Raw genomic sequence first — 57671 nt, 5'->3', positions numbered from 1 at the left:
CTGAATTAGCCAATCCGGCCGATTACGCTGACATATTACCTTTAATTAAGCTAGACAAAAAGAATATTCACAATACATTAAATGTGGTCGTTTTAAATGAAGTGGGTGCGGCGAAATTACTAAAAACCGACTCAGACTTCTTTGGACCACTCTTGAAAGGACACGACATAAAATGACCGATTTGTTAATTAAGCCGGCCAAATTAAAAGGCAACATTCACATTACACCCTCTAAGAGTATGGCGCATCGCGCCGTGATTGCGGCCTGCCTAGCTGTCGGCGAAAGTGTGATCGATAACATCGAATTATCTGATGACATCATCGCCACAATTGACGGTATGACCGCTTTCGGTGCTAAAATCCAGATTGAAGACGCTGCAGGTCGCAAACGCTTGTTGATTCAAGGAGTCAAAGCTGATGCTAAGCATTCAGACCGGGTGATCGATGCGAATGAGTCTGGTTCAACACTGCGTTTTCTGATTCCAATTGCCACCTTATTTGCAGGTGAAACGCGTTTTGTTGGCCGGGGGAAATTAGGCAGTCGGCCACTCGATCCATTTGAGGAAATATTTAATGCGCAAGGCCTGAAATTTGAAGCTTCCGCGACCGAACAGTTAGATTTAACAGTCGAAGGACCGTTAAGGGCTGGGCGTTATGAAATGGCCGGCAACATCAGTTCACAATTCATCACCGGCTTATTGTATACCTTGCCTTTATTGGCGGGTGAATCAGTGATTCAGATTACGACTGAATTGGAATCGATTGGCTATATCGAATTGACGCTTGATGTGTTGAAATATTTTGGCATTGGGATTATCTTTAATAAAGCCGAACGACAATTTATTATTCCGGGCCAGCAAGTCTATCAGGCGCGCAATTATACCGTTGAAGGTGACTACTCGCAGGCTGCGTTCTTTTTGAGTGCCGGCGCTTTGGGCAATGATGTGACGGTGACTGGCTTGCAGGCCGATTCGAAGCAGGGTGACCGTGGGATTACAGCGATTTTAGAGCAGCTGAATGCGGTGGTCACAACGACCGATAGGGAAGTTTTCGCTAGGGCAGCGAGTGAGGGCCTGAGTAGTGGTGAGTTGACAGTGATTGATGGGGCCCAAGTGCCAGATATTATTCCGATTAGCGCGCTGGTGGCGTGTTTGAGCCAGGGCCGGACCGAGATTGTTAATTTAAGTCGTTTGCGAATTAAAGAGAGCGACCGTTTGGAAGCAACTAAGAAAGAGCTGCGTAAATTGGGTGCGAAGATTGAGGTTGTTGGTGACACCTTGCGGATTGAAGGCGTGCCTAGTTTGACGGACGAGGCTATTGTCTGGAGTCACAAGGATCACCGGATGGCGATGATGTTAGCCATCGCTAGTACGGTAGTCGAGCAAGATATTATTATTAAAGATGCCGAATATGTCAGTAAATCATATCCGACATTCTGGCAGGAATTTGAATCATTAGGAGGACAAGTCAGTGAGTGGCATTTGGGGGAATAATTTAGAAATTTCTATTTTTGGTGAATCACATGGTCGAGCGATTGGGGTGACACTCAGTGGTTTGCCAGCGGGGTTTAAGATTGATATGGATGAAGTCTTGGTTGAAATGGCGCGTCGTGCACCGGGGCAGAATGAGTTGACGACACCGCGTAAGGAAAAAGATGAACCGGATATTGTGAGTGGTGTCTTAGATGGGATGACGACCGGAGCGCCTTTAACGGCTTTGATTTGGAATACGAATACGCGTTCTGTAGACTACAGTCAAATGAAAAAGTTGATGCGTCCGGGCCAGGCTGATTACCCTGGGAAGGTGCGTTATGATGGCTTTAATGATTACCGCGGGAGTGGACATTTCTCTGGCCGAATTACGGCACCGCTAGTTTTTGCAGGTGCGATTGCGCAACAATGGTTGCGTCAAAAGGGCATTGTGATTGGCTCACACATTCAGTCGATTGGCTCGGTTGAAGATGAGCGTTTTGAGAGTCAGGAAGCAGTGACTGCTGAACAAGTTGATCAATTGAAATCGGTTCAGTTACCTGTCTTTGATGAATCGAAGCGTGATGCGATGACGCAAGTGATTTTAGATGCGAAGGCTGACCTGGATTCGGTCGGCGGGATTGTCGAAACCTTTGTGTTGGGAATTGATGCTGGCTATGGCAATCCATTTTTCGATTCAGTTGAATCGACCTTAGCACATTTAGTCTTTGCAGTTCCGGCGACGAAAGGCATCGAATTTGGTGCTGGCTTTGACATTACCCGCATGCGTGGGTCAGAGGCTAACGATTCATACTATTATGATGAGAATGGTCAGATAAAGACACGGACGAATAATAATGGTGGCATTCTTGGTGGGATTACTTATGGGATGCCAATTGTTTTTAGGACAGCGATTAAGCCGCCTGCGTCGATTGAGAAGAAACAGGAAACGATTGATATCGAAGCGGGAGAAAATGCTGATCTGGAAGTCTTTGGTCGCCATGACCCTTGTATTGTGCCGCGCGTCTTGCCCGTATTGGAGGCTGTGGCAGCTTTGGGCTTGATGGATCTGATTTTAGGGCGGGATAAAGCTTAGGGGATTGTGGTTGGTTGGTTGGGTTGGTTGGGTTGGGTTGGGTTGGGTGAGCTAGCTACTGGCTACTGAATCATTGTTCACTGCTTAGGTGAGCCACTAAAACATGGCTGAGTACTTAGGTCAGCCACTAAAACATGGCTGAGTGATTAGGTGAGTAAGTAAAACATTGCTGAGTGCTTAGGTCAGTAAGTAAAACATGGCTGACTGCTTAGGTGAGCCACTAAAACATGGCTGACTGCTTAGGTCAGTAAGTAAAACATGGCTGACTACTTAGGTCAGTAAGTAAAACATGGCTGAGTGTTTAGGTGAGTAAGTAAAACATGGCTGACTGCTTAGGTCAGTAAGTAAAACATGGCTGACTACTTAGGTCAGTAAGTAAAACATGGCTGACTGATTAGGTGAGTAAGTAAAACATGGCTGACTGCCCAGGTGAGCCACTAAATCTTTACAGGCTGTCTACTTAGGGTGTTGAAATTTAGCTGAAGAGCTGGCAGAACCATTATTTTTTAACTTAATTAGGTAAATGTTAGTAATATTAGCCAGATCTAGCTCATTTCCATTATGGGATGTAGATAGGACTGGCTTTATTTACTGTATTCTTTAAAAGCTTAGGAACAAATTTGACCAAATAGATGCCCTTTCAAAACAACAAAGAAGGCGCTCGCTTTGCTGTCTCGAAAGTCGATAGAACGCTGGATTGTAAGGGATAGTGACTGTTACTATATTTTGTTATGCAATGTCTAAAGAAGATGTCTAAAATGGGAAAAACAGTGATAGGGTAAATAGTGAATCGTAAGCCCAAGGGGTCAGGGGTCACGCCGACAGATTTTTCGAATCTTGGAAAAGATAATACAGGCCACCAAAGTATTTATAAATTGGAAAAGTGGCATGTCGATTGGGAATGGAATGTATAAAAACCCAATTACAATGAGCGTTTAAAAAGAGAAATACCAGTGGAAGCTGCGTTGGTTGCGGAGGCCTATGCCAGAAACCCGATGGGTAGCGTTCGTATTTTGGAAGAGGAGAAGTCGTTAGAATGACGCAAAAAAAAACACCAGGACAATTTACTTGCTCTGGTGTTTTTCGTCTGCTGGAAAATTTTAATCTTTTCTTTTTAATAAGCGCAGGCCGTTGAGAATCACGAGTATTGTGCTGCCTTCGTGGAAGACGACGCCGAGGGGCAGGTCGAGCCAGCCGATAATATTCAGGGCAATCAGTGCGACAATCACTCCAACTGAGAAAATCACGTTCTGCAAAATAATTCGATTAAGCCGGTGGCTGAGGTCATAGCTATCGTAGAGCTTATTCAAATCGTTTTGAACAATCACGACCTCGGAACTTTCCATCGCAATCGATGAACCGCTACCCATGGCAATGCCGATTTCAGCATTGGCTAAGGCGGGGGCGTCGTTAATTCCGTCACCAATCATCCCGACCGATAGGCCTTTAGCCTGGCTTTCTTGAACAAATTTGATTTTATCTTCGGGTGAGAGGTCAGCATGAAAATGCTCGATGCCAACTTCGCGGGCGACTTTCGCAGCCACTTCATAGTTATCACCGGTTAATAGCACCACATCCACGCCACTCGCTTTGAAGGCTTCAATCGCTTGTTTCGACTCAGCCCGAACTTGATCGGCCAAGTTGAAGTAGCCGATAATTTCCAACTGGCGCCCGACAAACACTGAGGTGTAGCCAGGTTGAATTTTCTGTCTCATATTGAAAGGATCCGTGAAATTCGCAAAGGCCGCAGGTTTCCCGACGAGTAAATCACCTTTACGTAGGCCTTTACCTGAGACTTCTTCAACGTTTTCGTCACGATTGACTTGATCCAGTTGGATGTTTGGGAAGGCATTGATAATCGCTTGAGCAATCGGGTGACTTGAAAATTGTTCCATATAAACGACTTCTTGAATAACGGCTTCGTCGGCTTCATGGGCAACGACTTCAAAATCACCATGCGTTAAGGTGCCAGTTTTATCTGAGAATAAGACGTCCATGCGACTTAATTCTTCCATGGCCGCGCCACCTTTAAAGAGGACGCCGTTTTTGGCTCCGTGGCTGATCGCACTGAGGGTGGCTGGAGTTGCTGAGGCAACCAAGGCACACGGGCTGGAAACAGTCAGCAGAATCATGCCGCGGTAGAAAGCTTCGGCGAAGGTGTAATTTTGGTAATAAAGAATCGCAATAAAAACCGGGACGGCTAGGAGCACGGTTAACACGTATTTACTTTCAAAGCGGTCTATGAATTTAGAAATTTGAGAGGGGCGATTTTGGGCTTCATCGACCATCCGAATAATGTTAGAGAAGATGGTTTCAGAACTGAGCTTGCTGACAGTGAGATGGAAGGCATTACCTTCGTTAATTGTGCCGGCAAAAGCTTCTTCGTTGGTGGCCTTTTCGGCTGGGACTGATTCGCCGGTTAAGGCAGCTTCATTGACTAAGACTTGGCGGTCAACGTAACCATCGATCGGTAATTGAGCGCCGCGTGCGACAACAACTTGGTCGCCAACGACCAATTGATCGGTTGACACTTCAATCACGTCACCATTTGCTTGGAGTAATTGAGCGGTGGTTGGCACTTGTGCCATCAATTCTTCAATCGCTTTGGTACTTTTACCCATCGCAAATTCTTCCAGCGCTTCAGCGGCCGCAAAAATAAACAGCAACATGGCCCCTTCAGATTCAAATTGAATTAAACTGGCACCTAACGCTGACAGAATCATTAACAAGTCGACATTCAGCTCTTTGTTTTGAACGGTATCGACGACTGCAGCTTTGGCGGCATAAAAACCTAGAAAGAAAATAGCTAGATAAAAGATGTAGGGACTCAATGGACTGCCAGTAACCATCAATAAGAAGCCTGCGATCAAAAACACCGTTCCTATTAACAGAAAACGACCTTGACGGTTAGTAAGTAAATAACGGAACAAAATAACTCCCCCTTTTTTATGAAAGAATTGAATGACGCTTGTTTAGAATCATTCTATTGTATTCAGTATAACCCTTCTGTGAATAAATCACAAGGGCTGTGTGGTTATATTTAGGTCAGGAAATAGCTGAGTGAGGGGGCGCCGAGGTGGGGCGTCGATTGAGGCAAGCTTTATAGAGACTCAGCGCGATCGGGAGCTGATCGTGGGTAAGTTCGTGAATTCTCACTCTATTTCTTTAGTTTATCTGCTCAAAATGCACTATTCTTCAGAATATCAGCTACTTTTCATCATTTTAGTCGGATTTTCACGTGCCGAAAGGAGCCACGTGAATTTTGACTTGATTTTTGACGTGCCGAGGTTAGCCACGTGAATTCTCACTCGCCATTCGGTGTCGCGCAAATCGCCACACCGCTTTTGTCTCATTACTTTCTACTAATAGTTTAGTCTTCTGACGTTTTATTAGTAGATACTTCACTATCACGGGCTTACGATCGTGGTAAGCTTCTATGAGAGTCGTCTCGATTGGTCATCGGTCGCGGGCAAGCTTCTATGAGAGTCGTCTCGATTGGTCATCGGTCGCGGGCAAGCTTCTATGAGAGTCGTCTCGATTGGTCGTCGGTCGCGGGTAAGCTTTTATGAGAGTCGTCGCAATCGGGCGTCGATCGCACCATTCTTTTTGAAAGGGTGTCCCGATCACCGTCCACTTGCACCATCCTTCATTGCGTCACGGCGCAATCGCCCGCCACTTACCACTCCCGCAGCCTGCCCCGAACGCCTGCCCCGAACGTCTGCCCCGCAGCCTGCCCCAAACGCCTGCCCCAAACCACCCACAACCCCCAATCCCCAACTCAGTCATATTTTGCCAATAAGACTCCCAGAAATGTTCAGGCTTTATTTGCCTTTAAAACCAAAACTTGATGGCCGTCAAGGTTGGTCAGGGAAGGACTAGGTATACTATGAAGTGTCAGGTGGCAAAAGTCATTTAAATAAATTATAAAAAAGGGGAAATCTATCATGCAAAGAACAATTCTAAGTCATAAAAATCATATTACCTTAATTAGTGGGCTCCTAATTACACTCGGCTTCTTCAGCCATTTCGTGCTCGACAACGTCACCATTTTTACTTGGTCGTTCGTAATTGCGTCAATTATCGGTGTCGCGCCAATCGCTATTCAAGCTTACCAAGCTATGAAAGTTAAAGTCGTGAGTATTGATGTTCTAGTAACCATCGCCGTTATTGGTGCCTTTATCATCCAAAACTTTGAAGAATCTGCAATTGTCACATTTCTATTCTTATTCGGTTCATTCTTGGAGCAACGCACTTTAAACAAAACGCGCTCAGCGATAAAAGAGCTCACCAACATGGCACCCGAAAGTGCCTTGAAACAACTAGCCAATGGCGACTTTGAAGAAGTCGATGTGGACGAAGTTGATGAAGGGGATATTCTGTTAGTGAAGACGGGGGCGAAAGTGCCGGTTGATGGAACGGTTCTGATTGGCGAAGGTCACATTAACGAAGCGAGTATTACCGGGGAAGCCGTGCCGGTTAGTAAGCAGGTTGATTCAACTGTCTTTGCGGGAACGATTTTAGAGAATGGGACGATTCAAATTCGCGCTGACCGGGTCGGAGAAGATACGACGTTTGGCCGAATCATCGAACTAGTTGAAGAAGCTCAAGATTCTAAATCTGAAGCCGAACGTTTCATTGATAAATTCTCTAAATATTATACGCCAGCAGTTTTGGTGATTGCTTTCATCGTCTGGCTGTTCACGCGTGATGTTGAGTTAGCCATTACTGTCCTCGTGCTAGGTTGTCCAGGTGCCTTAGTCATCGGTGTACCAGTTTCGAACGTTGCCGGTATTGGAAATGGCGCGCGTCATGGCGTCTTACTTAAAGGGAGTGAAGTCATCAATGATTTCAGTCGTGTGGATACCATCGTCTTTGATAAAACAGGAACCTTAACAATTGGTAACCCAGAAGTTGCCGAAAAAGCTTACTATGGCGAGCGCGCCAATCAAGCGTTAGGCTATCTAGCTAGTGTTGAACGTGAGTCGGATCACCCACTTGCCAAAGCCATTTTAAAAGAAATCGGTGACGTTGAATTTTCAACGGTTGAACAAACTGAAGTTGTTAAAGGTGGCGGGATTGTTGCAGTGGTTAACGGCCAGCGCGTCGCCGTTGGGAATGTCTTTTTAATGGAACAAGAAGGCGTTGTGCTAAATGCAGCCGCTCAAGCGGACGTTAAACGCTTTGAAAAAAATGGTAATTCACTCGTGATAACAGCCGTTGATGGCAGCTTAGAAATCTTAATGGGCATCCGCGACCAAATTCGACCAGGGGTTAAAAATGACTTAGCTCAGTTAAAAGCGATGGGCGTCAAAAACCTAGTCGTTCTGTCGGGTGATAACCAGGGAACGGTTGACTTAGTCGCAGCGGAATTAGGCTTAAATGAAGCACATGGTCACATGTTGCCGGAAGATAAATCTGCCTATATCGCAAAAATGCAAGCTCAAGGTCAAATCGTGGCCTTCGTTGGGGACGGGGTCAACGATAGTCCATCCTTAGCGCTAGCAGATATTGGAATCGCAATGGGTAGCGGAACCGATGTCGCAATTGAAACCTCTGACGTTGTCCTGATGAATTCAGATTTCAGTCGCTTACCACATGCGCTGGGCTTGACCAAAGCCACCGCCCGCAACATGAAGCAGAACATTCTGATCGCAGTGGGCGTGGTGCTTGTGCTCCTAGCTAGCCTGTTGTTCAGCGAATGGATGAGTATGTCAATCGGCATGCTGGTCCATGAAGCGAGTATTCTAGTCGTGATTGTTAACGGCATGCGCCTCCTGAAATACGAGTTGAAAGGCGCCAAGAAATACGAAACCACTAAAGCAACCCCAGTCAAAATATAACCAAAGAAAACTTGATGAGGGTCAAGTTATTAATAGTAACTTCCCTCTATAATAGAGTTAAGAAGTAATAAAATCACAAAAAAGGGGAAATTAAAATGAAACAAGCAACTATCCAATTAGAAGCCTTATCGTGTCCATCATGTCTACAGAAAATCGAAAATGCGGTTAAAGGCTTAGACGGCATCGACAAAGACAGTGTCAAAGTGATGTTTAATGCCAGTAAAGTCAAAACGCAATTTGATGAAGAAAAAGTTTCACTTGAGACCATCAATAACTCAATCGAAGCCTTAGGTTACGGTGTCCTTAAATCAAAAGCTAAAGCCGTTTAATCGAAGCCAATTAACCAACAATCAAACAGGAGTGCCGACGCGTGCGTCTGCTACTCCTGTTTTTTTTTAGGTCTAAATTAATTATTTCTTGATGGGGATCAATTTAAAAAAGAGTCGCATCCGCTATTATCTAAGAAGTAATCTTTTACTAACTAACTAAGGGAATTAATGGGTTTTAAGAAAGAAGGGGGAAACATATAATGAAGAGATTGTTTATGGGAGTAGCAGTTATCTTAATCGTCTTGGGGGCAGGGTTTTGGTTTGGTGAATCGTATTTCGCCGAGCGCTTCTTCGCGAATTCATATTTGGGCAATGTGGAAATCAGTTATCTAACTGAAGACGAGGCGAATGAAAAAATTAAAACAGAGTTAGCAAATTACGACTTGGCGGTGACTGAAGCCGGTCGCACGTGGGGCAGTCTGACATTTGAGCAATTAGGTTTAGAAGTCAAGCCCGAGGAACAGGTGGCCGCTTTACGGAGAGAACAATCCCAACAGAATTGGTTGACGAGTTTCTTTCAAGACAGCCAGCTAGCTTTTGATACGCAAGCTGTATTAGCGATTGAAGCTGAATCGATGGAGGCTGGACTCGCAACTTTTGAAAGCTTTTTCCAAGAGCGTCAAGCACCGACCGATGCCTCGCTAGTTTATTCACCTGAAGCAGGCTATACGATTCAGTCTGAACAGATCGGAACGCAATTGGATCAGACAGTTTTAACGGACTTGTTGTTAGAGACGGTTCAAGCGCCAGAGTTAAGCTTAGACGTTAGCGACGCTTACTTGCAGCCGGCTGTGACCGCGGAAGATGCTGAGTTAACGGCGCGCCTTGCTCAAATTGACGCCGCTTCGTCGATGTCAATCACTTTAGAAATTGCGGGCTATGAGGAGGTCATCACTCCGGAGATGATTTCGGGTTGGCTATATGTTGCAGCAGATGATGGTGAGTTATATTTTGATGAGGGGTTGATTTATGAGTATCTCGGGACCTTGAATGAGGCTTATGCGACCTATGACGATTACCGTTACTTCGAGAGTACGCTGCGTGGCGGGGTCGAGCTGGTGCCGGGGACTTTAGGGTGGTCGATTGACCGCGAGACAGAAGTTCAGTCGATTTTAGAGGATTTATATGCGGGTGAATCGGTTGTCAGAGCGCCGATGATTGTGGGGAGTGGTTATAATGGCTCGCTGGATGATATTGGCGCGAGTTATATCGAGGTCGACATTCTCAGTCAGATGATGTTTGTTTATCTGGACGGGGTGCAGGTGATTTCAACGCCGGTTGTGACGGGGCAAATTGGGACGAATACGATTCCGGGTGCTTATTCGATTTGGAATATGGAAACGCCGTCTGAGTTGGTCGGCTATAATCCGCGGACGGAGCAAGATTATGTGCAACCTGTTCAATATTGGATGGGCTTTGACGATACCGGCCAGGGCATTCACGATGCTAACTGGCAACCATATTTCGGTGGCGACGCTTATCTAACGAATGGTTCGCTTGGCTGTATCAACACGCCGCCTGATATCATGTCTTTGGTGTTTGAGTATGCCTATATGGGGATGCCAGTTGTCGTGTTTGAGTAGGGTGCTTTAACGGACTCAAGTTTGGGAATGGGTTTGACTAGGATTAGACCGGTTTTAGTTTGGTTGGAATTGAAATTGCTGGGTAATGATGTGGCTTGCTGGCAACTGTTTAAAATCTAAGAGATAAATCTCACGAAACATACGACACTGTTGTGTAGGCAGTGGTCGTATGTTTTTTTTTAGCATAAGTAGGCGAGGAGAGTACCTGTGAAGAATGGCGATTATTCGTATCGCGCCGGAGACTCGGATGATAGTCTGTAAGTGATTAACAAAGGTGTAATTCGGGTGAGCACGAGGAGTACGCTGAGGCGATTCGTGAGGCGCGAGTTTGTGTGATTAGTCGTGCGGATATGAACATGATTCTGGACGACTAACCGACCATTTACGCGTTTTCTGTTGTAGGAAGTTGCGAATCGTTTGAATGATTCAAAGCGCTAGGCGATGGTGCTGAGTAGGCTGATTTCTTACATCGAGCAGAATACGCAAGCCGATTTGGATAATCAGCAGACGATTCAGCGGTCGAACCGTCAAATCGAGGTGCACGATTTGGATGGCATGCTGATGATAGGAGAGTAGAAAGAAGGCGAGGAGAGTAGAAGCAAGGTATGGAGAGTAGAAGCAAGGTATGGAGAGTAGAAGCAAGGTATGGAGAGTAGAAGCAAGGTATGGAGAGTAGAAGCAAGGTATGGAGAGTAGAAGCAAGGCGAGGAGAGTAGAAGCAAGGCGAGGAGAGTAAAAAGAAGGCGAGGAGAGTAAAAAGAAGGCGAGGAGAGTAAAAAGAAGGCGAGGAGAGTAAAAAGAAGGCGAGGAGAGTAAAAAGAAGGCGTGGGGAGTAGAAAGAAGGCGAGGAGAGTAGAAAGAAGGCGAGGAGAGTAGAAAGAAGGCGAGGAGAGTAGAAAGAAGGCGAGGAGAGTAGAAAGAAGGCGAGGAGAGTAGAAAGAAGGCGAGGAGAGTAAAAAGAAGGTGAGGAGAGTAGAAAGAAGGCGTGGGGAGTAGAAAGAAGGCGTGGGGAGTAGAAGCAAGGTGAGGAGAGTAGAAAGAAGGCGAGGAGAGTAGAAAGAAGGCGAGGGGAGTAGAAGCAAGGTGAGGAGAGTAGAAAGAAGGCGTGGGGAGTAGAAGCAAGGCGAGGAGAGTAGAAAGAAGGCGTGGGGAGTAGAAGCAAGGCGAGGAGAGTAGAAAGAAGACAAGTAGAGTAGAGTCCAATCGAATGGAGTATAATGCTGAAAAGCGAGGAATAATATGGAAAAATAAAGTATAATACAAGTATGCAGAGTTAAGATGAGGTTGGCGAAAATATAAAGAAATTTCAATATTTAGAAGAGCAAACAGTGAAATTTAAAAAGACTCCTGATTTACCAGCTTTTTTATAGCAAATAAAAACTTGATGTGCGTCAATTTAATTCCAGCCAATCCGCGGTAAAATGGTCTTAACAACTAAGGAGGAATATAAATGACAACATTAAAAACTTTTTTATTAGATAACGAGGAAAAACTAAACATGTATACAACAGCTATCTCTAAGGTTCATGTGGGCAATCACCCAGAAGTTCATGAGGTTAAAGCTTTATATGAAGAGATTTTAGCAGAAGTTAAGCAAGAAGCAGATGCAACAGCTTTAACCCAAGCCTTTGACCGTTTAGCTGCCGTGACGGATCACTATGAAATTCCTGGTGATACGTGTGAAACCTTTGCAGCGGTTTATCAGGATTTAGAAAATGCGGATAAACTATATCGGGCAGAAGTCGTAGAATAAGGGCCACGCAAGCCCATTACTAAGATTATGAAACAAGGAGGAACGATGATGACATCAGCAATTATACAACTTGGGACGTTAGACTGTCCTTCTTGCCTTCATAAAATTGAGGCAACCATCAAATCTTTAAACGGAGTCAGTCAGGAAGGCAGTCGTGGCTTATATAATTCAAATAAACTTAAAGTTGTTTTTGACAAGCAGATGATTCAACTTGAGGCGTTAGAACAAGAAATTGAGAAGTTAGGCTATGATGTGTTATATTCGAAAGTCAATCGTCCGTGACGATCTTGAAAAGTATTCTGGTAAGAGGTTAAAAGAAAGTGAAGTGAGACGATGAGTGAGACGAAGGCTTATGCGTGTATTCGGATCGTGCCGATTTTTAATCATTTGAATGATGAGATGATGGACAAAATAGGTCAACGAGCCAAGCATCGGAAGTTGAAAAAAGGGGAATACCTGTATCAAGCGGGTGACTCCGATGACAGTTTATATGTGATTAATCAAGGGGTCATCAGGGTTACGCGGATGGCTTCCAATGGGAAGGAACAATTGGTGCGGTTGCTGTATCCCGGTGATTTCACGGGTGAATGGACGATTTTTGACCAAGCGAGTGAGCATGAGGAGTATGCCGAAGCGATTCGTGAGGCGAATGTTTGCATTATTAATCGTGATGACTTGAATGAAATTTTAGACGAGAATCCGTCGATTACTCGATTTCTGTTAAAAGAAGTCGCCAATCGTCTGGTTAAGTCCGAGCGCCAAGCCATGACCTTGAGCACTGAGAATGTCTTGAGTCGTCTCATTTATTTCATCGAACAGAATGCCCAGGCACCACTGGGCAACCGTCAGGTAATTAAGTTGCCGATGGCTAGAAAAGATATTGCGGCTTATCTGGGGACCACGCCAGAAACGGTCAGCCGAAAGTTCAAGGAGTTGGAGGAGGCTGGTTTTATCCGTCAATTGGCACAGCGCGAAATCGAGGTGCTAGATTTAGATGGCATGTTGATGATGAGTGACGCTTGACGCCGTAGGCGTGCTTTGAATGGAAGTCATACGACTAAAAGAACGCTGAGCAGATAGCTCGGCGTTCTTTTTGCGTGGAGCGTTATTGCGTTTGATCGACTGCAGATGATCGGCGTTCTTTTTTTGCGTGGAGCGTTATTCAGCGCGTGTCAGACCGTTGCGCCTTGGAATTATTTAAGGCCTTGGATGCCGGCTTCCAGAATTTCCATCAAGCGAATCGTTTCATGGTCTTTGACGATTTTCTCGTCGCCGTGAATAATCGAGCGATAAATCCCTTCGTAAATCCGACTGTAATCACCGACTTGGGAGATGATCTTCTCCTCGTGCAGCACGCCGTCAGTGTCGATATAAGTTAAAGCGCCATAATGTTCCGGCTGATCAAGGCCGAAATTTGCCTGGTCCGGCATGTAAAATCGTTTCAAATCTGCTTCTTGACGGTCTTTCGTTTGCTTGATAAAGATACCTTTGCTGCCATAAACAATAAAACTTGGTCGTTCAAGCAGTCTGAAATAACTCGACTTAACCGAGACTTTTGTCTGACCATAATACAAATCAATATCAAAATAGTCATTCATCCGGCCCTCACCAAGCAACTGGCGCACATCGTAATGCACACGGTCCGGTTCGCCCCAATAGGACAGTACTTGGTCAAGCGTATGACACCCATGGCCATATAAATAACTATGGATCGCCGAAAAGCTGGTGGAGCTTTCTGGAATTTCAGGTCGGTAGTAGTCAAAATGCATTTCAACTTCCAGAATATTCCCAAGGCGTCCACTTGCAATCACCTCTTGAACTGTTAGGAAATCTGAGTCAAAGCGCCGATTCTGGTAGCATTGAATAAATAGCTTTTTTTCTTTGGCAAGCGCAAATAGTTCGCGCGCTTCGGCTGCTGTTTCACAGAAAGGTTTTTCAACTAAGACATGTTTATCGTGATTGAGACAATCTTTGGCTAAATCGAAATGAGTATCACCAGGCGTAGCGACCACAACCAGTTGAATTTCCGGGTCTTGATAGACTTCTTGAATATCACTTGTATAATGGATGTCAACTAGTGGCTGCCAAGTATCTTTAATCGTTCGGTTGTAGATTGTTTTGACGCGTATTCCTTCAACCTTGGTCGCAAAAGGTAAGTGATACCGATTCGTACTCTTACCATTACCAATATAAGCAATTGTTAACATAAAACGCTCCTTTCAAATCTGGAAAAATAGCCTGGGAGTAACCGAACTTTAGTCGTGCGGTTCACGAGCCAAGAAAACTTTAGTCGTGAGCTGGACGACTAAAGAAGTGAGTGGTCGGTTGCCTTCTTCAATAATGTTCACCCCTAATTTTACAGCAATCCTTCAAGTAAGGCTATTTAAAGAATTAGCAAGACTACTCAAAAGACAAAAGACAAGAGACAAAGGTGTCAGCCACTGCGTGTCTGACGATTATATAAAGGGCGGATGCTAGTTTTAATCGTCGTGAGCTAGGAGCGAACGACACCGCTGGTGTTTTATGTTTTTTTCTAACCGGCGGTGTGGGTGTATTTGCTTCGTTTCGTGTATGAAGCAAATACTCTTGTGTCTTTTTGCGCTCGAACCCAAAACCCGAACACGAACACGAACCCAACCCAACCCAACCCAACCCAACCCAACCCAACCCAACCCAACCCAACCCAACCTAAAGCCGGACAGCTGTCTCCCAGCCCCAATAAAAAAATCATCCGCCACAGACGGATGACCAAATTCTTCTATTATATATATAAGCACCTATTCACGCGCCAACAAAGGCACAACTAGCATCAGCGACTATTGTGCCACGAAGTGGCCTGGACTGACTTCGACCAGTGTCACAACGTGTTGGCTGGCAGGCACAGCGTCTTTAATTTCCTGGTCACTGGCACGAAACTGGGCGTCAAGACGAGGTACGGCACTTAATAACTGTTGCGTGTAGGGATGCAACGGCTTGTCATACAGTTCATTTGTTTCGGCGATTTCGACGATTTGACCATGTTGCATCACGGCCACCCGGTCGCTAATTTGCTTCACAACTGCCAAGTCATGCGCGATAAATAAATAAGTTAGGCCCAACTGTTCCTGTAGTTTTTGCATCAAGTCGATAATTTGAGCTTGAATCGATACGTCCAAGGCAGACAAGGGCTCGTCGGCCACAATGAAGTCAGGTTCAACGGCTAAGGCGCGGGCGATTCCAATTCTTTGACGCTGTCCGCCAGAGAATTCGTGGGGGAAGCGACTGGCAAAGCTAGCGTCGAGTTCGACGAGTGCCAATAATTCTTCGATGCGCTCTCGGCGTTGGCTAGCGTTTTTGACTAGGCCGTGGGTATCGAGGGCTTCACCGATAATATCTTCGACTTTCATACGCGGGTCTAAAGAAGCATAAGGATCTTGGAAAATAATCTGCATGTCTTTACGGACACGCAACCGTTCAGCTCGTGTTAGTTGCTGCAAGTCGAAACCATGGAACATGATGCGACCGCTAGTAGGTTGATATAATTGTAGAATCGCACGACCTAATGTAGATTTTCCTGAACCAGATTCACCAACCAAACCTAGCGTTTCACCGCGGTAAATGTCCAAGTCGACTTGGTTAACGGCTTTGACTTGTTGACCTTTGCCAAGGTCAAAGACTTGCTCTAATTTTTCAACGGAAATTAGAGGTTGAAGGGGGCTTTTGGCAAATCCTTCATTGTCTGATGCGACTGCCACCGCCTTATGCTCATCTGCTAATACCCCAATCTTGCGCGGCACTTTCTCTTGCTCGATTCTAGGTACCGCGTCCAACAACAATTTCGTATAAGGATGCTTAGGCGAAGCGAACAGCTCCTCAATCGGCCCTTGCTCAACAATGCGACCATTCTGCATCACAATCACCCGCGTACAAATTTGCGCCACAACTCCAAAGTCATGACTAATCAATAGAACAGACAAACCCAACTCGGCCTGTAAATCCTTAATCAGTGTCAAAATTTGCGCTTGAATCGTGACATCCAAAGCCGTCGTTGGCTCATCCGCAATCAACAAGCTCGGCTTGCCGGCCAAAGCAATCGCAATCATAATCCGCTGACGCATCCCACCTGAAAACTCGTGCGGATACAACTTAAAACGCGCAGCCGGCTCCTTAATGCCAATCGCGCTCATTAAAGCGATTGCCTCAGTCCGTGCAGCACGCCTCGACACCTTACGATGCAAACGCAAGACCTCAACAATTTGCTCGCCAACTGTCATCGTCGGATTTAAAAAACTCAACGGATCCTGAAAAATCATCCCAATCTCCTGCCCCAATAAACGACGCAAAGCGCGCGGCTTCAAGGACAACACATCCTGCCCCTTAAACACCACCTGACTTTCTGGAGCCATCCGCGCATTGTCCGGCAACAAACGGGTCACCGAACGCGCCGTCATACTCTTACCACTACCGGACTCACCAATAATCCCAACAATCTCGCCCGCAGCGACCGAAAAGGACACCTCGCTCAAAACCTCCTGAAACTGATCCTCGCTCTCGAAACTCAGCCCTAACTGCTTAACGGATAAAATCTCAGACATACCAAACACCAGCCTCTCATGAATTAACAGCGCTCATTATAACACACCAAAACCACCCCCAACGCCCAACCACCCCTTCAAAAAACCGAACACTAGCCATTAGAAAATCCTAAAACCACCCCCAGCACATAAGCAGTATAATGACAAAGAAAATACCCGGAGGTGACACAATGACCCACACAAGACACTGGAGCGCACTCTACCAACAGATGCACGGACGCTGGCCCTACCGCATCGCGCTCTGGCTACTCGGACTGCCCTTACACCTATACTTATATAGAAAACAACCGGCCAGCCCACCACCGCCAGCCAACCACAAGCTACACACCGAAGAACAAAACAAACAACACTACTTCGGAGAAAATAAGAGTCCAGAAGAGACGGCGAAAATCGTCGCTAAACGCCTCAAACACACGCGCAAAAACAATGGAGGCAATCGAACGCTTGCGAAGCGTTTTGGCGAACTAATGACCAACCGCAAGGGCTTTATCACGGCTATGATTTTAGCATGGCCGATGTTAGGTTTGATGATGCTCTACCGGCTACCCCTATTACGCTATATCATTGAAAGACTCTTCCAAATGGTCTTCGTGATCCTCGGCGTTACCACCATCGTCTTTACCTTATTATATTTCTCGCCATCAGAACCGGCCGTCAATATTCTGGGCGTCCAAGCCACACCGCAACAAATTGATAACTTCAATCTCTTACATGGTTTGAACGATTCTTATTGGCTTCAATTAGCCCGCACTTTAAAGGGGGTTGCGACCTTTGATTTCGGCTATACCTATGTCGGCAATGAATTCGTGATTGACGCCTTGGTGCGCCGCTTCCCAGTGACGCTGCAATTGACCTTCTTTTCATTAGGAATCGCCTTAGCCATCGCGATACCGGCAGGCATTTACGCAGCCGTCAAAGCTAATTCCTTGTTTGATCAATTCTTTATGTTCCTAGCTTTAATTGGGCTATCGATTCCAACTTTTTGGCTTGGCCTGATTTTTATTTTCAATTTCGCCATCGAAAACCGCTGGCTACCAGCCACTTATAATCCAAGCAACCCTTGGTCTTTATTGATGCCAGCCGTCGTTTTAGGTACCAGCCTAGCCGCCGCCGTGGCCCGGATGACCCGTGGCTCAACCTTGGAAGTTATTCATGAAGATTACTTATTAACCGCACGTTCAAAAGGCCTTTCTAATTGGCGCATCATTTGGCGCCATATCATTCCCAATGCCTTAATTCCGGTTGTCACCGTGATTGGCTTACAATTTGGTGGCATGTTAGGCGGCTCCGCTGTGACGGAACAAGTCTTCAATATTAATGGCGTCGGTAGCTATATTGTCGAAAAACAATTCGTGCCCGATATTCCAGCCGTTTTAGGCGGCGTGATTTACATCGCGATTATCGTGTCAATCGTCAATCTAATCGTTGATCTCTTGTATGCCGTACTTGATCCGCGCATCCGGACATCACTAAAAGCTTAAGTAAACAGAAAGGAGTCGACGATCGTGTCACAAAGCAATTTATATTCAGCCAATACTAAACGCTATTTACGCTTTGCGGCTGTCTTATCTGGCGTCTTTAGTCTAGGCGTTTTAGTCTTCAATTTCAGACGCTTTGGCTTGGACTGGGGTGTTGAAAGTCTGATTTTCACCCTTGGACATCTAGTGCTGAGCGCAGTGGGTGGTGCGACCACTTATGGCTTACTCAACGCCCCACACCAAAAAAAGTTGATTAAAGCCAATAACCAGCTTCAAGAAAGCCCCAAGGCGGTCGTTTCAAGCAATCCTAGCTGGCATCGTCCGTTAGGAGTCCTTTTAATGTTATCAGTATTGCTGGGCAATCCCTTTAATTTTATGAGTGGTTTCATTTTTTATTTTAGAAAAATTCAAGCCTATCAATATTTCTTATTATTTGCGGTCTTGGTCGACTTGACGCTGGTCGCGGTGTCGCTGATTAATTTAGCTAAGCCACAAGTCAATCCGCACTTTTATTTAGGCATGAGCCTGCTGCTGATTAATCTAATGCTGCATAGCCTGTTATTGTTGGCGCCCAATTGGATTGACTCACTGAAAGGCCGAATGATTATTGTTCCTATTGTGACCATGGGGGTCTTGTCTTGGTCTGGCAATCTCTTGTCGTTTGCGGCAGCCTACTTGCTGGCGAAAAGTCGTCAACAAGACAAGCGCCGAAGTCTGTTGGCGAATTTGGCCCGCCATGAAGTTGCGATGTTCGGTCTGTACATCATTACGGTGATTTTAGCTTTAGCGATCACCAGTTATTTAACCTTTGATTACAGTTATGCGGTCGAGAATAATTACTCAGCGATTTTACAAACGCCAAGTTGGCTTTACCCATTAGGGACCGACAATTTCGGACGTGACGTTTTTTCACGTTTGATTTTTGGTGGACGTATTTCGATATTAGTTGGCTTGTTGGCAACTTTAGGGCCTTTGTTCATCGGCGGCTTCTTGGGGGCACTGGCAGGTTACTATTCTCAGCGAATTGACCAAACCATTATGCGCGTCTTGGACATTCTTTATGCAATTCCAGGCATTCTGTTAGCCATCACGATTGTGACCGCCTTTGGTACATCGACACAGAACCTGATCTTGGCTTTGAGTATCGGTGGAATACCTGGTTATGCCCGGACGATGCGTGCGAGTGTGCTGCAAGTTAAACAGATGGAATATATCGAGGCAGCACGGGCGCTCGGCGTATCGGACGCGAAAATTATTCTTAAGCATGTGATTCCAAATGCAAGTGCCCCGATGATTATTCGCTCATCCTTGACGGTCGCCACCGCAGTTATATCGACCAGCAGTTTGAGTTATCTGGGTCTAGGTGTCGAAAGTCACATTCCCGAATGGGGCAATATTCTGAGAATTGGTAGCGATTATCTCGAAACCCATCCTTACTTAGCGATTTACCCCGGTTTAGCGATTATCGCCTTAGTATTATCTTTTAACTTCTTAGGCGATGGCTTACGCGATGCGCTCGATCCTAAGATGAAGTAATGAAGCGTAAGCAAACAATAGAAAGAGGTGAGGCAATGAATTTAGACGAAGAAGGTTGTTGTTGTCATTGTGATTGCCGTGCAAATCTAAAACCAGATAAAAAGGAGAATTATCGTTTAATGAAACATTTATTGAGTAAAGCAATTTTATCCGCAACGTTATTAGCAGGAACGGTCTTACCCGCTGCCGCTAACTTACAAACAGTGAAGGCCCAAGATGCAGCCATTCCGGTGACTGTTCTAGCCCAATCTTCATCCGAGCAAAATGCGAACATCGTTCGCGACCAGCTAACAAAAGCCGGCTTCCAAGTGGAAGTAAGCCTACAGCCAGACTATGCAAGCTTTACAGCGCAAAAAGAAGCAGGCAACTATGACTTGGCGATATCAAGTTGGACAACCGTTACAGGAAATCCAGACTATGCCGTGCGTTCATTATTTATTTCAGAAGGTGACAACAGCATCATAAACAACCCTGAAATCGATGAGTTAATCGAATTAGCCGCTTCGCAAACGGCTGAGGAATACGTAGACACTTATAAGCAATTTGAAGAAGTCTTAGTAACTGACAATGCTTATATCGTTCCTCTATACACATCGCTTAAAGCGCAAGCTTATAACCATGAGGTGTTAAAGCCAGAGTCGATTCGTTTATCTAAATCACGCGCCTTCGCCTGGGAAGGTGTCTCTTATGTGGATGACAGCCAAAACGCGACACGTCCTTTAGTTTTAACGCAAGAAATGGCTGACTTAACATCCTTAGACCCAATCAAAGGCAACGATGGAAGTATCAACCAATTAAATACCAACATGTATGTCCGCTTAATTAACTTGACGGATGATGACCAAATCACATCTGAAAATTCATTGAGTTATAACCATGTCATCGCAGAAGGTAATTCAGATTACTATTTCATCCTAAGAGATGATATAAACTTCGCGAAAGTCGAAGACGGAAGAGCAGTGGATACGGGGGATTTAGTATCGGCAGAAGATGTGGTTTTCTCATTAAACCGTGCCAAAGATTCTGAGTCTGTGCCTGATCACCGGACATATAGCTTGCATGAACATATTGCAGAAGTCAGCGTCGTCGAAGACCTTGCGGAATTAGAGTCTGCTCTAGTTTCAGGTAGCGACGTGACAGTTAAAGAAGCATTAGAAGCGGATTTACCAGCAGCGATTGCTGATTTAGTTTCGAGCGAAGCAGAAGTTGATAATGCAGCTGGAAATTACCAAGTGGTTAAATTAACAACGACTGAACCATTCCCACAAGTCTTGAATTACCTAGGTCACCAATCCGCCGGTATTGTGTCTGAGGCACAAGTAACAGCTATCAATACGTATGATGTAGCAGCTTATGATCCAAACGTTGACATTGCCTATGGCGACCAACGCGCAATCACTGAAGGTGGCACGTACGATAATCATTTATGGGCCAGTGGTCCTTACTTGTTAGTCGATAAAAACGACTACCAAGCAAACTTTGCTAAAAACCCAGTCTACCGTGCAGAAACTGAAGCGACAGCTAAGATTTCTTCAGTAACAGTTCGTTTTATCGGTGACGCGAGCAGTTCATTATCTGCCTTACGTGCAGGTGAAGTAGATTTACTATATAGCTTGAGCGAAGTCAACTATCCAATCGTCGAAAAAGAAGCCAGCTTAACTTTACAATCGATCCCAAGTAATGGGGTGGCTTACATGTTATTCAATACGAATACACCAGGTCGCCCAGTCTCTGATAGTGTTGATTTACGTAAAGCCATCCTTTATGCAATCAACCAAGAAGAAATCAATGCGGCATACCAAGGCTTGAAGTTACCAGCTTTCACAACGTTATCGCCTCTAGTAGACACTGGCAATAGCTTAGTGGCAGATCCAGCTAAAGTTGAAGAATTCAAAACCAACTACCTAAACAGTTTGGGTGAGTAATGTTTTATAGTAATTAGTAGTAATACATAATAGTAGAATAAAAAATAGCTAGTAGAAATAGTAGAGTTACTAGTAGAAAATAGTAGAAATTTATTAAGAGCGCCGAGCGGACTGACATGTCTTGCTTGGCGCTTTTTGTGTTGCTTGTTATTGGTCGGGGCTGCGCTGTATCGTGGCGACTCGAACGACGAATCCTGGAGGGGGTCCCACATCGTGGCTAACTTCGCCATGATGTGGAAGATCGCATAATGCCATTATACGGTCATATTTTGGCCGATAAGTGGCATTTCTCAGTATATATTCAGAGCAAATTGTCCTCTCACATCGTGGCGACTCGAGCGACGAATCCTAGAGGAGTTCTCACATCGTGGCTCACTTCGCCATGATGTGGAAGGTTTTAATTGAGTTCATTGAATAAATTAAATGCAAAGAAAAAGGAATCGCTCACTTCGTAAGCGATGATTTTACTCAGGTATTTCTTAGTGAGGATAAATCCTGTATGATAAAGGGTAGTTTATACAGAGAGGGCGAGTGTAGTGAATATACAACAACTAAAATATTTAGACTATATAGAAAGAACAGGATCGATAAATCGGGCAGCAGACCTGTTATTTGTCTCGCCTTCGACAATTTCAGTTTCCTTGAAGGAACTAGAACAAGAAGTCGGACGACAACTCTTCACGCGGTCGAGCAGTGGTATGACGGCCACGCATGAAGGTTATGAATTTATTACCCAGGCGCGTCAAGTGTTAAGTCAGTTGGAAGTAATGAGGGATACGTTTATTGATACGGATACGGAGCGACAGTGGTTTTCGGTATCGAGTCAGCATTATGATTTTGCATCAGAGGCTTTCAGCAAGTTTATTCAAGGCGAGAATTACCAACGTTTTGTTTACCGCTTTTTCGAGGTGGACACTTATACGGTAGTTAAAAATGTGTCGCAAAACATTAGTGAGTTAGGCTTTGTTTATTTGAGTGAATTTAACCGCCGATTATTGACGCGCTTTTTCGAACAAGAAAACCTGCAGTACCATGTGATGTGGGAATTTCAGCCGAAAGTGTTTGTGCGTAAAAAACATCCTTTAGCAGATCGAAAGAGTGTTAAATATAAAGATTTATTAGATTACCCAGCGATAACTTTTGAGCAAAATGATCAGCAAAATGAATTTTTGGCAGAGCATCCTTTAGAAGTTCAAGCGAATCAGCGAAAGGTGGTCGTCAGTGACCGAATGAGTGCGATCAATATTATTATAGGTTCTGATGCTTATTTAACCGGATCAGGCATTATGATTAATCAAATTACCGATCCACATATGGTGTCGATTCCTTTAGAAACTTCAGAAAGTCATTATATTTGTTGGATTGCACCCAAAAACCAGAAGCTATCTGACAATGCAAAATCATATTTAAGGCTAGCTGAAGAATCACTAGGTGAAAGGGTTGAGAGCCTCCAAACGATTCAATCTCCAGATTATTATTCAATCTAAATCGAGCCGCCTTTCCTTTGGGAAAGGTGTTTTTTTTATGCTGAAAATAGTCTGTTATTATTTTGAAAGCAAGTTTAAGATATGTGTGTTTTGTTATATCAAAACCATCTAATCTGTGTCATAATCATATTGTGATATTTATTAGTTAGGAGGAAACTTAATGGTCAAGAATCGTAAGATAAGATATGTAAAAGATTCATTAATTAAATTAGGTTTAGCAGGAATGTTAACGTTTCAAACCATGGCGCCAAGCGTATTAACGGTCGTTCGGGCTGAGGATGGTAGTGAGGTTGTTGAACCATCGACGGAAGTAGTTGAAACACAAGAATCAGTAGTAGAAACATCAGAGGAAGTTACTCCGCCAGAGCAAGATATTCCAGTAGATGAAGAGGCTCCAGTCGGAGAAGGAACACCATCAGAGTCATCGAGTTTGGAAAATGATACTGAAGTAATTGTTCCGGAGAGTTCAATAGAGACACCTGAAGATAGCGAAGAATCAGAGGCAACAGAAGATCAAGAGGTAGATCCAGAAGCTGATCCAGAAGTGATTGAAAGACATGAGATAATTCAATTAACTGTCGCGGAATTATTAGCAAATCCGGAAGGACTAGTGAAAAAAACAGCCGTTGGAGATGTGGCGCTTGATATTCAGTGGCAAGAATCTGAATTTAGATCTGGAAATGAAAATTTTGAAATCAACATTAACAATATAACCGCTTCAATTCTTGTTCCATATAGTGAATCACCAGTAATCGACACTATGGATATGGGTGCTGCTGTTTCTAGCGATGGAACGGTGACTGTATATAATCCAGGGCATATTGCATACTTAACAGATCAAGGAGAGCAAATTCAATACACTCTAACGCTTGAAATATCAGATACATTTAGTGTAGAACATCTGAATGTGAATGTGAAACAGGAAGAAGGAGTTCAAGACTTTGTGACTCAAGATAATCTGTTAAAAGTATCGATTGATCATGCAGCGGGTACTGTTAATTACCAAATGACAAATGGAGATTGGGTAATTAATCAACCGTCTACGGATTTTCTGAGTGAAACTCAATTTACTAATGACTACCGTATAACAGCTTACTCGCCATCGACTAAAAAGACTAAGTCCTACTGGTTAGTGGTTACTATTTTACCGAACGTTGAAAAGTTACAGATGCACATTACGCGAGATAATCGATACGATACAGGGAAAGAAGTCTATGTTCGCTCAGAGGCTTACGATGGCTTTGAGTTCAATGGACGATTTAATCAAGAGGAAGAAGTTTTCATTGTTGAAGTTTTTTCAAATGATACGTTGAAAAACTGGGAAGGTGATTATTATCATACTTTTAGTCTAGAAGAAGAAAGTGGTGAATACTCGATTGTGTATTCTCACCACGATCAAGAAACTGGGGAAGTATTGGATTATATTGAATTAACAATTCTTTTGGATAATCGAGAGGTAGATAATCAAGAATCCAAAGAGTTTGGACCATTCTCAATCAGTCTTGAAGATTTAAAGATAGAATTACCAACAGATGAACTCTATCCTATAACGCTAGACTTTAATAATCGACAAGACACACTTTATCTTGGTTACGATGTGCATGGTTACTATACGGATGAATTTGGGTACTCAACTCAAGATTTGCTTGTCATGTATTATCAATTTGCTAACCAAGAAACACAAATTTTCCTTGGAACTCAATGGCTTGGAGATAATAGTAAGTTAGATATCAGAGGATATTATGGAAATAACATCATTCTTAATCTATCAGATTTGCCTGAGATACCTATTTATGAACAAACATTTGACTTAAACTTTGATCACTCAGAATTTAACAAGCTTGCTCATGATTTTGGTGAATTTAAACTAGAAGCCTATTATAGAGGGTACCGTGACGGAGTCTATCATTTAGAATTAATAGAAAATGAAGATTATTATATACAATTAGAGGATAACAATTATGACTTGTGGGATCAAGAGTCACAGCATGTAAAGCAATTTTCACTTTTAAATCAAAGAACAGGACGGACGGTTGCTAAATATAAACTTACCTTTAATGTTGAAAAGCGTGATTTCTTTAATACAGATGAGGATGGATTTAGTATTACAGATGATGAGATTGATAGAGTAGAGGACATTACAATTACTTTAACACCACAAGACTTATTAGAAGCAGCCAATTCTAAAGATCGTAGAGTGTTAAAAGAAATTGATAATCGATTAGAAGTGGCACTTCATGTCTACTTAAATACTAATGGTCTTCGTGCAAATGAACCTTATTATTCAGCATATTTCAACCAGGATAGCATTTGGCCTAAAGGCTTGAGAGACGGTCAGTTAGTATACTTCGGTAATAATGATTATTGGCAAGTGTATACTAATCATTACTTAGCAGCTGAACCGTATATCGAATCAGAAACCTTATATTATGTCGAACAAGATGGAGAAGTCATTCAATACAATTTAAAGATAGCTTTTGAAGATATTATTGAACCTCAAGAGTTGATAATTGATTTTTCGAATGAAACCGATAAAAGTCAGGTGTTATCAGCGGATAATCTTCTTTCGGTGACGGTTGATTATGATAATCGCTCATTAAGTTTAAATACCATTGAAGGTTGGACAACTGTTGAAAAGCAACTTGCGATTGATATTCGTTACGACAATTATAATTATTATGTTCATTTAATTTCGGATGTTGGCGAAACAAAGTTCTATCATTTAAAAGTGAATACACTGATTAATGATGAAGCTACTAAAGAAGTTGAAATTACGTTAACTAAGAATAATCAAAAAGCTTTTGGAACAGAAGTTTATGTGGACATTCCAGAGTTAGGAAACACTTCAATGATTGGGTTTTACAATGAATACCAGAATAGGTATGAAATCAATTTAGATCCAGACTATGAATTTATTAATGTGTACGGATATTTTGAATACGAAGCTAATGGTGAAGATACAACTTACATTGGTTATCTCGAAGAAGGCGATATTAGTATTAATGGAGAGCCCCAAGTAGGTAAGCGTATCAAGGTGATTGTGACAATTGATGATGAAGCTCCAGCAGATGAGGCGAGATTAACCTTTACACCCAAAGTTTCATTTGAAAAACTTCAAATGCACAGTAAGACTGATGGTTATGAATTAACTTTAGAATATAACGATCGTCGCCAAGAGTCTGTCTTCATAGGTTACGATGCGGTTGGCGTGTTTACCGACTGGAGCTACCATTCAACTAAAGATAAATTTATCCAGTTGTATGAAAATAATGGGATTTACTCACTGCGTAATATCTTATATGAAACAAGTCCAGGTTTTATAGAGTTATATACTGACTATGGGAACACAGTAACGTTAGAGGTAGTTGGTATACCAGAGCTTATTAAAGAAACTATAGAAATACCTGTTACTTTAGAGCATGGCTCTGACAGTCCGCAGCAAGTAAATTCACAAGCTTTTCCAAACTTATCTCTAATCGCGTACCATAATCATTCACAGGATTACTGGGATACAAGCTATACATTGGAAATGCCACGTTACGATTATGACGGTATATATGAAATCGTTTATGATATGGAATGGGGAACCTTTGTTGATGATGAAGCAGAGACTATTTCTGAAATCCTTAACATAAATCGCGTAGGTGAAGGTAATCGTATGATAGGGCAAATAGAATTAGTTTATACTTTTGAAGCACCTAAATACGAAGAACGTGAAACAATTTCAATAGATTTAATTCAACAGAATGCTAATAACTATTTTGCGACTCAAAACTCAGTTAGCGAAGACGGTTTAGTTGTTTTATCCAGTCGCTATAATGAGTATGACCATGAAGATTCACTATTTAAATTATTTAGCCTCTTAGCGGGCGTTACGCCAGAAGCAAAAGAGGACAACTACATGTTAGTGGGTCATTATTACATCGGTGAGGCAACTAAACTAGAGGGAATGGACACTGAATTTAATATTAGTCATAACCCCGCAATATTGTTAAGAAATAATAATTCGGACGTCATTTACAGATACCCTATACAAGTGACTGTGAATGAAACGCCGGGAGAAGACAATCAGGATGGAAACTACTTCGAATTTGAAGGGGATGCGTCTGAGTTTATGAAAGTAACTCAAACAACCAATGGTCCTGTTTATGGGAAACAAGTACAACTGAAAATTTCTGATTATGAGTCTTTAAATGGAAGAATATTCTTAGATAAAGAAAACATTATGGCTTTATTCGACGATTCAACACCACCAGAAGAGCGCTACATGTTCTCTGATATAAGAATGTTAGTATATAATCTACCATTAACTAAAATTGACGAATTTACTTATGAAGGTAAATTAGATCAATTCACAACGTTGAAAGTCAATATCTTAGATCCAGAGCAGACAGTGATTGAAGTAAGAGACCTTCAAGTGAGCGGTGATGATTTAATAGAAAATAAACTGTTATTATCAGGTGGTGAGATATCTTCATTAATCGCCACAGTTAAACCACTTAATGCGACTAATCAAGCAATAACGTGGACTTCATCTAATGAGGAAGTTGCTAGCGTATTGAATGGTGATGTATATGCCCATGCCAGTGGTAAAGCAGTGATTACTGCGGAAACGCATAATGGATTGCAGGTTCAAATAGAAGTTGAAGTGAAAAACAATGCGCCTGTTATTGAGGTTGAAGATGAAGAGTACCGTGAAGTTGTTAAAGTCACAGGTCCATCTACTGCCATACCAAAAGGGGCGACGTTAAGGGTAGAGCCAATTAAAGAAGAAGCCGTCGCCTATAAACAAATGGATCAATTAACAGATGGTCGTATGACGATGTTCGATATCAGTTTATTCAATAAACAAGAAAACATTTCGGTTCAACCAAATGCTCCATTAATGGTTTCAGTTAAAATACCTGAAGGTTACGATGCATCAAAATTAAAGATGTATTATTTTGATGAAAAAACTGGAATGAGAGAAGAATTAAAAGGTTATGTTGATGGAGACTACTATACGTTTGAAGTAAAACACTTCTCATATTATGTATTAGTTGAAGAAGAAGTAGCGGTTCCTGAACCAGTGATTGTAGAAAAAACATCTGAGAAAACTACAGAAATACCCTTTAAAAGAATCAGACAAGCAAATGATGAATTAGAAATTGGTGTTGAAAGGGTAGTTGTTAAAGGGATTAACGGTGAGAAAACGATAATCTTTAAAGATATTTATACGGATGGCGAACTAACTTCTTCAGAACAAATAGGTGAAAAAATTACTGACCCAATTGATGAAGTCATTGAGTATGGTACTTTACCTAAGGAAACAGAGTCAGACGACGAAACAAGTTCAGACGACGAGTCTTCAGATGAAACAAGCTCTGATGAAGAAACAAGTTCAGACGATGAGACTTCAGATGAAACAAGTTCGGACGAAGAAACAAGTTCAGACGATGAGACTTCAGATGAAACAAGTTCAGACGAAGAAACAAGTTCAGACGACGAGTCTTCAGATGAAACAAGCTCTGATGAAGAAACAAGTTCGGACGAAGAAACAAGTTCAGACGACGAGTCTTCAGATGAAACAAGCTCTGATGAAGAAACAAGTTCGGACGAAGAAACAAGTTCAGACGACGAGTCTTCAGATGAAACAAGTTCGGACGAAGAAACAAGTTCAGACGATGAGACTTCAGATGAAACAAGTTCGGACGAAGAAACAAGTTCAGACGATGAGTCTTCAGATGAAACAAGTTCAGACGAAGAAACAAGTTCAGATGATGAGACTTCAGATGAAACAAGTTCTGATGAAGAAACAAGTTCAGATGACGAAACAAGTTCAGACGACGAGCCTTCAGATGAAACAAGTTCGGACGAAGAAACAAGTTCAGACGACGAGTCTTCAGATGAAACAAGCTCTGATGAAGAAACAAGTTCGGACGAAGAAACAAGTTCAGATGACGAAACAAGTTCAGACGACGAGCCTTCAGATGAAACAAGTTCGGACGAAGAAACAAGTTCAGACGACGAGTCTCCAGATGAAACAAGCTCTGATGAAGAAACAAGTTCGGACGACGAAACAAGTTCAGACGACGAGTCTTCAGATGAAACAAGCTCTGATGAAGAAACAAGTTCAGACGATGAGACTTCAGATGAAACAAGTTCGGACGAAGAAATAAGTTCAGACGATGAGACTTCAGATGAAACAGAGTCAGACGACGAAACAAGTTCAATTGAGGTAAAAGACCTTCAAGTAACTGGAGAGAATTTAGTGGAAGGTAAACTAAACCTTTCAGGTGGAGACATTACATCACTAATCGCAACTGTTAAACCACTTAATGCGACTAATCAAGCAATAACGTGGACTTCATCTAATGAGGAAGTTGCTAGCGTATTGAATGGTGATGTATATGCCCATGCCAGTGGTACAGCAGTGATTACTGCGGAAACGCATAATGGATTGCAGGTTCAAATAGAAGTTGAAGTGAAAAACAATGCGCCTGTTATTGAGGTTGAAGATGAAAACTATCGAGAAATCGTTAAAGTCACAGGTCTATCTACTGCCATACCAAAAGGGGCGACGTTAAGGGTAAAACCGATTAAAGAAGACGCTCGCGCGTATCAACAAATGAATACATTGACTAAGGGTCGTATGACAATGTTTGATATTAGTTTATTCAATGAGCAAGAGAACATTGCCGTCCAACCGAATGCACCCCTGATGGTATCCGTTAAGATTCCAGAAGGTTATGATGCGTCAAAATTAAAAATGTATTATTTCAATGATAAAACTGTAACAAGAGAAGAATTAAGAGGGTTCGTCGATGGGGAGTATTATACTTTTGAAGTCACTCACTTCTCATATTATGTATTGGTTGAAGAATCAGATCAAGATGATGAGACTCCAGCAGAAAAAGTTGAATTATCGATTGAAGTGAAACATGAGTGGCAAGGTATCAGTCTAAATAATCAACCAACAGGACTTAAAGGACAACTTGCTAGCGAGACAATCAAAGTGAAAGACGGAGAAGAATTTACTGTTAAAGCTTTAACAACATCAGACGTTAAGTTAGATGGAATTGAAGGCGTTCATGAATTTATTGCTCCTGAAGATCTTGTTGTGACAGCATCACAAGATCAAACAAGTATCACGATGATTTATCAAGTCGTGCAGAAGAACTCTGAAGAACAGGTGAAAGCTTTAGAAGTAATGTTAGCTAAAGCGAAAGCCGCAATCGCTTCTTATAAAGCAAAAGAAGCAGTTACTAGGGCACTATTTGATGGTTGGATTCGTTCAGTATCAGCTCAGCCTTTGACGTTCGATGAAGCTCAAGCAGCTGTAATCACACAAGTTCAAGTCCTAACGGCCTATCTAACAACAATTGAACAAGGTGGTTATATTTCAATTTCTTCAATTGATCAAAGTCTGGTAACAACTCAAGCTGCAATTGATGAATTAGTTGCTGTAGGGCAAGAGAAAGAGAAACCTGCAAAAGAAAGTTCATCTACAGAAGTAACGAAAGGTAAAACTAAAGATGGCAAGTTACCAAATACTGGTGAAAACAGTATGGTTTGGGTAACTGTGTTAGGCTTAGTGATATTAGCTTTCGGAGTGGTTTTAATAGTAAAACAAACAAAGCGTCATAGACGTTAAATATTAAGAGTAAAATCAAAAGAGGTTCTTCCCTAAGTGGAGGAACCTCTTTTTGTATCCAAAATTAAAAAGAGTGTCAGTGAGGATTTCCTCACCAACACCCAAAAATTTGCAACCTCTTTTTAAATTGAATATAAATTACTCTGAAATTTCAGAATAATACATTTTATAAATTATATGCTGTGGATAGTTACCGAAACGCTTTCCAAAAATAGTCATACCTCCAGCATAATCAGTTTCTTCAACTTCGAGTTTAATTTTGATGAGTGTGCCATCTAGTTTGATGTCATTCAGATTAACTTGTGAGATTGGCTCACCGTCAACTAATGTTTCATGAGGCGTGATGCGCAATGTTTTTAGTAAACCATATTGACTGTTCCGGTCAGGCCACCAGTCGGGGTTTAACTTGCCTCGTACATCAGAGAAATTTCCAGGGATTGTCCAATTACCAACATACGTATCATTTATATGGAAAGCAACAGACGAGGGCCAATTATTATTCGAGATGGGAAATTCAGAAGCTAGCTCTAAGATTATTTCCAGCAGTTCCGGTTTTTGCTTTTGGACTATTAAATAATTGGGAATTTTATACTCTAAAAAACCTTTAGTCAGCCAAACAATATCTGCATCCATTCTTCGAGGATCCATGAAATGCATAGGTTGATCAAGTTCACCAATGTAACTTTCGTATGTTGCCAAGCCACAAGTTGGCGTAGCGTAGTAATCAGTAAAGTGACCCACGGGTATGCTTTCTTGATGTATTTTGTAATGTGGAAAAACATGACCTGGAAAGCGGATATACAATTCATCAATCGCTAATCGACAAATCTTATGGTTTCCAGATTGGGTAGACATTAATTGAGTTTCAATTAAACCTGCTGTTTCTAATTGCTTGACATGTCTTGTAACAATCCCACTTGAAAGATAGAGCATTTCTGCTAGTTGTTTTATATTGTATTCACCTTTTGAAAGTAAGTTGATAATTCGCAAACGAGACTCGCTTGCTAGGGCCTCTAGGATAGGTAAGGAGCTTAATTGTGTATCGATTTCCATGAATATTCCTCGCTTTAGTTATTTTATTTGTAGGTGATTTACCAATAGGTTAATAGCTCCGAGAGATTTTTGGTGATAACCCAGAGCCCTTGCTTATTCTATAAATACAGTCTAAACCACTGGGTAAGCGTTTGCAATATAAAGATTTAGCATTTATACTTTGGGTGAAGTTGGAAATTACTGCTGAATGAATTGACTCATAGGTTAATTTGTATCTTTGAGCTAGCGTAGAAGTCTCGAGGGGAGGTTTGTGGAAGTCAGTGGTGTCTGTCGCGTAGTCAAAATCATCTTATGTCCAAAATTTAAAAATACAATTCAATGGAGGAATATTTAATGAAAAAATTTAGTTTAGTAACTTTGATAGTTATGGTTTTCTCTTTCGTTGTACAACTTAACCCTCAGCAAGTGAACGCACAGGAAAATGTCATTACGGTATGGAGTGGAGTAACAGGACCAGATGGTGATTTAATTAGACAGAATATTGACGAGTATAACGCAACTAATCCAGCTTACCCAGTAGAATTATTAGCAATGGAAGGCAGCACATTAAATAGCCGTTTGGTTACTGCGACTCGTTCGGGTGAAGGGATTCCGGATTTAGCTTTAGTAGCGTCTGAGACCGTTTCCCAATATGTAGGTCAAAGTCTATTGGAACCTTGGGATGCATTGATTGATGGTACAGATGTGAATGCAGAGAATTACTTAGCAGAGGCTTGGGACGTGGGAACAGTGGAAGGGTCTCAGTATGGTCTTCCAGCAACAATGGGAACTTGGGTAATGTATTATAATCAAGATTTAGTTGATCAATACGTGCCTGGAGCGACAGAGGATAACATTATCACTTATGAAGAGGTAACAACGGCTGGTGAAGCAGCGAAAGACGATGGCATTATAGCTTATGGTTTTGGTTGGCCAATGCAGAACTTTAATAACCTGTACTTACAAATGGGTGGGAAATTCTCTGATGAGGAAGGTTTCTTGACAATAGATAACGACACAGCAGTGGCTACATTCGAACACTTCAAGAGTATGTATGAAGCAGGTCACACTAACAAAAACGGAGAAGATACTGTGGCTCAGTTTATGAATGGTGAAACAATCTTCTTGCCAGAAGGTACATGGATGTTAAGTCAAATGGAAGAGATTACTGATTTTGCGTGGGGACAAACATTTACACCACAATGGGATGCAGAAAATATTGTACAAGCGAGTGGTGCGTCCCAATTTGCGATGTTTGTTGACGAGAATAGACCGGACGAGCGTAGACAAGCAGCAGTTGAATTTGTTGATTGGTTAAGAACAAATCAAATGACTTGGTTAACATCAGGTGAAAACACTGCATCATTAGCTATGTTAGAAAATGAAGAATATTTAGCAATGCCACAATCTTTCTTAATACAAACGCCTGAAGCAAGGGAAGCCATTACAATTGTAACGGATGAAGGCTCCTCTCATATTTTTGGTGAGATCGATGCAGCTGCGTGGGATGTTTTAGAAGGTAATGTTGATATTAAAGAAAAACTAACAGAAATCCAACAAATCGTCAACGATACAATGGGCTATTAGTCTATTCGAAATAACATCAATAGCATGAAGGAGGATGACTCATCCTCCTTTTCTTGAAAAAAAGGGTGATTAATATGGAAAAAACTCAAATGACTCAAGTCAATAAAAAAGGAAGAAGGTTTAGTTTTCTACCGGCTTTCTTCATTGGACCACATTTATTGATTTTCCTCATTTTTACTCTCATTCCATTTGCTTATGGAATTTATATTGCATTTACTGATTGGGATTTATTTACAGATCCAGTCTTTGTTGGTTTGGAAAACTTTAAAACGATTCTTTTTAACCAAGATTCAAGTTTCTATAATCAGTTTTGGAATGGTCTGCAGAATACATTTTTCTTTGTATTAATATCAGTCCCATTTTGTATTTTGGTACCATTAGTTCTAGCAACCGTTCTATCGACTAAACCTAAGTTACACCGTTTGTTTCAAGCGGTATTTTACGTGCCTTCTTTATTCGCTATTTCTGCTGTTATGATTATTTGGCAATTTTTACTGAGTATCTCTTATGGTCCACTAAATGATTATTTTGATTTAGACATCAACTTACTAAGTAATCAACCTTGGGCTTGGATTTCCTTAGTAGTGGTCACTATCTGGTGGACAATTGGTGGCAATTTAGTGATTTATCAAGCAGCAATAAGTGGCGTTTCAAACGACATGTTAGAAGCGGCTGAATTGGACGGGGCCAATGGTTTTCAGAAATTAACGCGAGTCGTGATCCCAAGTATCCGATTTCAGATTTTATATACAACGATCATGACAACAATCGCTCAATTTAACGTATACGGTCAGCCCTTAATGTTAACGGGTGGAGGACCGAACCGTTCAACGCAAGTTTTAATTATGAACATTCAACAAAATGCTTTCGGTAGTGGAATGGCTCGTGCAGGAATCGCTTCCGCCATGGCAGTTATGCTAGGCTTGTGTATTATGGTCGTTTCAATTTTTCAATTTGTTCTTATGAGAAGACAGGATTAGGGGAGCTGAGTGACATGAAAAAATATAAAAAAATAACTCTTTCGCGTGTTCTAGTCTATCTTTTATTGGTACTAGCTGTGCTTGCTTGGCTTTATCCGATTATTTGGGGCTTATTGACTTCATTTAAACCAGAAGCCGAAATTAGACAATTAGGTTACAGTTTCTTGCCGATTAATTGGACGATTGAAAATTATCGTGAAATTCTATTCGAAAATCCATCGACTCCGATTATCAGTTGGTTCTTTAATTCAGTGACGGTATCCGTCAGTCACGTTATGCTCGTGTTGATTGTCACATCGCTAGCTGCTTATGGCTATGCACGTTTGGATTTTAAGGGAAAGGATCTATTATTTTCTTTCTTGCTTGCGTCAATGATGTTTCCGGGAATTGTCAATTTAATTCCTCTTTACGATATTATGCATGAACTAGGATGGGTCAATAATAAATTAGCGCTTATCGTTCCAGGTGCAGGTAGTGTCGGAAATGTCTTTTTGGTAAGACAATTTGCTTTAAATATCCCTAAATCATTTGATGAGTCTGCTCGAATAGATGGGGCATCCGATTTTCAAATATTCTATCGGATTATTTTACCTATTCTAAAACCAGTGTTGATTGTAACTGGCTTGTTTAGTTTTACAGGTTCTTGGAATGACTTCTTATGGCCCTCTATCATCATGAGTGGGGTAGAGAAATTGACGATTACACCGGGACTGCAGCTATTACAAGGTCAATATCGAACGTTTCCTGGCTTAGGCACGGCGGGGGCAGTGATTGCGATTGTACCGACTTTCTTATTGTATTTATTTGCACAGAGGTATTTTATGGAGTCTTTATCTTTAGAAGCAGGATTAAAAGGTTAAACACTGGAGAGGATAATCATGAGTAGAAAGCTGGAAAGATTCTTTATCTATTTAGCCAGTAGTTGGCAAATCATTACAGGTGCGATTACGGCTGGCATGTATTTACTAAATATAACCTCGACGTTTACAGCGGTTGCGCCAAGCGAGTCAATGTTTGGAATGTTTGTGTTTACCTATGGAATGGCCTACGTCACGATTGGCGTACTTAACATGATTCTAACGCATAAATATGTAACAGATGGCAGTTTGCAAAAAGAAATGGCCCTATTTTGGGTGATTTTAATAGTCGTTTTCTTATTGTTGGCTGATTATGTGAGCATGATGGGTTTAATTATTGCAACGACGCTCACCTTAGCTAAAAACAAATCAATACGGATGATTCAATTAGAAGAGATGAATTAATATGTTTACTTAGTAAAGCTCAAGATAATTGTATGGAGGAGCAGTCAAATGAAAAGAGAAGAATATCCTAGACCGCAGTTTGTACGCGATAATTGGATGAATTTAAATGGTGTATGGGAATTTGCTTTCGACGATCATGATCGAGGGATGGCTGAAAAGTGGTATCAAAGTGATCGCACATTCGATCAACAAATCAATGTCCCTTTCGTCTATCAAACGGAATTAAGTGGGATCAATAGTCAAGAAACCCATGAAATTGTTTGGTATAAGCGACGGTTCGAGCTTGAAGCCGATGCAGAACGAGAGCGCGTCCTACTGCACTTTGGAGCGGTTGACTATGAAGCGACGGTCTTTTTGAATGGTATGATGGTCGGCCATCATATTGGGGGGCATACGCCATTTACAATCGACATTAGTCCCTTTATTGCAGAAGAATTGTTAGAACAAGTGTTAACTGTCCGCGTTTATGACCCGCGCTATGATGAACGGATTCCGCGTGGCAAACAAACGTGGGATGAGACACCCCATTCCATTTGGTATACCAATACTACAGGCATCTGGCAAACCGTTTGGTTGGAAAGAGTGGCTCACACTTATATCGACACCGTTCTTTTTACACCAAATATTGACGATGGATCAGTTAAGGTAACCGTTGATTTAGTGAATTATGTAGAAAATCAGTGGATTGCTTATGAAATTAAACTTAAGGATGTTGTTGTGGCAGCAGGAAAATGGCAAATTAAATCAAATTTTAATGAAATTATTGTTCAATTGAATCAACAGAAAGTGTTTCGTTCCGCCTTCCATGATAGCGGCTGGTATTGGTCGCCCGAACGCCCTAATCTCTTCGATGTTCACTTTAAATTAATTGGTGAAGAGGGAGTGCTAGATCAAGTGGACTCATATTTCGGTATGAGGAAAATTCATACCGAAAAAGGAATGGTTTACTTAAACAATAAACCTTATTATCAAAAGCTAATTCTTGATCAAGGGTATTGGCCAGAGTCATTAATGACCGCCCCTTCAGATGAAGCATTAAAACGTGACATTGAATTATCTAAAGAGATGGGTTTCAATGGCTGTCGTAAACATCAAAAAGTTGAAGATCCAAGATTTTTATATTGGGCAGATCAATTAGGCTTTCTGGTTTGGGGAGAATCGCCGTCGGCGCATTACTTTAGTAAGGAATCCATTGATTATGTCACGAATGAATGGAAAGAAATTGTCAAAAGAGATTATAACCATCCGTCAATTGTGACCTGGGTGCCTTTCAATGAAAGCTGGGGAATAGGCGAAATTGGTCGCGACCGCCAACAACAACATTACACTCAAGCACTCTATCATCTTCTACATGCATTGGATCCAAGTCGCCTAGTGATTTCAAATGATGGCTGGGAAATGACTGAATCAGATATTGCGGCTGTGCACAATTATCAGCATGGACAAGTGGCCGAAGTGAAAAAATTTGATAAATATATAGAAGACATCCACACAAAATCAGGGGTTTTATCCTCACAATCAGCCAATCGTGCCATTTATGCGGAAGGCTTTACTCATCAAGGAGAACCGATTCTGCTGACTGAATTTGGAGGTATTGGTTATAAAGTTGGAGAGCAAGCCGGATGGGGGTATACCACTGTGAATTCCGAGGAAGATTTTGTCCTCGAGTATGAACGTGTTGTTAAAGAAGTGTTCAATTCAGAAGTTATTTTTGGATTCTGTTACACCCAACTTTATGATGTGGAACAAGAAATAAATGGACTCTTAACGTATGATCGCCAACCGAAATGTTCCTTAGATAAAATCAAAGAAATCAACAATCAGTACCATCCAAATATGATTTCGCCCAAATAGAAAATAGGTGATAATATGAACAAAATAGGTTCAATAATCTTATTGTTATTGGTAACTTTATGCTTTGGAGGCGTTAGAACAATGAATGCAGAAACATTAACTTATCAAAATCCGATTGGGACTATGCGAGATATTGGTGATCCGTTTATTCTAAAGGATGATGAGACCTATTACATGTATGCGACTTCCGCTCCAGATATTGGTTTTAAAGTGTGGACGTCAACGAACTTAGTGGATTGGCAAGAGTATGGCCTTGCATACGATCACATTCAGTCAAAAATGTGGGCAAGAGGTGATTTCTGGGCGCCGGAAGTGATTAAATACGGCGAAACTTATTATATGAGCTACAGTGCGCGTAATCAAACGGATAGTTTAAGAATTGCGATTGCCACCAGCGATTCGCCGACAGGACCCTTTGTGGATGCCAATCCTGATTTGCTTGCGGCGGAAGGCTCCTATATTGATGGGCATTTCTTTATCGATGAGGATGGGACGCCATACTTCTACTATGTCAAAGATAATTATGAGAACATCATTGATGGCAATCACGTGAGTCATATGTACGTTCAAGAAATGTCGGATGATTTATTAAACCTAATAGGCGATCCCGTTTTTCTTTTTGGACCGGATCAAGAGTGGGAAGGTTTAGGAGCCGAATTCCAATGGAATGAAGGGCCTTACGTGGTTAAACACGATGATTTATATTACTTAATGTATTCGGCTAACTTTTATGCAGGGCCAGATTATGCGGTAGGCTATGCCGTCAGTGAACACCCATTAGGGCCTTTTGTTAAGAGTGAATCGAATCCAATATTATCTTCTGATTTAGCAAACGGGATTTCAGGCCCCGGACACAATAGTGTGACCCTTGGACTCGATAATGAGACACTGTACGCAGTCTATCATATTCATACTGACGCAAATAATCCAAGTGGTAATCGTCGACCGGCCATCGATCGTTTATATTTTGAAAACGGCGAGATGAAAATTGAAGGACCGACATCAGGTGAAACAGAGCTTCATTAATATCACAAAAAGACAGACTATCATTAGTCTGTCTTTTTGCGTATTTAACGATTGCTATCGTTCTATGCTTATTAATTCTTGCGAATTAAAAGGGGCGTCCGCCAAAAGGGAATTTCAAAACATTGTCTCCATTACCCGGCGTGTCATCGTCGTCCTCTTCATCAAAGACGTCATCATCAAAATCATCTTCGACTGAATCGAGTAGCGACAAGTTATCCATAAAGAAATCCGCGAATTCTTTATCTGAGGTCATGTTCATCATTTCCTTAAAGTCTAGCGTGGCTTCGTCGTAAAAATCATCAAGCGTCTCAATTAAGAGTGGATTGCTGTAAGTTGTCGCCACGGTATCAATGCTGATTTCCACTACTTGAATAAAGGGGTGTTTTTCGCTGTATAATAATAGTTCTTTTTCGATGGTCTGGATTATTTCATCCAGAAAAACCAAACGACGCAGGTTTTTATGTTCAATAGTATGAATCGTTTTGATAATTTGTCTGTCGAGGTGACGCTGCAATAATTTGGCTTCTTTAGGTATTAGTTCGACAACATCATCATTCATCATGACATACTCTGTGTCTACAAACAGAGTACAGAAAATATTAGTTAAATTATCAATGCCAAATGCTTCCAATTGATAGGACGCTAAGTCAATTTCATACTCAATAACGGTAAAGTCTTCCACGACTATCACTCCTTTATTTAGGTTTTTAATTTGTACTTATTGCTATTATACATAAGCCCAATGAGACAAGGTAGTAAAATTGTGTGACTTATTATAGTACTTTTCAAAGCGTCAGTTGGACCATCGTCTGGGGAGGCGCAAAGGACTACAAGTGATTGAAGGATTTATTTTTCCCAAAGGGTGTTCTCACACGGTTTAAAGGTTATTAGGTCGAATTTACATAATCATGACCTAATCTTTACAATAGGCAGGTGAAAATTTACAGAGTTTTTACAAAGCTTTGTTAGTATTTAAATTGAAGAAATTCATATCACTTATTTGAAGGAGTTTTTGTAAAATGAAAAAATCACTATTATTGTCAATGTGCGCGTCGGTTTTACTTTCAGTAGCTTCACCAGTTATGGCATCTGCAAAGCAAGAAGAGGGTCAATTTGCTGACTTACCCGTTGTGACGTTAGAGGAAGGTCGCGCGTTAACAGAAGATTTATCATTAGTGAACGAAAACCAAGCGAAATATGTTTTCTTATTTATCGGTGACGGCATGGGGAATATTCCAGTTTCCGCTGCAGAATACTACTTAGGTCCAGACAATGGCGCACAAGGTTCTGGAATGGCTCAGGCTCAACCGTTAAACTTCTCGCAATTTCCTGTCATTGGTTTACAAAACCCAACAGATGCTGACCATTATGTGCCAGATTCGGCTGCAACGGCCACTGCTTTTGGTAATGGCGTGAAGATCAATTCAAACGTGATTGGTTTAACACCAGACTTTACAGAACAAACGGAATCAATTGCTGAAAAAGCAAAAGAAAGCGGCAAGTCAGTGGGGATCTTATCGACAGTGACGTTGAACCACGCAACGCCAGCTGCCTTCTATTCAAACGTTGAACATCGAAATAACTATTACGAGATTGGTCAACAGATGGCTGCGTCAGGCTTCGATTATTTCGCTGGTGGCTCATTAGGCCAACGTACAGGTAGCGAAGGCTCAGATCAAGATTTATACGAAATTTTAGAAGAAAACGGCTATACAGTTGCTGATACGCAAGAAGCTTTCGATTCGGTTACCGCTGAAACTGGTAAAGTATACGCACCAGCTGAAGTTTTATCGGGTACTGCAATGAAATACGCGATGGACCGTGAAGAAGGCGAACAAACTTTAGCGGACATGGTGGCTAAAGGAATCGAAGTCTTAGATACGAACGAAGAAGGTTTCTTCATGATGACTGAGTCTGGAAAAATTGACTGGTCGGAACATGCAAATGATGCGGCTGCCGCAATCAAAGAAGTCATCGACTTCCAAGATGCAATCCAAGAAGCGGTTGATTTCTACTACGAGCACCCAGAGGATACTTTAATCGTTGTGACGGCTGACCATCCAACCGGTGGGTTCACAGTTGGTAACTCAGAGACTGGCTACAACAGCTACTTCCACTTAATCGACAACCAAGTGGTTTCTCAAGAAGTATTCGATAGCATTTTTGCGGCAGCGCAAGAAGAGAATCCAGAGATGACTTTTGAAGATTTCGTACCAGTTTTAGAAGAAAACTTTGGTTTTATTTTTGACTTAGACGTAACGGAAGAGGTCTTAACTCATGCGCAAAAAGCTGAATTAGAAGCAGAAGAAGTGGACCCAATGACGATTACGGCGATGGAATTGGAAGAATTACGTTATGCTTTCGATCAATCAATGTTAACTTATGATGAGCGTAATGCGGGTCAAGCAGACGTTATCAAAGGTTACCATTCTTACTTACCAATCTCGATTGCAGCAACGCGTCTAGTAGCTAACAAAGCTGGTTTCGCCTTTACAACCGTTGACCACTCACCAGAACGTGTTCCAGTTTATGCGATTGGTGCAGGTGCAGCAATGTTTGAAGGAAACTTTGAAAACAGTGACGTTGCTTACAAATTGTTAGCGGCAATGGGCTTATATCAAGGCGGCGACACGGCAGTTCCACAAATTGAAGTAACTGGTAAAGCAGATGCAGCCAAAGAAGAAGAAGCGACTACTGAAGAAACTGCAGAAGACGCGACATCTGAAGAAGCGGCTACAGAAGAAACTACTGAGGAAACTACAGAAGAATCAGCAGAATAATATTAGAGTTTGCTTGTTAAAAGAATTAAGCGCAGCGTATCCACTAAACGCTGTGCTTTTTGATATGAATGACCGATTACTTACTGAGAAAATAAACTAGGATGAAGGACACTAACTAATATGAAGAAAAGATATTTATTTAAATGGGGGCTCATCTTATCCATGTTTGTACCGAGCCACACGATTGAAGCCGAAGAAGCAGCTCTGACATTGAGCGACTTACCTTTTCAGGGCTACTACGTTACGACCAGTGAACATGCGATTGAAGGCTTGTTATTTGAAGAAAACCAACTGTATATTTACTTGAACGATCATTTACATGATGACACGCCGGGACAAGAGTGGGCAGAATTTCTGGAAGAATTTCATTCCTTCCCGCACCCAGATTTAAAGAATTACTCAGCCGGTGTACGTGAACGCTATCTAGAGGAATACGATTTAGCCTATGACTTACAGGCTGTCTATCAAGAAATTGCAGAGCAAATTACACCAGAAATGTCACAAGCTGACATTCAAAGGCTGATTGATAACCGTGTACCAGGTATTTACTATACACATAAAAATGACCAGCCATATTATCAGATTGCTCGTGCGACAGTCTATCAAGAAGGCGATAGCTACCAGCTTCATCTGTTTGGTGAACACTTATATACATTCGAATCATCCGAAAATCATACGCTTATTAAGGATCAAGACGGTAATACTTACGAGTATATCCCAGGAATCAATCCTTATTGATTCAGCCATAAAGGAGTTCTATCAATGAATAAACAACTTAAATTTATCATCGCTTTATTATTAGCTGGCAACTGTTTGTCGCTAAAGCTTTCGTCTGCAGAGTCAGAACATCACCATAATCACGGCGCATCTTTCGCTAATTTTATCCCGGATAAAATACTTAACCCAGACGACACTGAGTATGAGACCCCTGAAGCAGTCGCGCAACATGTCGGTCTTTATACGACTGAAACGGCGATTGCTGAACTGGGGGTCGATTTGAAGCTCCTCTTGATGATACAAGAAGATGGCCTCTTCAATTTGGCTTACTACTTCGTGAACCAGCCGGAAACGGCTGGCCAACGCTTTTACGTGAACGCAGCCGGCAAGCTTGAAAGCACACCAGCAATCTATCAAGATTTAACCCTCATGACGGGCGCGCTAAGTGAAATTGACGGAGGTCTGGGGTCGGGCTTGATCCGTGAAACCCTTGCGCCGATTGTGCTTGTGGATGAAGCCGGGCAACCTGATGGGTTGTATACGTACATGACGATGGCTTACGGCTTGCGCGAAAATTACCAGAATGCCCGCGTTTACCAGAGTGTTGGTCTGTACATCAGTGACGGCGCGGTGATGGTTGACGTCCCTCATTTGCTTGGACTCGACTCTAGCGAACCATTGTTGGTTCAATTTGAACAAGTCGACCAAGATACCGATGAATTCCTGGTTGCCACGCCAAGCTTCGAACTCCTGCAACATAACTTTGATACTTACTTAGAGGACCACAACGATTTTCTGATGGCTTTCGACACGCCTAACGATTTCGTCCAGAAAGTACTGGCCATGCACTTAGAAACCAACACAAGTTTCCCGCAAGACACGAAGGTCGAGCTCGTTGACGCGACCCTAACGAACACGGAAGCCACTTATGCGCTGCTGATTAACGATGCGCTACTTTACGCCTATGACGGCAAAGCCCTCCACCTGGCGACCGAATTTAGCCAGACAGACACCGGCCACTACACCGCCAACGAATGGACCACCAACTAAAATGAAAAGGAGCCTTCATTTGAAAAAACATGAAACTCATACTGACGACCTAATCGAAAAAGAAACGAGTAAGGATCCCCACCACCCAGACCACCTCAAGCATTCTGACAAGGCTAGTCGAACAGAAAAGCAGGTTACCCGCAAAGAAAATTCTCGTCCTGCCAGCAACCTTATGAAAGACCCTCATGACCCAGACCATCTTCGTAACCGTGATACTTATAGAGCGAACGCTGCTGCTAAAGAGAAAGCAGCAGAAGTTTCACAAGAAGAAAGTGACTCTCCTTTTAGAGTGCCAAGTCATGACCCTCATGACCCTAAGTCTCCTCGCGATCGTTATTAATTAACAGACTTCTAGTGTTAGAAGGCGAGCCCCAGCCTCATTTGTTAAACAACGCTAGGAGTCCTTCCTACTCGTTCCCGTCGTATTAACCAGAAGCCAGCTTTTGCATAGTCGACCTTGAAAGAAACTAGCGGACTCCTTATTGTTTAATAGTGGCTGCCCGCTTTGACAGAATCAATAAGAAAAGACTCTGATATTCCGCCGTCGGCTATTCGCGACGGCTTTTTTGAATAGGTGTGATTGCCTTTAAAAACAACGCTGAAGCCAATATAAAATTGACAAGCTGTTGCGTTCAAGGAAACTAAATCAATCAACTACTATTTCAAAAACAATCGAAATATTTACTTAATAGAAGCCATTAATAATCGCTGGAAGAGAGAACCCTGCATGGCAGTGGGAGTGTGTATACTTTAGTGAAATTGAACCCGTTGATTAGTTCATTTCCCTAATAGGCCATCCAATGAACTAGTTTTTGTCCCCAGCAGAATTCTTAATAAACGAAATAATTAATCATCAAAACATTCAAAGGTATGTTAAAATTAGAAGTAAATATACCAACCAATGGGTTTATTGTGTTGAATTTTTTATAAAAGGGTGGTCAACTATGCAGGCAGTAAATTTAGGTAGAGTGATTGATGATATTAGACGCAATCGAAATATGACAGTTGAAATGTTGTGTGAAGGGATTATCTCACCTTCGGCGTACTCTCGGTTCGTGAGTGGGAAAACCTTTCTGGCGTCGGACTCCTTTATGAAGTTAGTGTTTCGGCTCCATATGACGTTTGCGATGTTTTTACAAGATCATTTAGATTTCTTCAGAATAAAACATCATTATGCCATGTTAAACAACGCCAAAGGTTACGATAATCTTGCTTTGGTTCAGCAACTAATCGGTGACTATCAAGCCAGATATACAGCTGCTCAAAAAAAATCTAAAACCAATGAAGCGTGGCAGGTTCACGATGAACGTTTTTTAATGGTCGCTACAGCGCTAGCTAAACAGCTGTCAGAAAGTCCTGATCGTCAAAAGTATCTGGAAGAATACCAAGAACATATGTTGCAATGCAAAAGTTTAAGCGACAATGATTTTTTCGGCGTGAAACTTTTATTGCCTTATATGACATTAAAGGATGCTGAAGCTGTTGTTAAAAAGCCTTTAAAGCAACTAACAGATCTTAAGGAACCCGGCTTAGCTGAAAATTTATATTATGTCTGTGGCATTCTATATATTAAACATCTCGCAGCCGGACAACCAAAGAAAGCTGACCGTTATTATAAAATGTTAGACGAAATATTCCTTGATTCACTCGATTTAGGCTGGAAGTTGTCACGGAAATTGTATCAGACTATTCACCTGTATTTCACAGGCGAGGAAGATCGAGCAGTCGACCAAATCAATAAACTGAGTGTCTTTTTTTCAGACTTAAATTTATCTCATCAATCTCGATTCATTGCACAGACGTGTCGCGAATTAAATATCCCCCATCAAGAATTGGAGGCAAGCAAATGAGTACTAGCCACAAGGATCTGATTGAGAATTTACGAAAAAAGAAAGCTTTATCGATGCAAGATATCTGTGGAGATTACATCTCGCATTCTTCGTATTCACGTTTTATTAATAAAGGCCAGACGTTGGCGATTGATAAGTTACTTTATATCTTGCGTCAAATGGATTTGAGTTTTAGAGAAGCCGGTCTTTTTGACCACAATATTCAGACTTCTAATGAGGATAAGGTGTTGATGGCAGAAATTGTGGCCAAAAACGATATCAAACTGATGGGCGAAACGGCAGAGTTATTTACCAGCAAAGCCAAACGCACTTATGATATATACGGCATGCTGGCGATTCAGTTGCGCCTTAGAATGGGAGGCGAAACGGCTGACAAACAAGAAAAGGAACTCAAGGACTATCTTTTTAACGTCCAGAATTGGGACTTTAAAGAAATGTATTTGTTTACCTTTATCATGGATCGTATGGAGAGTGCTGTCATTCTCCACCATGTCAACCGAACTTATCAAAGAGCGGCTGAACCGTATTTACTTGAACGCAATCTGAATCTGATTATCTTAATTGGGGAGGCTCATTTTGAGTTCTTAAAACGTAAAGAAACCAACAATGCCCAGAAAATGTTAGACCAACTTGAAGTCCTTACCATTAATCGTACGTTTCACAGTGTGCAAGGGCACTTTACGATTTCTCAAGCTTTGCACAATGTATTGAAAGAAAACCGTCTTGAAGACTTTCAGAAAATTGAGCGCCTCTATCATAATTTTACTGTCATCGAAGCTAGCTTCTTCGCTAATAGATTAGAAAGCCGCTATCAAGAACTTCAACGCATTTACCAACTGCCTGAGCTTAATTGGCAAGTAGACACGCAAGACCTTTTATAATTTATAAGAATCGGGCATTAAGATACGCGAGTGGTAAAGTCCTATTTTGGTAATTGTAGGGATTAGTTTTTCCTTCTTTGGCAGCTTTTACCAATTCAAGTGAAAGTTTTTTTATAAAAAAGATGAATATTGTGCATTTATGCAATAAAAACTAAACTCTAGCTAATTATGTATTATTATTGAGATAGAATCTAAAGATTCAGCAATTGGACAGTATAATTAACAAGCGAGGTAACCTAAGCTCCTGCTGGCATGAGGATAGAGCCGATTCGTTTGATGAATATATTTTCTTTTCAATTCAAGTTAATGCATAGGATTTGAATTGAAAAGCAAACCTCCCCGGTTTGTCAGTTGTATAAATTGCTCTCGATCGCACTGAACCAGCTCAGTTGCGGTCTATTTTTTTTATAAAAGATAAAATTATTCGCACTCTATTTTCGCTTGTTAAGATGGAGTCTGGGGTGAGTTAGCTTTTAAGTAGAAACAGAAGCTGTTTAATTTCCCTTCTGTTCTTTTATACTTGGTGAAAGGATGTTTAATATGAAAAAGTATGGAAAGATTATGTTATTAGTGGCTTTAATTATGACTCTATGTAAGTCACAATTCGTGGCGCTCGCTCGAACGCTAGAAGAAAGTCGAGCGGCAGTCATTGAAGTGCTGACCCAGGGATTATTCGAAGAGTTTACTTATGAAGAGGCCGAAGAATATTTGGCGGCAGAAGAAGCCAATGTTTTAGTGACGGGTTACTTTGATGATTTTCGTAGTTATGGTATTGAAGGGAGTCTTTCGACTGCTTATAGTATGATCGTCGCAGACTACTTAAAGGCATATTCTGAAGCGAACACCATAGAGGATGACTTGGCAGCAATTTATCCTTATGCAGTAAACTTTAAAAAATTACCAGAACGTTTACTTTTTTACCATGCGGATAATACGGCAGGTGATTATGCGGATTTCGATGTGACCAATGAAAATGGTAGGTTAACGATGTACTATGTGTATTGGGGACCTAATCAGTCGCGCTTGAATGCACTGCCCTTAGAGGGGGTAGCGGTGGTCAATCAAACAAAAGAGTTACAGGTGGCTGCGTCTAACCATCAAATAGAAAGAACAGTCACAAGCAATACATACGTCGATGCGCAAGGTCCAGCCTATAGCGACACCACTTATAAAGTATACTTTTTCTATAATGAAGAAGATAAACTAAGTGTGCTTCTGTGGGATTCTACTAATCATCAGCAGACATTAAAAGAGTATGCCACTTTAGAAACTCGTCAAGAGTTGGAAGGACTAGTCGAGGGGGCCAGCATAGACGTCGTCAGCAACTCAGACTGGAAATTACCTGAAGATTGGCGCTTGTTGTCACCACGTCGAGGAAATATTCCGCCTGTAACTTGGTCGATGACCTCTACAGGTGATGGGGAGACTTTTGCGATTGAACCGGTCAATCAAAAGGAAGGCGTTGTGTCGGGCTTTGTTAATCCGACCTACAGTATCCAAGTGACAACCGTCAATCAGATGACAAAGGAAGTGATTTCGACCATGAACGCCACGCCAAATGCAGAAGGCTACTTCTCGATTGATGCAGGTGCGAGTGTTTCCATCCAGCCTACGATCCGACTTTATGATGCGTCTTCGAATCTAGTTTATGAAACGGATCTCGATGTTTATCAATATCAACCGACGGCCTTAGCAAACGACTCGGGATTCTTGACGCTGGAGCGTTATTTTATTGGTCAAACTTATATGGAAGGTTATACCTATCCCAATGCTCAAGTGATGATAATGCCTTTGAATGGCTATGGGACCGCTAGTCTTCCGCCAATCAAGGCAGATGAGAAGGGGTATTTCTACGCCGCAACGCCTGCTCATACGACTAATTTAACCACGAATGTAGTTACAGTTATCCATCCAGAGACTGGAGAACTGTTAACGGTAGCGCCTTATCCATGGACTCAATCAGAATTAGAGACCGCTCAGTGGTAAGTAGTTGTTACTGCAACTGATTGTATAAGATGAACGCTTCGTTTAGACTATATAGCTAAGAAGCAAAGCATGCGCTACTGTATAAGTTTTTCTTTTCAGTTCCTCTTTCAAAATAAGCTGGCCTACCAAATAGCTGCCATTGAAAACACTCTAATTTTTGCTGACAAAGCAAGAGTAGAGTGTTTTTACATTTGACACAAAAAATGCTGTCAAAGCTCTGAGGTTATTACACAGCGATTTACAGGAGGGATTCGTTAGTAGAGCGGCTTAAATATATAGGGGATTAGCTTTTAAAGCGACTGTATGAAGAGCTTATGGTACACTTTTAGCTAAAGGATAGTGGTCGTTTGACATCACGAGTTGTCAAACGTGATGAGCGACAAATAAAGCACATGTACAAAAAGTCAAATAATCCTTGACGATTACTTAATAACTAAGGATCCAAAGGCAAATGTTAGGAATATTTGCGCAATTGAATGGAACATTTGATAGTCAACTTAACTGTGGTCACGTATGCTTTTAATAGGAGGTGGCAGTAATGAAAACATTTAATGAAAAAGTCTATGAACTAAGGAAACACTCTCGACTTTCTCAAGAGGAAGTTGCTGAGCAACTAAAGGTCTCGAGGCAAACCATTTCTAATTGGGAAAACGGGAGCGCCCAACCAGCGTTAGATAAAGCAGTCGAATTAGCCTATTTATTTGATGTGTCTTTAGATGAATTAGTCGGGAAGACGGTTCGGCCCACAACGAGACAGAGTGAAATTTTAACGGCATTAGTCGGTCAAAGGGTAACCCTCTATTTGAATCCAGAATCTCAAGCGTGGCTGTCGGTTAGTAAAACTGAAGTGAAGCAGTGTGACGTTATAGAAGTCAATGCCAATCATGTCAAAGTGATTTTTCCAGAACGTGGCAAACAAATCGAGCGCTTATTTTTCCTGAAAGATATCATTGCTTTTAAAAAGGAGGATGACTAAGATGTGGTGGTTATTTATCGTTATGATTGGTTTGATGTTGTATTCAAAATTGGATGACATTATAGAAGTCTTTAAAAGCAATGACCCAACTTACCAAAAGAAAAAGCAAGCGCAAGAACGCGAACAGTTAACGCAACAATTAGAAGTGGCTAGGCGATTAGAAGAGTTGCTTGGTCAAGAATGCCAGCTTGAAAGTAGTCAGTTTTATTTACTATCTTTACCGGGGAAAGTTCAAGCGACTATTCACGAGGTCAGTCATGGTTGGGTGGAATGTACCATCGAGCAAAAAAAGCCCTTCACATTGATTTTGAAAATTGAAGATATTAGTATGGTCTCGCGAGTTATCTAAAATCAGCCGCTCTAACTTAGGTTAGTAGCGGTTTTTTTATGCTATAAGGGATGAGAAGTATACTGTTGATTCGTCAAGCTTTGTAGAACTTATTTTTATATTAGTTGAAACAAGTCGCTTCGATTGGGAGGCGCTCTACCGAAGCCTTAACGAACGGGAGTGTGAACTATATCTGTCACTCTTGTAAAGAAGAAGAGCTGATTCCGTAGAATGTAGTGGAACATTTTGATTTATTAGATGGCAGGGATCCCCTGGATCCACCAAAACTTTGTTTTCAAAACTGTCAAACCCAAATGGTTGCGCAATATTTTAGAAGTCATACGGGGATAGTATGACAGTCGTGTGGGAGTTAAAGAAAACAAGCAAATCTAAAGAGACCTCGGGTTTTGTCCGAGGTTTCCTTACGGACGATTTGTTCTTCTGGGCGGCAGCGGACTGTTCTATCTACACTTGTCATCAGATGACAAGTGTAGATAGAATTCTAAATACCAGTGTCATCATGTGACGAGTGTAGATAGAGTTCTAAATACCAGTGTCATCATGTGACAAGTGTAGATAGCGCTCTAAATACCTGTGTCATTTGATGACAAGTGCTTTTAGAAGATTTACGAGGTTTTTCGTTGCGATATACGAGATGTTTTTGTAAAGCTGACCATTTGTTCTTCTAGGTGGCAGTGGACTGTTCTAAATACCAGTGTCATCAGATGACAAGTGCTTTTAGAGGGTTTACGAGATTTCTTGTTGCGATATACGAGATGTTTTTGTAAAGCTGACCATTTGTTCTTCTGGGCGGCAGCGGACTGTTCTAAATACCAGTGTCATCATGTGACAAGTGCTTTTAGAGGGTTTACGAGATTTCTTGTTGCGATATACGAGATATTTTTGTAAAGCTGACCATTTGTTCTTCTGGGTGGCAGCGGACTGTTCTAAATACCTGTGTCATCATGTGACAAGTGCTTTCAGAAGATTTACGCTTGTTTATGAATGTTATTCACAATATAAGGCTTCCAGACAATTGGATGATATCACTGTTTTGTGAAAGCGTTTAGTTGCTTATATTAATAGGTATCCGTAAGCTGATTTTTCATATGTTATATTTTGGATGAAATAACTAATTTCCGTCGTGATTTTAGCAGAAATGACTAATTGAGCTTGTGGGTATATGTGATATTGTGAACATGGAAAGAAGAAACAGACAGTCAGTTTAAATTAAAAAGGAGCGAGCGATATGTCAGAAGAAAAATTAATCAATGTCAGTGCAATGGAATTAGAGTCTTTGATTCAGGCTAAGTTGGAGTTGGCAGGTTTGCCGGAAGTTCAAGCGGTTGAAACAGCCAAGCATTTAGTTTATGCCGATTTATGCGGCGTGCATTCACATGGTGCGGTCCGGGTGGAATATTATTCTGAACGCATCAATAAAGGCGGTATTACACGTGAGCCGCAAATTAAATTTGAAAAAACTGGCGAAAGTTCAGCTGTCTTGCATGCTGACAACTCGCAAGGGCAATATGCAGCCAATTTAGCTTTAGAGCCTGCCATTGAAATGGCAAAGGCATCAGGTGTGGCAGTTGTGGGCGTATCTAAGTGTGGACATACGGGTACTTTATCCTATTACTTACGTAAAATTGCTGAAGCTGGTTTAGTCGGTATGGCGATGACACAATCGGATCCAATGGCAGTGCCCTTCGGTGGAGCGGAAGTTTACTATGGAACCAACCCTATCGGTTTCGGTGCACCAAGTTCGACTGAAACGCCGTTAGTGTTCGACATGGCCACAACGGTTCAAGCATGGGGTAAAATTTTAGATGCACGTTCTAAAGGCCGTGACATTCCTTCGGACTGGGCAGTTAATGACAAAGGGGAGCCGACGACGGATCCTAATGCGGTGAGAGGTTTAATGCCAATTGCTGGACCAAAAGGTTATGGCTTGATGATGATGGTAGATATTTTCTCAGGTATGTTAATGAACTTACCCTTCGGCAAGCACGTTAGTTCCATGTATCATGATTTACATGCCGGCCGTAATTTGGGTCAATTATACATTATCTTGGACCCAGCTCGTTTCGGTAATGCAGAGATGTTCAAAGAACATATCACACAAACCATGCAAGAATTAAATGACATCAAACCAGCAACAGGTTACTCAAGCGTTCGCTACCCTGGTCAAGGGTCTAACCAACGTTATGAGAAGCATTTGAAGAACGGCATTGAGATTCCAGAAAGTATCATCAACTATCTAAAATCAGACGATATTCACTATAACAATTATGAAGGCCTAGGGGCTTTTGCTAACTAAGCTATTTAAATCTAAGGAATGTGAGGAAAATATTATGTTTAATTACGCAGGGAAAGTAGTCGCTATTACAGGTGCATCAAGTGGGTTAGGTGTGCAAATGGCCAAAGGTTTCGCCGCTCAAGGGGCAAAAGTAGTGTTAATGGCTAGACGTGTGGAACGTTTAGAAGGATTAGCAAATGAATTAAAAGCAGCCGGTGCCGACGCTTTAGCAGTTGCTTTAGATGTGACAGATGAAGCGCAAATCGATCAGTCATTGCAAACCATTCTAGATACGTACGGTAAAGTCGATGTATTAGTTAACAATGCCGGTGCTAGTGAAGGTGGCGCCATCACTGAAATGACCAACGATGCTTGGAACTTCACGATGGATTTAGATTTAACCAGCGTTTTTAAAATGACACGTGCTTATGCGAGAGTGATGAAAGAAGCGAATTATGGCCGAATTATCAATATTTCGTCAGTGTATGGTTTGGTTGGAACGAACCAATTGCAAACCGCTTATCATGCATCAAAAGCTGGCGTCATCAACTTCTCGAGAGCTGTAGCGGCTGAATTAGCTCCTTACAATATTACATGTAACACAATTTGCCCAGGTTACTTTGAAACAGAATTAACCTCTGGAACGTTAGATACACAAGAATTTCAAGGTTATATGGATGTCACGGTACCAATGAGACGTTATGGAAAAGAAGGCGAATTGAATGCCGCAGCTATTTTCCTCGGTTCAGAAGAAGCAGCTTATGTCACAGCTGTGACTTTACCAGTTGATGGTGGTTGGTCAGCAACTAAATAATCAGTCTAACTAGCGATTTAAACAGACCGGTCCTTTGTAAATGAGGGCCGGTCTGTCTGTTTGTCTATTGTTTATTTTGCCTATTTGGTCTGGAGGGTGAAGGGATTAAGGTTTAAGCGCGATTAACTCTTCAAGTGTCACGGCTTCGGCCTGATAGCCATCCACGTCGAAACCAGAGTTAACATTGAACTCCTTAATAAAAGTATCGTAACCTGTCACTGGGGTGTTGAAGTTTTCAGCTGTAATGGTATTGATGAGAGCTTCCGTTGCAGCTTGTGTTTGGGGATCCAACTCCCAATTATCTGGACGCAAGCGGCCTTGTTCGTCATACTCTGGCTTGTCGCCATATAACATGTCGCGATAAATGCGGTCTTGATGCATAATCGGCGTTTCGTGTGTGCCGTTATCTTCCATGATGCGGTATAAGCCCAGGCAGTAAACAGGGAAGAAAGGAATCACCGAGCTCGCTTTTGTTGTGACAGCTGTTGCGACCACAATCGTTGCTTTACCATTGATATCTGCTAGTAGCTGATTGATGTGTTCGGCTTTGACTTCACAGTCCGCTTTGGCTTGGCCTAAAGTTCCGCCACCATAGTAAGGTCTGTTTAAAGCGGAGCCCAAGTAAGAATAATTAACGGTTAGCACATTATCTGCCAATACGTCTGCTTCTTTTAAAGCGTCCATCCAAAATTGCCAGTCTTCGCCACCCATCACTTTAACGGTATCTGCGATTTCTGCTTCCGTCGCTGGCTCCAAGGTATGTTCCAAGTACTCTTGTTTCTGGATATTAACGTGTGGTCCCACTACAGTATCGCCAATTGCTTTGATGACTGAGTTGAAGCGTTCGCCGGTATTAGGATCCACGCGGACACCCGATGCTAAACTATAAACAACGAGGTCGATTTTTCCGTCGAACTCTTCTTTAATATAGTTAATCACGTCTTGCTTTGATTCATGACTAAAAGCATCCTGGACAAAGTTTTTAGCAACTAAACCTTCTGCTTCAGCAGCCTGTTTGAAGTAAATATTGTTGTACCAGCCGGCTGTTCCTAAGTTTTTTTCAGACTTAGGTTCCTTCTCGAAGGACACACCGATTGTATCAGCTCCTGCTCCAAAAGCCAGAGTAATTCGTGTAGCCAAGCCATAGCTTGATGATGCGCCGATGATTAAGACTTTCTTTGGACCTTCATATGATCCTTGTTCTTTAACATAGTTAATTTGATTAGTAACTTCTTGTTTAAGGCCAATTGGGTTGACACCAAACGACACATTGCCACGCATTTTATGTTCAAAATTTAGCATAGTTACCTCCAATTATATTTAGTAACTTAAAGATACCAAAATATTCTTTAGATGGATAGAGTAAAAGCACACAGGTAATACTTCAAATTCGAATAGTTCGTATTACAAAGTAGTTTGGGGTGCAATCGCTGCCGAGATAGTCTTTCAAGCGTGTTTTCTAGTGAAGTTTGTGAAAATTATTAGTCACTCATCTAGCAAGCAATTAATAAATCTTATGACGTTTCTTGAACCACACGTAAAAATTTGTATCGTGGGAGGCAGGCGCATAAAAAGTAGTTTCGTAGCCAGCACGAAGCAATGAAGCTTGTGTCGTTTTCTGAACGAAGTTAAAGAGCTATCTGGCAAGCAGACCATAAGGATTCCGTCTCTTCTTTACGGAAGACTTATAAAGTCAGACAAAAACTTTAATCGTCGTGAGCATTAAGCGAACGACACTGCTGGTTTTTGTCTTTTTAAAAAAACATCCCACATCCCTCAAGGTTTTAGGCGAGGGGTGTGGGATGTTAAAATTATTTATTTAAGGCTTGAACGGCCTTCATGCCGCCTGTGATGACGATGGGCTTGTAACCTTTGTCACTTAGAAAAGAAGCGGCTGCTGTAGCACGGCCTCCAGAACCACAAAGTGTGTAGATTTTCTGTTTTTCTTCAAGCTTTGTATACTCTTTTGCCAATGCTTCAATTGGGATATTGCTTAAGTTTCTATCAGGTGCAGGACGAGTAATCTCGGCCGCTTGACGTAAATCTAATAAGGTAAAGCTATCATCTATTGGTAAAGATAAAAAATCTTCGGCTGAAATGGTATCGATGCTTTGTAAACTATCTGCTGGTAACTCCGCAAACAAGACGTAGCCTTGGACATTTGTTAGGCCGATTGCATTGGCCTTGTCTGTTAATTCAGAAAGAGTTTCTGGACTGTCATCTTCGACTACAAAAGTGATGGCTTGGTCAGTAGCTAGAAAATTCAAAGCATATTTGCTGAGATTTGAAGGGCTTAAGTTAAGAGAGCCTTTGGCGTGAGCTACTTGGAAATCAAATTGAGAGCGTACATCAACTAAAGTTGAATGAATTGTTTGAGTGCTGCTAATTTTATTCATGGTAACCTCCTATAAGTGATACTTCAATTATACAGCTTGTTTGTCTAAAGACCTATCCAAAGCCTTTAGAAATTGAAGGCCGAGCGAGTGTTTACATGGGTGCGTTTATTCTTGGGCTGCTTGCGCTTCGGCAACGATGTCCCAAGCTGCGATGCTGCCGCCTTTGGTGACTTCTTCGATGACTGCCACAGTATCGTCTTGTTGGAAGAGCTCAACAATCTTCAAGTAAAGTTCGTTGTCGGCATCCTCGGCACGGGCCACAATATTATTGACACGCGAAATATTAATCGTGTCTGGTGTGTCACCAAACACATAAATAGCGTCAGAAGGTTTGAAGTCAGTCGCTTCTAGAAATGAATTATCGATGAAGGCCGCGTCTACATCTGGAACGATGGAGGGAATATTGGCACCATCGACTTCGATGAACTCAAGGTTTTTAGGATTTTCGACCACATCATCTGGTGTTGGTAGTAGTTCGCCCGTTTCATCCAGCTTGATTAAACCAGCGCGCTCAAGTGTCTGTAAGTTATAACTTAGACTGGTTGGGGCGTTGTTGACGGCAATTTTGGCGCCATCTGGTAAATCATCTAGTGACGCGTGTTTTTCTGAATAAATACGCGTAGGCACGGCAACTGTATAACCGATGGTTACCAAATCGCCCTGGTTTTCAGCGTTCCAGTTCTCGAGAAACACATCATGTTGAAAGGCATTCAAGTCAAGCGTCCCATCACTCAAAGCAATATTAGGAATATTGTAGTCAGTCAGTAACACCACGTCAATTTCGATGCCTTCGGCTTTGGCTTTTTCAGCCACATGGAGCCAAATTGCTTCATAATCTTCGCCTACAACACCAACGGTTACCTTATCTTGTGCAAAAATTGTTTGAGGACTTAGAAATAAAACCGCGAGTAACAAAGCTTTAAAAATTCTTTTCATTGAATAATCTCCTGTTCCAAATAAGTTATTTATCTGTCTGTTTCTCATTTATAAGTGCAAAAAAAGTCCGCCCCAATGCCATACGTTTGTACAGCATAGGGACGGACTGATCCGTGTTACCACCCTAGTTCGTAGTCTCCTTACGGAAGCCACCTCTATCGTTTCTAATGAAACGTGCAAAGTAACGGTTGCGACCGATCAAGCAGCGTGAACTAGTTGATAACTCGGAGCTCATGTTCACCTAACTAAACTGACCCGTTCACAGCATTGCGGGCTCTCTTGGCAGTTTTATCAGGTTACTCACTCGTCATTGTTTTCTCACTAAAATGAATTTTAGATTAGATATTAATGAGAGTATACTGGGCTTTTACTGACTTGTCAAGTGGATTTCGAGCTTTGTAGCACACGCGTTCGGATGACTATTCAATTTTATAAAAGGCTGATAGACGCAGCGAGAAAAATTTTTGTGCTAGCAAAGAGTGGTCTTATTTTCTAAAAGTGGAAATCCTGCCGATTGGCGGTTATGATAGAGAAATAATGATGAGGAGTTGAGGGGGATGGAGTGGTCGCAGGGTTTTGAGCCGGTGTTTGATGAGGGGGCGCGTTTGTTGATTCTGGGGAGTCATCCTGGGGTGCCGTCCTTGAAGAAGCAGCAGTATTATGGCAATCCGGGTAATGCTTTTTGGCGGGTGGTGTTTGCGGCTTTAAGGGTCGAGGATCCGGTGGATTATGCCCTGCGTTTGGCTGTTTTAAAGGCGCATGGGATTGGATTGTGGGATGTGTATGCGCAAGTGGAGCGTGAGGGTAGTTATGATCACACGATTTCCCAGCAGGTGTTGAATGATTTCGATCGGGTGTTAAAGGTAGCTGATATCAAATTAGTCATTGCAAATGGGCAAACGGCTTACAAGGAAACGCAGAAGCACGCGGTTTTCAACGGTTATGAGGTGGCCAGCGCTTTGTCGACAAGTGGCTTGAACAATGGGCGTGAAGCCCAACGGATGGCTCAGTGGACTCAGTTGATTCGTCGGGGTCTGAGCCTCGATAAAACTGAATAGACAAATTTCTACCAGTCGTTTGTATGATAGAATGTGGTAGAATAAAAGGAAAGAGAGGGGGAGTCAAGTGGTTACTTTAAATGAGATTGCTAAGCGGGCTGGGGTCGCCAAGAGCACGGTGTCGCGCTTCTTGAATAACGGGCCGGTCAGCGATGAGACGCGCGAAAAGATTCAGAAGATTATCGATGAGACGGGCTATGTGCCCAATCAATTTGCGCAAAGTTTGAAGGCCCAGCGGTCGAATATGATTGGGGTGATTCTGCCGCGTTTCGATTCACCTTCAACCAATCAGGTGTTGCGTGGTATCGATGAGTTGGCCTATGAGCAGGGCTATCAGCTGGTTTTGACGAATTCGAATTTAGATAGTCAGCGAGAAAAAGAGAATTTAGCGCTGTTGGAACGGCAAAAAGTCAGCGGCATTATTTGGATTGCCAGTTTGTTTGATGAGACGTTGGTTCAACAAATCAAGCAGTTGAAGGTGCCGATTCTGGTGATTGGGCAACAGATTGAAGGCGTGCCATGTCTGGTACATCAAGATTATCAAGCCGGCGTCAAAATTGCCGAACATGCTTTGTCGTTGGGCCACCGTGATTTGTTGTATGTCGGCGTGACCGAGGATGATAATGCGGTCGGTGTTTTAAGGCGTGATGGGTTTGTAGAGACAGTCCATCAAGCTGGCGCTACTGTGTCTTTGCTTGAAACCGACTTTTCTCGCAAACTAGCTTACGAACAGGCGCTGACGTATTTGCCTGATGTCAAGGCGACCTATATTGCTGCGGCCACCGATCAGATTGCGATTGGGATTGCCAATGCCGCTCAAGATTTAAAGCTAAAGATTCCAGAAGACTTTTCATTGTCCGGTTTTGGTGGCTATAGCGAGTCCGATTATGCTTACCCGCGAATTACGACGGTCGATTATCCGTTTTATGAACTAGGGAAAAAGGCTTTGGAATTATTGAAAAAACTTATTGTGACCGGCTCAATTCCGTTACTGCAGACGATGGGGAACGAGTTACATGTTAAACCATCGACGCGTCAACTGGATTAAACAGAGCTAAACTGGATTTACACTTAGTAAAATCAGGTAGAATCTTTAAATTAAATAAATTTCAGTAAAACGCTTGCAAAGTGCGTGCGTTTGTTTTACACTATTGTGGAAC

The 57671-nt window shown here is 42.0% G+C and carries 42 protein-coding genes, 1 pseudogene and 1 other annotated feature (1 of these 44 cut by a window edge); of the genes and pseudogenes, 34 read left to right on the top strand and 9 right to left on the bottom strand.

Annotation, left to right across the window (positions count from 1 at the left end; translation table 11 throughout):
• The 3 genes in view from aroB to aroC are tightly spaced (each overlapping or abutting the next) and all read left to right on the top strand, a layout consistent with a single transcriptional unit that may run on beyond the window.
• A protein-coding gene (gene aroB, locus ACTQ5J_RS05050) for a 3-dehydroquinate synthase (RefSeq protein WP_441751118.1) crosses the window boundary here: on the top strand, positions 1-176 show its 3' portion. Its footprint begins 913 nt before the window's first position; only the last 176 of its 1089 coding nucleotides appear in the window; the start codon falls outside the window, past its left edge; its stop codon occupies positions 174-176.
• A complete protein-coding gene (gene aroA / locus ACTQ5J_RS05045; RefSeq protein WP_441751117.1) occupies positions 173-1492 on the top strand; it encodes a 3-phosphoshikimate 1-carboxyvinyltransferase in 1320 nt (439 codons plus the stop codon). The genes aroB and aroA overlap by 4 nt, the downstream gene beginning before the upstream one ends.
• Positions 1470-2564, top strand: coding sequence for a chorismate synthase (aroC, locus tag ACTQ5J_RS05040; protein ID WP_441751115.1), 1095 nt, complete (start codon positions 1470-1472; stop codon positions 2562-2564). The genes aroA and aroC overlap by 23 nt, the downstream gene beginning before the upstream one ends.
• Positions 2565-3664: 1100 nt before the next feature.
• Here aroC and ACTQ5J_RS05035 read toward each other — a convergent pair.
• Complete coding sequence (locus tag ACTQ5J_RS05035; protein ID WP_441751113.1) at positions 3665-5494, bottom strand: heavy metal translocating P-type ATPase; 1830 nt, start codon at positions 5492-5494, stop codon at positions 3665-3667.
• 1014 nt (positions 5495-6508) lie between these two features.
• Between ACTQ5J_RS05035 and ACTQ5J_RS05030 the strand changes: the two genes are divergently transcribed.
• The 7 genes from ACTQ5J_RS05030 (at position 6509) to ACTQ5J_RS05000 (ending at position 13092) form a co-directional block, all read left to right on the top strand.
• Positions 6509-8404: a heavy metal translocating P-type ATPase gene (locus tag ACTQ5J_RS05030; RefSeq protein WP_441751111.1), complete on the top strand. Its 1896-nt coding sequence runs from the start codon at positions 6509-6511 to the stop codon at positions 8402-8404.
• A gap of 95 nt (positions 8405-8499) precedes the next feature.
• Positions 8500-8733: a heavy-metal-associated domain-containing protein gene (locus ACTQ5J_RS05025; RefSeq protein WP_441751109.1), complete on the top strand. Its 234-nt coding sequence runs from the start codon at positions 8500-8502 to the stop codon at positions 8731-8733.
• A gap of 200 nt (positions 8734-8933) precedes the next feature.
• A complete protein-coding gene (locus tag ACTQ5J_RS05020) occupies positions 8934-10316 on the top strand; it encodes a L,D-transpeptidase family protein (protein WP_441751107.1) in 1383 nt (460 codons plus the stop codon).
• 441 nt (positions 10317-10757) lie between these two features.
• Complete coding sequence (locus tag ACTQ5J_RS05015) at positions 10758-10892, top strand: hypothetical protein (RefSeq protein WP_441751105.1); 135 nt, start codon at positions 10758-10760, stop codon at positions 10890-10892.
• A gap of 874 nt (positions 10893-11766) precedes the next feature.
• On the top strand, positions 11767-12069 hold the full coding sequence (locus ACTQ5J_RS05010; protein ID WP_441751103.1) for an iron-sulfur cluster repair di-iron protein, ric: 303 nt from the start codon (positions 11767-11769) through the stop codon (positions 12067-12069).
• A 48-nt stretch (positions 12070-12117) separates the two neighbouring features.
• Positions 12118-12351, top strand: a complete 234-nt coding sequence (locus tag ACTQ5J_RS05005; protein ID WP_441751101.1) for a heavy-metal-associated domain-containing protein — start codon at positions 12118-12120, stop codon at positions 12349-12351.
• A gap of 51 nt (positions 12352-12402) precedes the next feature.
• Complete coding sequence (locus ACTQ5J_RS05000; protein WP_441751099.1) at positions 12403-13092, top strand: Crp/Fnr family transcriptional regulator; 690 nt, start codon at positions 12403-12405, stop codon at positions 13090-13092.
• 170 nt (positions 13093-13262) lie between these two features.
• Here the strand turns inward: ACTQ5J_RS05000 and ACTQ5J_RS04995 are convergent, their stop codons facing one another.
• The 3 genes and pseudogenes from ACTQ5J_RS04995 to ACTQ5J_RS04985 form a co-directional block, all read right to left on the bottom strand.
• Positions 13263-14276 (bottom strand): Gfo/Idh/MocA family oxidoreductase, encoded by a 1014-nt coding sequence (locus ACTQ5J_RS04995; protein WP_441751097.1) that lies wholly within the window; start codon positions 14274-14276, stop codon positions 13263-13265.
• 609 nt (positions 14277-14885) lie between these two features.
• Entirely contained in the window at positions 14886-15803 is a 918-nt protein-coding gene (locus ACTQ5J_RS04990) for an ABC transporter ATP-binding protein (protein WP_441751328.1), read from the bottom strand.
• Positions 15804-15839: 36 nt separating this feature from the next.
• Positions 15840-16643: pseudogene (locus tag ACTQ5J_RS04985) on the bottom strand (ABC transporter ATP-binding protein); the annotation flags it as partial.
• 467 nt (positions 16644-17110) lie between these two features.
• On the opposite strand from ACTQ5J_RS04985, the gene ACTQ5J_RS04980 reads away from it, so the two are divergent.
• The 5 genes from ACTQ5J_RS04980 to ACTQ5J_RS04960 all read left to right on the top strand — a co-directional run bounded on the left by ACTQ5J_RS04980 (position 17111) and on the right by ACTQ5J_RS04960 (position 30702).
• Entirely contained in the window at positions 17111-18124 is a 1014-nt protein-coding gene (locus ACTQ5J_RS04980; protein ID WP_441751095.1) for an ABC transporter permease, read from the top strand.
• A 24-nt stretch (positions 18125-18148) separates the two neighbouring features.
• Positions 18149-19657 (top strand): ABC transporter permease, encoded by a 1509-nt coding sequence (locus tag ACTQ5J_RS04975; protein ID WP_441751093.1) that lies wholly within the window; start codon positions 18149-18151, stop codon positions 19655-19657.
• Between the two features lie 35 nt (positions 19658-19692).
• A complete protein-coding gene (locus tag ACTQ5J_RS04970; protein WP_441751091.1) occupies positions 19693-21582 on the top strand; it encodes an ABC transporter substrate-binding protein in 1890 nt (629 codons plus the stop codon).
• A gap of 536 nt (positions 21583-22118) precedes the next feature.
• Complete coding sequence (locus tag ACTQ5J_RS04965) at positions 22119-23069, top strand: LysR family transcriptional regulator (RefSeq protein ID WP_441751089.1); 951 nt, start codon at positions 22119-22121, stop codon at positions 23067-23069.
• A 160-nt stretch (positions 23070-23229) separates the two neighbouring features.
• The gene (locus ACTQ5J_RS04960) at positions 23230-30702 is read left to right on the top strand and encodes a G5 domain-containing protein (protein WP_441751087.1); all 7473 of its coding nucleotides are present in this window, start codon (positions 23230-23232) and stop codon (positions 30700-30702) included.
• Positions 30703-30840: 138 nt separating this feature from the next.
• Here ACTQ5J_RS04960 and ACTQ5J_RS04955 read toward each other — a convergent pair whose 3' ends face one another.
• The gene (locus ACTQ5J_RS04955; protein WP_441751085.1) at positions 30841-31755 is read right to left on the bottom strand and encodes an ArsR/SmtB family transcription factor; all 915 of its coding nucleotides are present in this window, start codon (positions 31753-31755) and stop codon (positions 30841-30843) included.
• A 333-nt stretch (positions 31756-32088) separates the two neighbouring features.
• On the opposite strand from ACTQ5J_RS04955, the gene ACTQ5J_RS04950 reads away from it, so the two are divergent.
• From ACTQ5J_RS04950 to ACTQ5J_RS04925, 6 genes are all read left to right on the top strand, one after another.
• The gene (locus tag ACTQ5J_RS04950; RefSeq protein ID WP_441751083.1) at positions 32089-33321 is read left to right on the top strand and encodes an extracellular solute-binding protein; all 1233 of its coding nucleotides are present in this window, start codon (positions 32089-32091) and stop codon (positions 33319-33321) included.
• Between the two features lie 74 nt (positions 33322-33395).
• Positions 33396-34301, top strand: coding sequence for a carbohydrate ABC transporter permease (locus ACTQ5J_RS04945; RefSeq protein ID WP_441751082.1), 906 nt, complete (start codon positions 33396-33398; stop codon positions 34299-34301).
• Positions 34302-34315: 14 nt separating this feature from the next.
• Positions 34316-35161: a carbohydrate ABC transporter permease gene (locus ACTQ5J_RS04940; RefSeq protein WP_441751080.1), complete on the top strand. Its 846-nt coding sequence runs from the start codon at positions 34316-34318 to the stop codon at positions 35159-35161.
• An 18-nt stretch (positions 35162-35179) separates the two neighbouring features.
• Positions 35180-35563, top strand: coding sequence for a hypothetical protein (locus ACTQ5J_RS04935; RefSeq protein WP_441751078.1), 384 nt, complete (start codon positions 35180-35182; stop codon positions 35561-35563).
• Between the two features lie 48 nt (positions 35564-35611).
• On the top strand, positions 35612-37417 hold the full coding sequence (locus ACTQ5J_RS04930) for a glycoside hydrolase family 2 protein (RefSeq protein WP_441751076.1): 1806 nt from the start codon (positions 35612-35614) through the stop codon (positions 37415-37417).
• Between the two features lie 81 nt (positions 37418-37498).
• Complete coding sequence (locus tag ACTQ5J_RS04925; protein ID WP_441751074.1) at positions 37499-38443, top strand: glycoside hydrolase family 43 protein; 945 nt, start codon at positions 37499-37501, stop codon at positions 38441-38443.
• 85 nt (positions 38444-38528) lie between these two features.
• Here ACTQ5J_RS04925 and ACTQ5J_RS04920 read toward each other — a convergent pair whose 3' ends face one another.
• Positions 38529-39125 carry a hypothetical protein gene (locus ACTQ5J_RS04920; RefSeq protein ID WP_441751072.1) on the bottom strand — a complete coding sequence of 199 codons (597 nt, stop codon included), beginning with the start codon at positions 39123-39125 and terminating at the stop codon, positions 38529-38531.
• Between the two features lie 337 nt (positions 39126-39462).
• Between ACTQ5J_RS04920 and ACTQ5J_RS04915 the strand changes: the two genes are divergently transcribed.
• The 11 genes from ACTQ5J_RS04915 (at position 39463) to ACTQ5J_RS04865 (ending at position 52121) form a co-directional block, all read left to right on the top strand.
• Positions 39463-41223, top strand: a complete 1761-nt coding sequence (locus ACTQ5J_RS04915; RefSeq protein WP_441751070.1) for an alkaline phosphatase — start codon at positions 39463-39465, stop codon at positions 41221-41223.
• A 120-nt stretch (positions 41224-41343) separates the two neighbouring features.
• Positions 41344-41961, top strand: coding sequence for a hypothetical protein (locus ACTQ5J_RS04910; protein ID WP_441751068.1), 618 nt, complete (start codon positions 41344-41346; stop codon positions 41959-41961).
• A 24-nt stretch (positions 41962-41985) separates the two neighbouring features.
• Positions 41986-42990, top strand: coding sequence for a hypothetical protein (locus tag ACTQ5J_RS04905; RefSeq protein WP_441751066.1), 1005 nt, complete (start codon positions 41986-41988; stop codon positions 42988-42990).
• A gap of 19 nt (positions 42991-43009) precedes the next feature.
• On the top strand, positions 43010-43330 hold the full coding sequence (locus ACTQ5J_RS04900; protein ID WP_441751065.1) for a hypothetical protein: 321 nt from the start codon (positions 43010-43012) through the stop codon (positions 43328-43330).
• A gap of 604 nt (positions 43331-43934) precedes the next feature.
• Positions 43935-44840 (top strand): helix-turn-helix domain-containing protein, encoded by a 906-nt coding sequence (locus ACTQ5J_RS04895; RefSeq protein WP_441751063.1) that lies wholly within the window; start codon positions 43935-43937, stop codon positions 44838-44840.
• Complete coding sequence (locus ACTQ5J_RS04890) at positions 44837-45721, top strand: Rgg family transcriptional regulator (RefSeq protein ID WP_441751061.1); 885 nt, start codon at positions 44837-44839, stop codon at positions 45719-45721. The genes ACTQ5J_RS04895 and ACTQ5J_RS04890 overlap by 4 nt, the downstream gene beginning before the upstream one ends.
• A gap of 540 nt (positions 45722-46261) precedes the next feature.
• Positions 46262-47707 carry a hypothetical protein gene (locus tag ACTQ5J_RS04885; protein ID WP_441751059.1) on the top strand — a complete coding sequence of 482 codons (1446 nt, stop codon included), beginning with the start codon at positions 46262-46264 and terminating at the stop codon, positions 47705-47707.
• Between the two features lie 538 nt (positions 47708-48245).
• The gene (locus ACTQ5J_RS04880) at positions 48246-48683 is read left to right on the top strand and encodes a helix-turn-helix transcriptional regulator (RefSeq protein ID WP_373815521.1); all 438 of its coding nucleotides are present in this window, start codon (positions 48246-48248) and stop codon (positions 48681-48683) included.
• Between the two features lies 1 nt (position 48684).
• Positions 48685-49032: a hypothetical protein gene (locus tag ACTQ5J_RS04875; RefSeq protein ID WP_441751057.1), complete on the top strand. Its 348-nt coding sequence runs from the start codon at positions 48685-48687 to the stop codon at positions 49030-49032.
• Positions 49033-50260: 1228 nt separating this feature from the next.
• The gene (gene allD / locus ACTQ5J_RS04870; RefSeq protein ID WP_441751055.1) at positions 50261-51328 is read left to right on the top strand and encodes an ureidoglycolate dehydrogenase; all 1068 of its coding nucleotides are present in this window, start codon (positions 50261-50263) and stop codon (positions 51326-51328) included.
• Positions 51329-51362: 34 nt separating this feature from the next.
• Positions 51363-52121 (top strand): SDR family NAD(P)-dependent oxidoreductase, encoded by a 759-nt coding sequence (locus ACTQ5J_RS04865; RefSeq protein ID WP_373815526.1) that lies wholly within the window; start codon positions 51363-51365, stop codon positions 52119-52121.
• Positions 52122-52226: 105 nt separating this feature from the next.
• Here ACTQ5J_RS04865 and fabV read toward each other — a convergent pair whose 3' ends face one another.
• The 3 genes from fabV to ACTQ5J_RS04850 all read right to left on the bottom strand — a co-directional run bounded on the left by fabV (position 52227) and on the right by ACTQ5J_RS04850 (position 55453).
• Complete coding sequence (fabV, locus tag ACTQ5J_RS04860) at positions 52227-53423, bottom strand: enoyl-ACP reductase FabV (RefSeq protein ID WP_441751053.1); 1197 nt, start codon at positions 53421-53423, stop codon at positions 52227-52229.
• 509 nt (positions 53424-53932) lie between these two features.
• Positions 53933-54517, bottom strand: coding sequence for a rhodanese-like domain-containing protein (locus ACTQ5J_RS04855; RefSeq protein WP_441751051.1), 585 nt, complete (start codon positions 54515-54517; stop codon positions 53933-53935).
• 105 nt (positions 54518-54622) lie between these two features.
• Positions 54623-55453, bottom strand: a complete 831-nt coding sequence (locus ACTQ5J_RS04850; protein WP_441751049.1) for a MetQ/NlpA family ABC transporter substrate-binding protein — start codon at positions 55451-55453, stop codon at positions 54623-54625.
• 94 nt (positions 55454-55547) lie between these two features.
• Positions 55548-55773, bottom strand: a binding site (T-box leader).
• A 237-nt stretch (positions 55774-56010) separates the two neighbouring features.
• Here ACTQ5J_RS04850 and ACTQ5J_RS04845 point away from each other — a divergent pair.
• Together ACTQ5J_RS04845 and ACTQ5J_RS04840 are read left to right on the top strand one after the other, a co-directional pair.
• Positions 56011-56511 carry a DNA-deoxyinosine glycosylase gene (locus ACTQ5J_RS04845; RefSeq protein WP_441751047.1) on the top strand — a complete coding sequence of 167 codons (501 nt, stop codon included), beginning with the start codon at positions 56011-56013 and terminating at the stop codon, positions 56509-56511.
• Positions 56512-56578: 67 nt separating this feature from the next.
• Positions 56579-57559, top strand: coding sequence for a LacI family DNA-binding transcriptional regulator (locus ACTQ5J_RS04840; RefSeq protein ID WP_441751045.1), 981 nt, complete (start codon positions 56579-56581; stop codon positions 57557-57559).
• The last annotated feature ends 112 nt before the right edge of the window (positions 57560-57671 follow it).

Source organism: Fundicoccus sp. Sow4_F4 (assembly GCF_052116145.1).
Lineage (GTDB): Bacteria > Bacillota > Bacilli > Lactobacillales > Aerococcaceae > Fundicoccus.
This window is presented reverse-complemented; position numbering and strand designations above follow the sequence as displayed.

Excerpts from the sequence above, each read along its gene's own strand:
- aroA (WP_441751117.1), top strand. The coding sequence starts at position 173 with ATGACCGATTTGTTAATTAAGCCGGCCAAATTAAAAGGCAACATTCAC.
- ACTQ5J_RS05030 (WP_441751111.1), top strand. The coding sequence starts at position 6,509 with ATGCAAAGAACAATTCTAAGTCATAAAAATCATATTACCTTAATTAGT.
- ACTQ5J_RS05025 (WP_441751109.1), top strand. The coding sequence starts at position 8,500 with ATGAAACAAGCAACTATCCAATTAGAAGCCTTATCGTGTCCATCATGT.
- ACTQ5J_RS05020 (WP_441751107.1), top strand. The coding sequence starts at position 8,934 with ATGAAGAGATTGTTTATGGGAGTAGCAGTTATCTTAATCGTCTTGGGG.
- ACTQ5J_RS05015 (WP_441751105.1), top strand. The coding sequence starts at position 10,758 with ATGGTGCTGAGTAGGCTGATTTCTTACATCGAGCAGAATACGCAAGCC.
- ACTQ5J_RS05010 (WP_441751103.1), top strand. The coding sequence starts at position 11,767 with ATGACAACATTAAAAACTTTTTTATTAGATAACGAGGAAAAACTAAAC.
- ACTQ5J_RS05005 (WP_441751101.1), top strand. The coding sequence starts at position 12,118 with ATGACATCAGCAATTATACAACTTGGGACGTTAGACTGTCCTTCTTGC.
- ACTQ5J_RS05000 (WP_441751099.1), top strand. The coding sequence starts at position 12,403 with ATGAGTGAGACGAAGGCTTATGCGTGTATTCGGATCGTGCCGATTTTT.
- ACTQ5J_RS04995 (WP_441751097.1), bottom strand. The coding sequence starts at position 14,276 with ATGTTAACAATTGCTTATATTGGTAATGGTAAGAGTACGAATCGGTAT.
- ACTQ5J_RS04980 (WP_441751095.1), top strand. The coding sequence starts at position 17,111 with ATGACCAACCGCAAGGGCTTTATCACGGCTATGATTTTAGCATGGCCG.
- ACTQ5J_RS04970 (WP_441751091.1), top strand. The coding sequence starts at position 19,693 with ATGAATTTAGACGAAGAAGGTTGTTGTTGTCATTGTGATTGCCGTGCA.
- ACTQ5J_RS04960 (WP_441751087.1), top strand. The coding sequence starts at position 23,230 with ATGGTCAAGAATCGTAAGATAAGATATGTAAAAGATTCATTAATTAAA.
- ACTQ5J_RS04955 (WP_441751085.1), bottom strand. The coding sequence starts at position 31,755 with ATGGAAATCGATACACAATTAAGCTCCTTACCTATCCTAGAGGCCCTA.
- ACTQ5J_RS04950 (WP_441751083.1), top strand. The coding sequence starts at position 32,089 with ATGAAAAAATTTAGTTTAGTAACTTTGATAGTTATGGTTTTCTCTTTC.
- ACTQ5J_RS04945 (WP_441751082.1), top strand. The coding sequence starts at position 33,396 with ATGGAAAAAACTCAAATGACTCAAGTCAATAAAAAAGGAAGAAGGTTT.
- ACTQ5J_RS04940 (WP_441751080.1), top strand. The coding sequence starts at position 34,316 with ATGAAAAAATATAAAAAAATAACTCTTTCGCGTGTTCTAGTCTATCTT.
- ACTQ5J_RS04935 (WP_441751078.1), top strand. The coding sequence starts at position 35,180 with ATGAGTAGAAAGCTGGAAAGATTCTTTATCTATTTAGCCAGTAGTTGG.
- ACTQ5J_RS04930 (WP_441751076.1), top strand. The coding sequence starts at position 35,612 with ATGAAAAGAGAAGAATATCCTAGACCGCAGTTTGTACGCGATAATTGG.
- ACTQ5J_RS04925 (WP_441751074.1), top strand. The coding sequence starts at position 37,499 with ATGAATGCAGAAACATTAACTTATCAAAATCCGATTGGGACTATGCGA.
- ACTQ5J_RS04915 (WP_441751070.1), top strand. The coding sequence starts at position 39,463 with ATGAAAAAATCACTATTATTGTCAATGTGCGCGTCGGTTTTACTTTCA.
- ACTQ5J_RS04910 (WP_441751068.1), top strand. The coding sequence starts at position 41,344 with ATGAAGAAAAGATATTTATTTAAATGGGGGCTCATCTTATCCATGTTT.
- ACTQ5J_RS04905 (WP_441751066.1), top strand. The coding sequence starts at position 41,986 with ATGAATAAACAACTTAAATTTATCATCGCTTTATTATTAGCTGGCAAC.
- ACTQ5J_RS04895 (WP_441751063.1), top strand. The coding sequence starts at position 43,935 with ATGCAGGCAGTAAATTTAGGTAGAGTGATTGATGATATTAGACGCAAT.
- ACTQ5J_RS04890 (WP_441751061.1), top strand. The coding sequence starts at position 44,837 with ATGAGTACTAGCCACAAGGATCTGATTGAGAATTTACGAAAAAAGAAA.
- ACTQ5J_RS04885 (WP_441751059.1), top strand. The coding sequence starts at position 46,262 with ATGAAAAAGTATGGAAAGATTATGTTATTAGTGGCTTTAATTATGACT.
- ACTQ5J_RS04880 (WP_373815521.1), top strand. The coding sequence starts at position 48,246 with ATGAAAACATTTAATGAAAAAGTCTATGAACTAAGGAAACACTCTCGA.
- ACTQ5J_RS04875 (WP_441751057.1), top strand. The coding sequence starts at position 48,685 with ATGTGGTGGTTATTTATCGTTATGATTGGTTTGATGTTGTATTCAAAA.
- allD (WP_441751055.1), top strand. The coding sequence starts at position 50,261 with ATGTCAGAAGAAAAATTAATCAATGTCAGTGCAATGGAATTAGAGTCT.
- ACTQ5J_RS04865 (WP_373815526.1), top strand. The coding sequence starts at position 51,363 with ATGTTTAATTACGCAGGGAAAGTAGTCGCTATTACAGGTGCATCAAGT.
- fabV (WP_441751053.1), bottom strand. The coding sequence starts at position 53,423 with ATGCTAAATTTTGAACATAAAATGCGTGGCAATGTGTCGTTTGGTGTC.
- ACTQ5J_RS04855 (WP_441751051.1), bottom strand. The coding sequence starts at position 54,517 with ATGAATAAAATTAGCAGCACTCAAACAATTCATTCAACTTTAGTTGAT.
- ACTQ5J_RS04850 (WP_441751049.1), bottom strand. The coding sequence starts at position 55,453 with ATGAAAAGAATTTTTAAAGCTTTGTTACTCGCGGTTTTATTTCTAAGT.
- ACTQ5J_RS04845 (WP_441751047.1), top strand. The coding sequence starts at position 56,011 with ATGGAGTGGTCGCAGGGTTTTGAGCCGGTGTTTGATGAGGGGGCGCGT.